Below are 57,671 nucleotides of genomic sequence, written 5' to 3'. Positions count from 1 at the left end.
TACCCGGCGGACTCACCGGCTACGGCAGATGCCCTCCGGGCGATCGTGACCGACCCGCGACTGCAGGAAGTGACGATCCCCGCACCCCTGTGACCCGTCCCGCTTCAGGGGTGCGCTGATCGCGTGAAGCGGGGCCCACGCTGCGCGCGACGTCACAATCATCCCGCTGGTCGCGTGCGAGGGAGGGCGAGGTCGAGGGCGACCGAGGAACCATCACTTCGGGCACCGCGTCTCACCCACCGTGCGCCGCCGCGACCTGCTGATCTCCCTCACCGCCACGGGGATGCTGACCGCCTGCGGTGCCCAACGCGGCCAGACGCCCGATACCCCTGCATCCCGGTGGCCCAGCGACCTCGCCACCACCGCCGCCACCTGGCAAGAACTTCCCTCCCCACCGATCGCCCCTCGTCAACGGCCAACGCTGACCTGGACCGGGACCGAGCTCCTGGTCACCGGCGGCACCGGCCCAGTGATCGGCCCCACCGTCGATTGCCCACCCAACGCCAGCTGCGCCGCACCACCCACCGAGCCGGTCGAAGACAGCGCGGCCTACGACCCCCTCAGCCGCACGTGGCGTCGCTTCGCAGACGCCGGCTGGTTCCACCACGGAACGACCTGGACCGGCCACCTCCTCACCGACGGCTACTCCTGGTTCGACCCCTCCACAGGCCAGTCCGGCACCGCGCCCCAGACCGACCTGCTCGTTTACGCCCCTGCCTGGTGGTCGGGGACCGAAGTCTTGTGCGTGGGCACCGACGGCAGCGGCCAACCCGTTCCGCACACCCTCTGGGCCTGGAACCCCACGACCGGCTCCACCCGCACCAGCCGAGTCCCAGGCCCGGACTCCGGTGAAAGCTGCTCCACAATCTGGGCAGGGACGGAGTTACTCGTGGGGCTGACCCAGCTCCCTGCAGAGTCGACCGGCAACAGCGTGCAGGCCTACGCCCCGACCCAAGACCGGTGGCGCCAGGTGCCGCTGCAGGACAGCGCCGCCTACGCGTCCGTGCCGTTCGCAGGCTGGGACGGCACCCGACTGGTCGGCATCGGCTGGGGTGAAGGTGAGACACCGCGACTGGATCGAGTCGACCCCGCAGACGGTGAGTCCAGTCCGCTCGAACTCCCCGAGGCGCTGCAGGATGACGAATGGGCGCAGAACCTAGTCGTGGGGCCAGATCGTGTTGCCGTGGGAATCGGCGGCCGCTACGCCGTCCTGCACGGCGAGGACTGGATCGCACTGCCGGAGCTGAGCGGTGTGGTGGACGGTGACTCGATCACCGCGACCTGGGCGGGTGACCGGCTCATCGCCTGGGACGACTCCATGAAGCACACCGGCTGGGTGATCCAGCCCGGCTGATCCCCGCCGCCGCGCCTCAGGAGGAACAGGTGATGTAGGGCCGGACCGGCCGGATCACCTCGGCGGCTGTGCGCGGTCATCCCACGTTGTGCGTGGTCGGCCCGGGTCGACGCCGACCGGATCTGCCGAGAGGCGGAAGATCACAAGGCATGGTCACGAGCTGTAACAAGCCACCCAGCTCACGCATAGACCCGATGTGAGGCAGACGCCCCCAGTGACCCAACCAGCCGGTAGACCGGCCACCGAGATGGCCACACCACCGCTGGACCCTGACCGGCTGGCCGCCAGCGGGACCAACCCCGAAGCCTTCCGAGTCCTTTACCAACGACATGCCGAAGCCCTGCTGCGCTATTGCTTCACCCGCGTCCCCGAAGCCGAAGCCGCCTACGACCTGCTGGCCGAGACCTTCGCCCACGCCTACCTGCACCGCGACACCTTCGACTCCGACCGGGGTCCGGTCATTGCCTGGCTCACGACCATCGCGCGCAGCAAGTCCCTCGAACTGCACCGCCGCCGCCGCAGCGAGACTCGGGCTTTGACCCGCCTCGGTGTGCAGGTCGAAGCCCTCGACGATGAGTCCATCGCCCGCATCGACGACCTCGTCGACGCCCGGGCGCACCGCCGTCGCCTCCGTGACGCACTGGCCCGGCTGGGACGCCGCGACCGAGAAGCGGTCACCCTGCGCGTCGTCCAGCAGCTCAACTACACCGATGTAGCCCAGCACCTGGGTTGCTCACCGGGTGCTGCCCGCGTCCGGGTGCACCGTGCTCTGTCCCGATTGGCTACCCACCTGGAGGTGAACCCGTGAACCAGATCCCCGCCCTGCAGCGCCTGGAATCGGCCTTGGTCGAGGCCATCGACGTCGATCAGCAGCGCGTCACGACCCACCACGCCCGCACCTCGCGCTACCCCATCGCCTCGCGCCACTCCATCGCCACGACCACCACCCGACCTACATCTTGGTGGGCACCGCGGCGTCGGCGCTGGCTCATCGCCTCCGCCGTTGGTCTGGCCGCGTGCGGTCTCAGCATCGGTGTCCTGCCTCTGGGCGGTGGCACCAACGACCCGCAGCAGGCACCGTTCCTGGTCGATGCCGCCCGCGCCGAGGTGCAAGTCAGCACCGAGAACGACCGGATGCAAGTCCGTATCGGCAATCCCGACGTCGACGAACGCGACCTGGCCGCAGCCCTGGCCGCGGCAGGGGTCCCCGCCTCGGTCACCTTCGTACCGGCCTCCCCATCGCTGGTGGGCGATCTGACGGCCAGCGAAGGCGGACGGGACGTCACCTACCAGGAGGAAGGGTCCGGGACGGAGAACGACTACGTCGTCCTCACGTTGCCCGCCCACCCCAGTGAGCCCTTCAACCTGTCCATCGGCCGGGCCGCTATGCCGGGAGAGGACTACATCAGCGCCGCGATTACGGCTGAGGCCCCTGGCGAGGTGCTGCACTGCATCCCCGTCGAGGGACAGCGCGTCGCCACGGCGCGGGACCTGATCGGACAGGCCGGGATCACCTCCCTGTGGCGGTCCCCGGGTAACGACGACGTCGACCCAGCCGATCTAGACCAAAACCTGCGGGTGACCTCCGTCGTGCCGTGGGCGGCGAATGAGGTGATCGTCTTCACCGATGACGGAGAACCCGGGAGAGGCTTCACCGCGGAGTACGAGGAGTCGCTGCGACGGGGCTGCCCCGCCTGACCTGTAGCGACTGTCGCCCGCTCCAGTGTCGATGAATCGCTGGCGCTAGGGGTGCTCACGGAGGGGATGAGCACCCCCAACCACGTCACGGTCATCCCGCGGTGCGCGCGACCCTGACCTGTCCGCGACGTCGCGGTCGTGACGATGACCACTCTGGTCGCAGACTCCAACGCGAACACCCGCACAGCACCACGATGGCCTGATGGACGAACCCCAATTCTCCATCGACCTCACCCCCGCAGCCACCCACGCCCTGACCCGACTACAACCCACACCCAGCGGGAAACGCGGTGTGCACCTACGAACGGTGACCCCACTACAGCAGTGGAGCCAAGCCCTGGACGGCGAGCAGCTCGCTGCCCACCTGGACATCGCCCTACCCGTCTTCCCCGTACTCACCGCCCGCGGCTACCGCACCTCCTACCGCAGCCGCGAAGGAGCCCAGGTCTTCGAGCACCCCGTGCCCTCCACCTCTCGACCACCCGCACCCACCGACCCAGGCAGCAACAGCCACAGCGTCCTGATCGTGAACGTTGCCGACGGTGTCGACCCCGGGACGGTGACCCTCACCGACGCCGGCTCCCTCGGAGTGGGATGGATGCAACTGAACTACGGCCCGCCCCAGAAGCAACGCAGCCCCGAGGAGGCTGCAGAGATCGCAGCACTGGAGGCACTGCCACGCCCAGACCTGACCCGGCTGGCATTCCGCGACGGCACACCGATCTGGGTGGTCCGCAGCCTCGAGGAGCAGACGACCGCGGGCTGGCGGTGCACCGTCAAGGACGCGATCTTCACCGTGACCGTCGTGCTCCCACTGCCTCCCCTGCAAGCGGTACAAGCCATCGCCAACACCCCGGGGATCCCACTGCAACCACGGTGAGGGCTCAGCCCAGGTTCGACCTCACGGATGGGGTCTGCTGCACTGATCGGTGACAACCAAGCTGGCTTGCTCCCGAGCAGGCCTGGAAGGATGTTGCTGTGCCCAAGCCCTACCCGCGTGAGTACCGAGACGACGTCGTCCGTGTCGCCCGGGACCGCGATCCTGGCGTGACGTTGGAGCAGGTCGCCGCCGACTTCGGCATCCACGTCATGACCTTGTCAAAGTGGATGCGCCAAGCTGACGTGGACGCGGGCGTCAAGCCTGGCACGAGCACGAGTGACAACGCGGAGCTGCGCGAAGCCCGCCGCCGGATCAAGCTGCTCGAGCAGGAGAATGAGGTCCTGCGCCGCGCCGCGGCCTACCTCTCCCAGGCGAACCTGCCCGGTAGCTCAGGACGTGGCTCGGGAAAAGGCTCTACCCGCTCGTGAGCGAGCTGGCCGCCGAGGGCATCTCGGTGGCCCTCACGTGCCGGGTGCTGAACATCGCTCGACAGGTCTACTACCGCTGGTTTGCCGAGCCCGTCACCCCGGCGGAGCTGGAGGAGGCCTACCGTGCCAATGCCCTCCTCGACGCTCACCTCGATGATCCGGAGTTCGGCTACCGCTACCTGCACGAAGAGGCTGCTGAGGCCGGGCAGTCCATGGCGGCGCGGACCGCCTGGCGGATCTGTTCGGATACCCGGTGGTGGAGCGCATTCTCTAAGCGCCGCAGCAAGAACGGCAAGCGACCGGGTCCGCCAGTGCATGACGATCTGGTCCGTCGGAAGTTCGTCGCAAACCGGCCTAACGAGTTGTGGCTCACCGACATCACCGAGCACTGGACCGCCGAGGGCAAGCTCTACCTCTGTGCGATCAAGGACGTGTTCTCCCGGCGCATCGTCGGGTACTCCATCGACTCCCGGATGACTTCTCGCTTGGCCGTCCATGCCCTGGCCAATGCCGTTGCGCGACGCCGGGTTGAGGGTTTTGACGTCGACGGTTGCACGCTACATTCGGACCGTGGGTCGCAGTTTCGATCCAGGAGATTCGTCTACGCCCTCAGTCGACACGGCCTGGTGGGGTCGATGGGTCGTGTCGGTGCGGCCGGGGACAACGCGGCGATGGAGAGTTTCTTCGGGGTGTTGCAGAACAACGTCTTGGACCGCCGGCAGTGGGTCACTCGGGAGGAGTTGCGGATCGCGATCGTGACCTGGATTGAGCGGACCTATCACCGCCGTCGGCGGCAGAGCGGGTTGGGCCGGTTGACCCCTGTTGAGTACGAGACCATCATGACTACGTCGGTCGCTCTGACCGCGTGACGTAGCTGTCATCTGATCGTGCAGCAGACCCAAGCTCGATCTTCACAGGGTCTGAGGTAACCAGAGGGTGGAGCAGGGCAGAGAGTCGACCAAGCTGGGGCAGACCCCCGCGCCGAGGAGGACCCTGAGACTATTCATCGAGCTGCGTCGCCCGTTACCAGTCGGGGGGTGTGGCAGGAGGCGGGGAGGGCTACTGCGTCCTCGCCTTCGACCAACGGTACGGAGCTGGCCCACTCGTCCATGGCCTCCAGCACGCTTCGCAGGCCCAGGCCGATATCGGTGAGCTGGTACTCCACCCGGGGCGGGACCTCGGCGTAAACGGTCCGGGTGACGATGCCGTACGCCTCGAACTGGCGCAGCCGGTTGGTCAGCGTGTGCGCGCTGACCCCCACCAGGGCGCGGCGCAGTTCGGTGAACCGTCTCGGGCCGGGTAGGAGTTCGCGGACCACCAGCGTCGCCCACGGCCCGTCGAGGAGTTTGAGGAAGCGGGCGATGCCGCATTCGTGCCAGGGGGTCTGCTGGGGGTCAGGGAGGGCCATTCGAGGAGGGTAACCCAATGGTGCACTTGAAGTAACTGGTGCTCCCCGTGCACCAATGGAGTCATGACCTTCATCGTCCACGGAGCGACCGGCGCGCAGGGCGCCCCCGTCGCCGCTGCTCTCACCCACGCCGGCCACCACGTCACCGCCGCGGTCCGCACGCCGTCCGCTTACACCGCCGGCCCCGCGATCGCGGTCGACTACGCCGACGTCGCCTCCCTCACCGCGGCGTACCAGGGCGCCGAGGGCGTCTTCATCCACCTGCCCCTGGGCAGCCCCGACCAGCGGATGGCCGTGGCCGTGGCGGTCGCCGAAGCGCTCGAGCAGGCCCACCCGGCGCGGGTGGTGCTCTCCACCAGCGGCTACCCGCTGCAGGAGGGCAGCGAGCAGACCGCGATCGGCGTCCTGGCGGCCCGCCTGGCCGCCGGCGGGATCCCCACCGCGGTCATCGCCCCGCGGATCTACCTGGAGAACCTGCTCCTGCCGCCGGTGACCGGACCCGTGCGAGAGGAGGGGGTGCTGCGGTACCCGATCCGGGAGGACTACGCCGTCTCCTGGAGTTCCCACCTCGACGTCGCCGATGTCGCTGTTCGGTTGTTCCAGGACACCTCGGTGACCGGTGTCGTCGCGGTGGGCGCCCTGCCGGGTCTGCTGGGAGCTGACCTTGCCGCCGGGTTCGCCGCCTACCTGGGACGTGAGGTTCGTTTCGAGTTCCAGGAACCGGAGGACTTCGGGACCGCGGTGACCCCGCTGTTCGGGGCCGAGGCCATCGCCCCGGTCGTGGCGTCCTACCACTGGCGTCGCACTCAACTTCATGAGCTCATCGACGAGGCGGCCAGTGCCCAGCTGCGGCTGGGTCAGACACCTCGTTCGGTGGAGCAGTGGCTGCGTGACGTCAGCGCCTGATCGGCTGGCTGAGTTCGCTGACCTGCTGTCCGCGCGCGGACAGCAGGTCAGCAGCACCAGATCCACTGCAGTCAGTCGTGAGGTTGTCGTGCGGGACGCAGCACGGCTCGCGCTACGCGAATCCCGATACTTGCTGCGCGATCCTGGCAGGTCGCTGGGGGCCGTCTTGCCCTGCAGATCCCTGGTTCGCAACGCACTCAATTCGACTACTTGTTCACTGGACCCACGGCAACGGCCCGGCCAGGCTGTGCCGAGGTGCCCGGCGTGACGCTCTCAATTCGACTGCTCACCAGCTCCATCGGTGTGGCTCCCTCATGGCATGCGGAGCGTCGGGCACCGCCCGGCGAGGTGTGGCTCAAGAAGGGTCTGTCTCACTCGAAGTAGTGCTGCCCATCCTCGCCAGCAGCAACGGCCGCACCACCCGGTCTGGCCGCTGGGTCGAGGGCAGGAGCACTATGGACGTCACCTCAAGCGTGATCATCGGGATGGATCCGCACAAACGATCAGCGACGATCGAAGTCCTCGACGAACGGCACCAGGTGATCGGGGGCGGACGCTACGCCACCGACACCGCCGGCTACCGCGACATGCTCACCGCAGGCCGAGGATGGCCACAGCGCATGTGGGCCGTAGAGGGCGCTGGCGGTATCGGCAAGCACCTCGCCCAGCGCCTGCTCGCCGATGGCGAGGTGGTCCTGGACGTGCCCGCGAAGATGTCGGCGCGGGTGCGGATCTTCTCCACCGGCAACGGCCGCAAGACCGACGCCACCGACGCGCACTCCATCGCCTTGGTCGCAGCGCGGACTCCCACCTTGCAGCGGGTTCGCGTCGATGGAGAGAACATCGCGCTGCGGCTATTGGTGGACCGCCGCGATGAGCTGGGGGTGCAACGCACCCAAACGGTCAACCGCATCCACAAGCTGCTGCTAGAACTGATGCCAGGCGGGGCGAAAAAGTTTCTCACTGCGACGCAGGCGAAGACGTTGCTGGCGAGCGTGAGGCCACGCGATGTGGTGGGCCGGACAAGGCGGGTGCTGGCGGCGGAGAAGATCGCCGATCTGGCCGTGATCGACAAGAAGATGAAGGCCGCGAAGAAGGAACTCACCGACCTGATCACCGCGACTGGTTCAGGGCTGTTGAACCTCAACGGCATCGGCCCTTCAGGAGCGGCGCGACTGCTGGGTGATGTCGGAGACATCGCCCGTTTCCCGACCAGGGGCCACTTCGCGTCCTGGAACGGCACTGCCCCCATCGATGCCTCCAGCGGCGACAACAGCAGGCAGCGCCTGTCCCGACTGGGCAACCGGCGAATCAACCGGGTGCTGCACATCGCGGCGATCGTGCAGATCCGCCACGACACCGAGGGGCGGGCCTACTACCGGCGGAAGCTGGCGGCGGGGAAGTCGCCGTTGGAGGCGATCCGGTGCTTGAAGCGGCGTTTGTCCGACGTGGTCTATCGCCAGATGGTTGCTGACGCCGAAGCCACCACCGAGGCAGTTGCGGAGGTCCTTGAGCAGGAGGAAACCGCGGTCGAGGAGCCTGTCGACAGGCCTGTCGAGGTGGTGTTGGTGACGGGTCCGGGAGGACAAGCGGGGGCGACTGCTGGCTCCAGCGCGACCGGCTCGGACCCCGGTGCCGGCTCTTCGGAGAAGTCACTTCCCGGACCCGCCGCATCCATCGTGACCACCCGCGGGCGAGGCCGCAAGACCCTCACCAAGCCTCGCCCTTGACACAGAAGGGAGCCATATCCGGTCGCCGCCAACGCTGGGGCGACCGCTCGCAGCGCGGGATGACCGTGCGTCTCGGAAAGTTGCCCGGCTTACCCCGGCGGTCCGGGCGGGCAGCGTCGCTGCATGACGCAGCCGCTGCAGGGCCCTCGACCTGGGGGTTGATCACCTCGCCACCGATGCCCGGGGAAGTGGAGGCGGTGCTGAGGTCGCCGGCACCCCCGCCACACCCGCACGGGCGCAAGCGGCTGTCGGATGACTCCCTGAGCGAGTTCTACGTAGGGGTGGATGAACAAGACGTATGCCAACGTCTCGGCTTCTCCCCGCCCACCCTGTCTGCCCTTCGCGGCACGGAGGTCTACGAGCACTTCGCGGTCCCGGTCTACCGACCGCTGCCCTCGGCGGAGGACATCACCGCCGGTGCCTGGCATCACCGTTCCGTCCTCTACGTCCCGCGGGGGTCTGCAGTGGCAGCAGGGCCAAGCGGCCCGGGCGGTGAACCACGGTGTGACCCAGCTGTCCCTGACGTTCGAGCCTGGCAGCGCCTGGAGCGAGCACCCGCCTCTGCACCAACCGAAGATTCACCGACTGCCCGTCAATGGGAACTCCCTGCGCATTAACATCGCCGGCACCCGCATCGGAGTGCAGCATTGCCTCGCTGGCAGACACGCCTGGCGTGGGTGCACCGCGCTGCGCACGGCGTCTACAACGTCGAGGTGCTTATCCCGCAGGAGCCGTCCCCGCGGTGGAGACCCTCGTGAAGAGCTGGCACGACATCTGACGTCGCACCCCATCACCAGCATGAGCGCGTGCGCGCGACCAGCGGGATGACCGTGACGTCGCCTGCGGTCCTCAGCTGAACGTGGACTTCGACCCGACACCGATCAGTCGGGGCACCAGGCGGACGTAGACGACCATGCCGATGAGCTCGACGAGGGTCTGGGTCACCACCACGACCGGCGCCAGCGACAGTGAGGCGGGCAGAGCCAGAGCCAGCGGCAGCACGACCAGGGAGTTGCGGGTGGCGCCACTGAACACCAGCGTCCGCCCGGAGGCGACGTCGAGACGGAACGCCCTCGCGGCTACCGCTCCCAGGACGGCCATCACGATCAGGAAACCGGCGTACAGGGGCACCAGGACCAGCAGCTCACCCACGCGCCGGCTGACGGCACCGGCCTGAGAGGCGACGACCACGAACAGGGTCGCCATCATCAGCGGGACCATCGCCGCCCCGGTCACGGCCTGCACAGCACCGGCGACGTGAGCGGTGCGACCGGCCCGTGCGGCGAGTCGCTGGGTCAGGGCGGCTGCGGTCAGCGGGACGACGATGAGCACGACGAAGGCTTCAGCGAAGGGTCCGACCTCGACGACGGCGACCCCGGCGGGGCCGATGAACAGCAGCAGGTACAAGGGCAACAGCAGGATCTGGGCCAGCATCAGCAGCGGGGCGGCGGCCAGCAGTCGATCCGCGGCGCCACCGGCCAGACCGGCGAAGACGATGACGTAGTCGATGCACGGGCACAGCAGCACCAGCAGCACCCCGAACAGCAACGCCGGGTCGTCGGCCACCAGCCGGGACAGCCCGAACGCCACCAGCGGCACGACGACGAAGTTCAGGACGCCGACCGCGGCCAGGAAGCGCCCATCGCGCAGGGCCCGGCCCAGCGCGGTGAACGGCACCGCGAGGAACGTCGCGTACAGCAGCAGCCCCAGGACCGGCTCGATGGCGACCTCGAGGTGGTGGGCACCACCGATCAGGACACCCAGCACGGCGGCGGCCGCGATGGCGGCCAGGTACAGGGCGATCTGGTGGCGCTCCAGCCACGCCACCGCAGGTGACGTCCCGGCAGTGGGAGTCGTGGTCGGCGATGGTGTGGAGGACGAGGACACGAGGGGTGACGCTAAAGCTTCCAGCGACTGGAAGGTCAAGCTGCGCGGCGCCTAGCCTCGACCACGTGCGCATCGCCGAGGTCGCCCGCCGCAGTGGTCTGCCGGCCACGACGCTGCGCTACTACGAGAGCCTCGGGCTGCTGAGCGTGCGGCGGGGGCCCAACGGCTACCGCGACTACGACTACGACTCCGACGTCCTGACCCGCCTGGACCTCATCGAGGCCAGCAAGGAGCTGGGCCTGTCGCTGGAGGAGGTCGCCGGGCATCTGGGCGTGATGGGTGAGGGCTCGTGCACGCAGGTCCGTGACCACCTGCACCCGCTGCTGGTGCAGCAGGTGGCCCGCATCGAGGCCAAGCTCGTCGCACTGGAGCAGCTACGCCACCGGCTGAGCACCGCCGAGGTGGCCCTGGCCGGGTGCCCGGACCGCAGCGAGTCCTGCGCCACCGAGTGCGTCCTGGCACCGGCTCGGGCTTGAGCAACTGCGCAGAGCGGCGTCTGGATGGGCAGGACGTGACGTCCTGGGGCTGCATGCGACCTCCATCTGATCTCCGACGCATCGTCGTAGACAAGTGGGGGTCGTCTAGGCTGAGGCTGTGAACCGGCCGACCGCGGGAGTGTTACGCGCGCTACGTAGCGCCGTGGTGACGGTCGTGATCGTGGGTTTGGCCGTTGTCGCGCACGTCGCCGGTGGTGGCCATGTGCCCTCTGGTCTGGCTGCTGCCGCGGTCGTGGTGCTCGTCGCCTCAGTGGTGCACCTGGCGACCCGCTGGCGGCTGAGCCTGGCAGGCCTGACGGTGCTGCTGGCTGGCGGGCAGTGGTTGTTGCACGAGTCGTTCATGGCCCTGGATTTCGCCCGTAGTGGACCGTTGGACGTAGAGGCGTTGAACGCGATGCCGATGGGCCAGCTGGCCCACGGGCACTCGACCACGCCGACGATGTCTCCTGGGCTGATGTCTCCTGAGGCGATGGCCTCGATGCACGACGTCGCGACGGGGGTCTCGGTCGGATCGTGGTCGGTGACCCCGATGCTTCTGGCCCACGTGGTGGCCACCGCGCTGACCGCGTTGGTCCTAGCCAGCGGTGAACGCGCCCTGTGGCGGTTGTGGTCCTGGTTGGCCCCCCTCGTCGCAGTCCTGATGGCGTTGGTCCTGCCGGTTGCGGTGCGTCTGCCCCGCCCCAGCGCAGGTGCCTTTCAGCGGTGGGGTCTGCGTGAGCCGGTCCGCTCACGAAGCCTGTCCCGGCGTGGTCCGCCGGTCCTCGTCCTCTGCGTCTGAGCCTGTTCCTCGCTGCTCGTGGTCCTGACCAGGACTGCTGAGCGGCCGGTGGTCCGGCCTGGCGCCTTCGATGCCGCCCTGACCACCCGCCTTCGCGGTGGCGTGTCGTCCTGCCTGCTCACCGGTCCTGACCGACCTGGCTGCCCAACGCCTGTCGTCCTGGCCGTGCGGTCCAGGCGGGCGCGCCGTCACGCCACCCGGGGCCCTCCTGCGAGGACCACCGTGTCTGCTGACGAACTGCTCACCCCTGCCCTGACGCCCCCACCAGGACCACCTTCCCCACCGGGTGCCCCTGCCCGACCCGGTTCGGCGCCGCCCTCGACGTGGACCCGGGTGCGCCCACTGGTGCTGCGCCTGCACTTCTACGCAGGAGCGCTCATCGCCCCGTTCCTGCTGGTCGCCGCGGTCAGCGGCACCCTCTACGCAGCCACCCCGCAGCTGGAGCAGCTGCTCTACCGCGACCAGTTGCACGCCACCCCCACCGCGACGCAGGTGCCGCTGGCCACCCAGATCCAGACCGCCGTCGAGGCCCGCGGCGGTCAGGAACCGGTCGCGGTGCGCCCGGCGCCGACGACGTCGGAGACCACCCGCGTGCTGTTCTCCGAGCCCACCCTGGGGGAGTCCGAGCGGACCGCGGTGTTCATCGACCCCGGCACAGGGCAGGTGCGGGGTGAGTTGACCGCCTACGGGACCAGCGGGATCCTGCCGTTGCGCACCTGGGTGGACCAGCTGCACCGCAACCTGCACCTGGGTGAACCGGGCCGGTTGTACAGCGAGCTGGCCGCGTCCTGGCTGTGGGTGCTGGCCCTGTCGGGACTGGGCCTGTGGATCGCTCGTCAGGTCTCGACCCGTCGCACCGCCCGCGCCGACAACAGCGACGGAAGCAGCGGCGACGGTTCGCCCGCGTCCGGGGGGTCTGGTGGGGGACCGGTGCGCCGGGTCCTGGCACCCGGGCGTGGCGAAGCCGGCAAGGACGCGGGCGGACGGGGAAGCCGGGGTCGGACCCGCACCCTGCACGCGGTCGTGGGGACCTGGATCGCGGTAGGACTGATCGCGTTGTCGGCTACTGGGTTGACGTGGTCCAGCTACGCCGGCGCCCACGTCGACGCCCTGCGCGGTGCGTTCTCCTGGTCCACCCCCGCGGTGGACACGACCCTGCCCGAAGCCACTGGCTTGGCTGCAGCTGCGACCGGTCACGAGGACCACGCCGGGCATGAGGGACACGCCAACGCCCCCACCGGTGATCCCGGAATCAGCGAAACTGAGGGCACCGCTGCGGAGGGTGTGGACGCCGCCGTGGCCTCCGCGGTGACTCCGGCTGCGTTCGCTCAGGCCCTGGCCACCGCCCGCCAGGCGGGGTTGACCGCGGGCAAGATCGAGGTGAAGGCACCTGCGGAGGCGGGTGCGTCGTGGAAGGTCGATGAGATCGACCGCGGGCTGCACACGCAGGTCGATTCCGCCGCCGTCGCCGTCAGCGCCACCGCGGCCGGTGGGATGCAGGGGCAGGTGCTGGACGTGGTTCGCTTTGCGGACTACCCGTTCATGGCCAAGTTGGCCCGCTGGGGCATCGACCTGCACATGGGCTCCTTCGGCCTGGGCAACCAGCTCGTCCTGCTCGCCCTGGGGCTGGGGTTGAGCGCGGTCATCGTGTGGGGCTACCGCATGTGGTGGCAGCGTCGACTCGACCCCGCCCGGCGCCTCTCGGTCGGCCCGCCCGCTCACCGCGGCGCCTGGCGCTACCTGCCAAAGCCCGTCCTGGCCCTCGTCGTCGTGCTCACCGTCGCGATCGGGTGGGCCTTGCCGCTGCTGGGGGTCTCGCTGCTGGTGTTCCTGGTCCTAGACGTGGTCCTGGGCGCAGTTCACCGCTCTCGAAGTCGAGGTGCCGGTGCCGGCACCTCGGGTCCTATTCCAACTTCGGGGGGCCTGCGATGACGTCGTTGCGAGCGAGGCGGGGCCCGGTTCGCGGGGCCGGCTGGGTGCTCGCCGTGGTGGGGTGCCTGCTGTGGGCGGTGGTGACCGCGGCGCCCAGCTACGCCCACGACCAGCTGCGCTCGACCAACCCCGCCGATGGGATGGTGTTGGAGCAGGCCCCGAGCCAGCTGGAGATGACGTACAACGCCGACATCCTGCCCATCGCTTCGCTGGCGATCCTGCGTGATGGCGCCGGGAACGACATCCCCACCGGGGACCCGGTCGTGGACGGCAAGACCCTGACCTTGGCGTGGCCGGCCGGAATGGGCGGCGGTGACTACGCCGTCGTGTGGCGGGTCGTCTCCAGCGACGGCCACCCCATCCAAGGCACCTTCTCCTTCACCGTCCAGGCAGCTGCTGCCCCCGCAGGCAGTGGTGCCGTAGCTAGTGACCCCGCGGCGAGCGGTCCTGCGGTGAGTGAGCCCGTGCCCACACCCAGCGCGTCGGCCACCGCGACCCCGGCCACCGCGACCCCGAACACCGAGACCTCGAGTACCGAGACCACAGCCAGCTCCGACGCCGCACCCGCCGCCAGCACCTCTGACGAGAACGGGAGCGGCCCCTCCACCGCGGTCATGGCGGGCGGGGCCCTGCTGCTCGTCCTGGTGGTCGCTGCCCTGCTCGTGTTCCACCACCGCCGTGCAGCCCGCACCCACGGCTCGTGAATCACTCCCACGCCCGGTCTGCCGGCGCGAACCCCCTCAACCTCACCGACTCCAGGAGTTCTGCCATGACCAGCACCACGAACACCACCGCCACGTTCCCCGCCCCCATGACTACGGACACGACGGGCATCACGTCTGCTGCCGGCCACCTCGCCGGGTCGCGCACGGGCGGCCTGAGGCGTCGCCGACGTCTGACGCTGGCCGCGGCCCCCTTGATCGCGTTGGCCGCCCTGACCGCCTGCTCGGGCGGACAGGCATCCGGTAGCCAGACCGCCTCCCCGGCCACGAGCTCCAGCTCGAGCACCGGCAGTGGGGAGGCGACGGCCCTGACGGTGAGCGACCCGTGGGTCAAGGCCGCTGACACCGGCATGACCGCGGCCTTCGGAACCCTGACCAACACCGGGGAGGAGGACGTGCACATCGTCTCGGCCACCACCGCGGCCTCCAGCAGCATGGAGCTGCACGAGATGGCCACCGACGACTCCGGCGCGATGGTCATGCGCGAGAAGCCGGACGGGTTCATCGTCCCCGCCGGGGGCACCCACGAGCTGTCCCCGGGTGGGGACCACCTGATGCTCATGTCCGTCACCGCCCCGGTCCTGCCCGGTCAAGACGTCGACATCACCCTGACCGCCGAGGACGGCTCCACCTTCAACCTGCTCGCCCCCGCCCGATCGTTCTCCGGCGCGAACGAGTCCTACGACGACGGCGACGACAGCACCGGACACGAGGGCATGGACGGCATGGAGGGGATGCACGACATGGAGGGGATGCCCGACATGGCCACGCCCGCCACGACGGTCGCGCCGTGACCCCCCGCCCCGCTTCGCCCGCATCGGACCCCGGCGGCGACCCCACACCTCGATCCGTTCCCGCTACGGGTGGGGAAGCCGACCCGTCGCGTCGTTTCGGGCGTCGGGCCCTGCTCACCTCCGGCGCCGCGGCCCTGGGTGGGGTCGGGGTCGGGGCTCTCGGGGTCAGCGCTGTTGGGGTCAGCACCGCCTCGGCTCGTGACGATGCTGGGTTTGCCGATGCTGGGTCCGCCGATGCCGGGCCTGCCGGCGCTGAGCCCACCGGCGCGACTGGTTCCTCGGCGGCTCAGGACGCCGTCGGTCGCGCCCAGGTCGCCTTTCACGGCGAGCACCAAGGCGGAATCGCCACTGCCCCGCAGGCGTTCGCCTCCCTGGTCGCCTTCGACCTGCAACCCGGGGTTGACCGGGACGGGCTGGTCCGCCTCATGCGGATCTGGACCGACGACATCACCCGCCTCACGTCTGGGCAGGCTGGCTTGACCGACACCGAACCGGAATTGGCCACCGCTCCGGCGCGCCTGAGCATCACCTGCGGCTACGGGCCCGGCGTCTTCACCGCCGCCGGGCTGCAGGCGGCACGCCCATCGTGGCTGGCACCGCTACCGCCGTTCGGCATCGACCGGTTGCGACCGGAGTGGTCAGGCGGGGACCTGCTGCTGCAATTCTGCGCGGATGACCAGGTCAGCGTTGCGCACGCGGTGCGGTTGCTGACGAAAGAGGCCCGCACGTTCACCACCGTGCGCTGGGTCCAGCACGGCTTCCGGCGCAGTGTCGGGTCCACCCCGACCGGGACCACGATGCGCAACCTCATGGGGCAAGTCGACGGCACCCGCAACGTCGACCACACCACCCCCGCCGGGCAGGCACTCGTCTGGGTGGAAGAGGACAGCCGGACTCGCGGCACCGCCGACGGGGCGGACTGGCTCATCGGGGGGACCTCGATGATCGTGCGCCGCATCGCGATGAACCTCGACACCTGGGACGAACTGGACCGCACCGGCCGCGAGGCCGCGGTGGGCCGGCGTTTGCGCGACGGCGCCCCGACAACGGGTGGGAGCGAGCACGACGAACCGGATTTGGAAGCGACCGACGACCTGGGTCTGCCGGTCATCGACACCTTCGCCCACATTCGCCGTGCCCGCACCGAGGATGAGACCCAGACGTTCCTGCGGCGGGCCTACAACTATGACGTCCCACCACCGCCGGGGCAGCTGAGCGACTCGGGGCTGGTGTTCATCAGCTTCCAGGCCGATCTGGAGCACCAGTTCGTCCCCATCCAGCAGCGTCTGGACGAGCTGGACCTGCTGAACCAGTGGACGACACCCATCGGGTCGGCGGTCTTCGCCGTCCCGCGTGGTTGCCGTGAAGGGGAGTACCTGGGCCAAACCCTGCTGGGGTGAGGGGTGTGGTCCTGACTCCAGCGCTACCCACGTAGGGAGTCAGGACCACATCGGGTATTGCCCTCGCCCCTCAGGTGGGAATACCTCCGGCCGTCTAGGGGTGCGAGGGCGCCCAGCTCAGCATGCGAAGCGCATGCGGTCGGATCAGGTCAGGGTGCGGCGGGTAGGTGGTGCAGCGACGTGGCGGTACGTAGCTGGCGTAGCGCGTCACGGCGGCGGGGACCAGCGAGCCGGTCCAAGAACAGCCGGCCGTCCAAGTGATCCACTTCGTGCTGCATGCAGCGCGTGAATTCGTCCTCGCCTTCGATGGTCACGGGTCTGCTGCACGATCAGATGACAGCTACGTCACGCGGTCAGAGCGACCGACGTAGTCATGATGGTCTCGTACTCAACAGGGGTCAACCGGCCCAACCCGCTCTGCCGCCGACGGCGGTGATAGGTCCGCTCAATCCAGGTCACGATCGCGATCCGCAACTCCTCCCGAGTGACCCACTGCCGGCGGTCCAAGACGTTGTTCTGCAACACCCCGAAGAAACTCTCCATCGCCGCGTTGTCCCCGGCCGCACCGACACGACCCATCGACCCCACCAGGCCGTGTCGACTGAGGGCGTAGACGAATCTCCTGGATCGAAACTGCGACCCACGGTCCGAATGTAGCGTGCAACCGTCGACGTCAAAACCCTCAACCCGGCGTCGCGCAACGGCATTGGCCAGGGCATGGACGGCCAAGCGAGAAGTCATCCGGGAGTCGATGGAGTACCCGACGATGCGCCGGGAGAACACGTCCTTGATCGCACAGAGGTAGAGCTTGCCCTCGGCGGTCCAGTGCTCGGTGATGTCGGTGAGCCACAACTCGTTAGGCCGGTTTGCGACGAACTTCCGACGGACCAGATCGTCATGCACTGGCGGACCCGGTCGCTTGCCGTTCTTGCTGCGGCGCTTAGAGAATGCGCTCCACCACCGGGTATCCGAACAGATCCGCCAGGCGGTCCGCGCCGCCATGGACTGCCCGGCCTCAGCAGCCTCTTCGTGCAGGTAGCGGTAGCCGAACTCCGGATCATCGAGGTGAGCGTCGAGGAGGGCATTGGCACGGTAGGCCTCCTCCAGCTCCGCCGGGGTGACGGGCTCGGCAAACCAGCGGTAGTAGACCTGTCGAGCGATGTTCAGCACCCGGCACGTGAGGGCCACCGAGATGCCCTCGGCGGCCAGCTCGCTCACGAGCGGGTAGAGCCTTTTCCCGAGCCACGTCCTGAGCTACCGGGCAGGTTCGCCTGGGAGAGGTAGGCCGCGGCGCGGCGCAGGACCTCATTCTCCTGCTCGAGCAGCTTGATCCGGCGGCGGGCTTCGCGCAGCTCCGCGTTGTCACTCGTGCTCGTGCCAGGCTTGACGCCCGCGTCCACGTCAGCTTGGCGCATCCACTTTGACAAGGTCATGACGTGGATGCCGAAGTCGGCGGCGACCTGCTCCAACGTCACGCCAGGATCGCGGTCCCGGGCGACACGGACGACGTCGTCTCGGTACTCACGCGGGTAGGGCTTGGGCACAGCAACATCCTTCCAGGCCTGCTCGGGAGCAAGCCAGCTTGGTTGTCACCGATCAGTGCAGCAGACCCCATCCGTAGGGGAGCCGCCTACCACGCGTCCAGCTCAACGGTGCGGTTGTGGTGCTGCACCAATCCTATTGATAGGTACCCGAAAAGTATCAGTTCTGTTGCATGATTCGGGTCCACCAGAGTGGTGTACGACCAGTCCGGTGACGCTCTTCCGTCGCTAGCCCGGACATGGCGTCTGTCGTCGCGGCGGCCGTGGACAGCGCTGGCCCGCCAGCGCCTCGAACGATGGGAATGCTGGCGCCAGCAGGTCTGGGAAGTGGCTGACCCGAGAACCGATACCGGGGTCGTGGTCGCTGGCGCAGTCATTCGCCGTGCGCACCCCGTCGAGGCGTCAGTGTGAAGCTGTTTCGTGCGGCTCGACGACCTCGGCGAGCAGCGCAGCCAGCGCGGCCGCACCAGCCGCCGACAGCGGCGCGAAGAACTTCCGCATCCGATCACGCACCAGGACGGAGAACGCGTCGGTGGTCTTCTCCCCCGCGGAGGTCAGGGCCAGGACGACTTTGCGACCGTCAGAGGGGTGCTTCTGACGGACGAGCAGCCCGTCGGCCTCCAGCCGCTTGGCGATCAGCGTCACGCACGACTGCGGTACCTGCATACGCCGGGCCAGCTCCCCCGCGCTCTGGTCTCCCACGACGTGCAGCAAGTACATCGCTCGCAGATCACTGCCCTGCAGGCCCACCTGTCCCGCCACACCATCCAGGACGTTCAACAAGCTCAGACCCGCCTGCAGGGTGAGGTGACCGACCTCCGATCCGCTGAAGGGCGACCTCGCGATGACGTCGCGGTCTTCGCGGACGCCCGGCAGGCGGCCGACGTCTAGCAGGAAGGTGACCGGGGCTGTGCTCGCACTGGTCGAGTGAGCATTGGGGGCGTCGGTGGTGACTGTCACAACTCTTTCATCGGTTGAGGACCCTGGTCCCTGAACACCGCTGAGGCATCAGATGGACACGGGTCCACCTCGCCGACCAGGACATCCTTGCAGTATCGACGGTGCCGCCGGTGTCGGCGGTGCCGCAGCACGAGACGCCTGCCTGAGACCCCGCATGCGACGTCCCTCGGTGGGTGGACTCCATCGGTTCTCTACCTGGACGTTCCTCCGAACGCAGCAGTACAGGTCGTGATCCGTCCTGCCGATTCCTTCAGTGCTGAACTATCAGGGCGTCGATCCGCGCTCGCCCCTCCCGACGCTGCAGGATCCCCGGAGGACTCACCGTGTTCGCTCGCCACGCCACCAAGGCCGTCACGTCGCTGACCCAGCAACTGGCCGAGGCCGCAGCAGACCTCGATGCAGTCACCGGTGTCGTCGAGGCACTGCAGCAGGCACGCACCGTCGAAGACGCCATCCGCATCGCCCTGGAGACCGTCCGGACCCACTTCGACTGGGCCTACGGCTCGTTCTGGAAGCTCGACCAGGCCGCAGGGGTGCTCCGCTTCGCCCAGGACAGCGGAGTAGCGGGGGCGGAGTTCCGCAAGGTGACGCTGGAGGCCACCTTCGCGGAAGGGGTCGGCCTCTCGGGCCGGGCCTGGCGCCAGCGCGACCTGGTCTTCGTCGCCGACCTCTCCGAGCTCAGCGACTGCGTGCGCGCACCGGTGGCGCAGCGCGACGGCATCAAGGCCGGCATCAGCTTCCCGATCCTGCAGGACGGTCACGTCGTAGGCACGATGGACTTCTTCACCACCGAGCAGGCCACCCCCTCGACAGGGCGGATGGCTGTCCTGCGCAGCGTCGCGACGCTGATCTCCGGCGCGGTGACCCGATTGGACGAGGCTCTGCGTCAGGAGAAGGCCGCCCAGGACGTCGCGGCGGTCTCCACCCTCATCCGCGAGCTCACCTCCGCCGGGGGTGAAGAAGCCGCGCTGCGGGTGGCGCTGGACACCATCCGACGTGACTTCGACTGGCAGTACGGGTCGTTCTGGCGTCTGGATGAGACGGGGTCGGCCGGCCATCAGGTGCTGCGCTTCGAGCTGGAGTCGGGCGATGCGGGAAGTGAGTTCCGCCAGGTGACCCTCTCCGCCTCCTTCGCCAAGGGCGTCGGACTCTCCGGGCGGGCCTGGGCCAAGCAGGACCTGCTCTTCGTGGAGGACCTCGGCGAGATGACCGACTGCGTCCGCGCTCCCGCCGCTCAGCGGGCCGGGGTGAAGTCAGGCGTCTGCCTGCCCGTCGTGGTCGGTGGGCGGGTGGTCGGGACGATGGACTTCTTCGCGACCAGAACCCTGGTGATGTCGACCAGCCGGGAGAGCGCGCTGCGCAACACCGCCTTCCTCATCGGTCAGGCGATGGAACGCTTCGCCGCCGCGGAGCGCCTCACCACGGCCGGTACCGACCTGCTGACTTCCATCGAGGAGGTGGAGCGCAACGTGGTGACCGCCTCGGGCGTCGCCGCCCAGGGCGAAGCGCTGGCCGCGGAGGCCAACGTCGAGGTCGCCGAACTCCAGCAGGCCAGTGACGAGATCAACGAAGTGGTCCGCGCGATCCAGGCCATCGCTGCGCAGACGAAGCTGCTCGCGCTCAATGCGACCATCGAAGCCGCACGGGCGGGTGAGTCCGGGCGCGGTTTCGCGATCGTCGCCGAGGAGGTCAAGGAACTCTCGGGGGAGACCGAGCGGGCGACCGCCAGCGTGAGCGCCAAGGTGGCCAGCATCCAGGAGCGGGTGGAGGCGGTCACCGCGTCGCTGACGCAGATCCATGCCGTGGTCGAGGCCATCAATCAGACCCAGTCGGTCATCGGTGGTGTGCTCACCGAGCAGTTCGCTGTGACCCGCGACATCCTCTCGTGAGTGTCGGCCCGGAACCTGACTCGACCATTGCCTCCGTCACCCCTGCCCCTGCCCGGGATGGCGCGACCGGTCACGGCACCCCAGTCGGGGTCACGAGCGGGGTCACGAGCGGGGTTACCGAGACGAGAGTCGGTCTGCAGGGGATCTACACCGCCCAACGTCAGGTGTTCGCCTACGAGCTCCTCTACCGCTCGGGAAGGGCTAACCACGCTCAGCTCTCCGGCCGCCTGGAACACGACCGCGCCACGGCACAGGTCATCGGCGCGACGTTCGCAGAGTTCGGCGTGGAGGACCTGGCCGGTGGACGACGTCTCTTCCTGAACACGACCCGGTCCTTCTTCACCGGGGAACTACCGCTGCCCTTCGATTCCGAGGGGGTGGTGCTGGAACTGCTGGAGACCGTCGAGGTGGACCACCTGGTCATGGCTGGGTTGCACGCCCTGAAACGGCGCGGCTTCGAGATCGCCGTCGACGACTTCGACGGCGAGCTGTCGCGCGTGCCTGCTGTCTTGCTTGCCGACTACGTGAAGATCGACCTCGAAGCGACGGCCGAACGCTTGCCCCAGGTGATCGCTCTCGTGCGAAGGGTCAATCCGAAGGCCGTCGTGCTGGTGGAGCGGGTCGAGACCGAGGAACAGTTCACGACCTGCCAGGACCTCAGCGTCGACCTCTACCAGGGCTATCTCCTGCACCGTCCAGACGTCGTGCAGCGCCAGACGCTGAGTCCGGAACATCTCACCTGCGTCCAGCTCCTGGCCTTGCTGACTGACCTGGAGACCCCTGTCGAGCAGGTGCTCGAGCACCTGTCCAGTGATCCCGGCCTGAGCGTGCGGGTGTTGACCACGGTCAGTTCCGCGGCCTATGCCCCTCGTGGTGGCGTGACGTCCCTGCGCCAGGCCGTGGTCATGTTGGGCCGTCAGGAGCTTCTCGGGTGGATCACCCTGCTGTTGCTGGCGCACAGTGGATCCGTCGGTGTGCCGGAGGAGACGATCACCTGGATCTTCACGCGGGCCGAGGCATGCCGATTGCTCACACCCACCCAACCAGACGCGGGTTTTACCGTGGGACTGCTGTCCGGTGCCGCTGAGGCGCTGGGGTTCGACCCCGGTGAGCTGACTCGCGGATGCCGCCTGCAACCCCAGGTGCGCGATGCGTTGGTGCTCGGTGCTGGACCGTTGGGGGCCGCGGTCGACGCCGTCCGCGCTCATGCGGCGACCCTCGAGCAAAACCACTCCTTCGCGGGAGATGTCGGGAACGGTAGTCGTATCGAGACGGCAGAGGTGATGAGCGTCCTGACGGAGACTCTCGTGTCGCGACGGAACTCTGGCGCTGAGCAGCCTGCGGGCGGTTCCGTCGTCGAAGCTGCAACAGGTGTGGTGGCGTCGGTCGAGCTCGATGTGGTCTCCCGCAGCTACCTGAAGGCTCTGGTGACGGCCAGGGCGAGGGCCCGGCGGCTCATGTGAGCCTCACGCGACACCCCGATGCCGGAAGATGTCCCTACGTCCTTCGCCAAGCTGCGATGGCGAGTCCGGCCGCGATAGCGGCCGGACCCGGGCGTCCTGACGCACGAGTGGTCAGCTCGCCGAGACAGGCACCTTTCACAGTCGTCTCCTGCTCTTGAGAGGTCCGACCCTCAACGAAGTCGAGGTGATGGGCCACGCAACAGGCACGCTCCTCCCCCCTCCATGACGTGGGTGCATCAGCGACCGCGAGGGAAGCGAGCCGGCCGCTGTGACCGACTGTGTCCAGTCGTCCGCGGTTGGGTGAGAAGAAGCTGAAGGAGTCCAGATAATCCGCTGTCCGGTCGATAGTCCACGACAGCACAGCGCACAGTTCGATCCGTCGTGACGTCGTCACACAACGATCCCGGAGAGCAGCATCGTGGCCAGGACCGCCGACCCAGGCACCGAGCGGGACACCCGCCGTGACGTGGTCGGGCGTCCTCTCCTCGCTGCGTGGCGAGAATCGCCGGTGCGAGTGACCCTTCTGGGCCTCACCGGGCTCCTTGGACTGGCCGCCACGATGGTGTCGCGGTTCCTTCCGGTGGTTGCCGCTGTGGCCTCACTGGGCCTGGTGGTGATGGCTGCGGTGATCGTCCTCCTGCCGGGTCGTCGCTACCGAGTGCCGGGACGTCCGTGGCAGGCGCTGCTCATCGGTTTCATGGTGCTTGCGGCCCTCACTCCTCAGACGTTGCTCATCCTCGAGAGCCTCGCGGCAAGAGTGACAGGTACGCCCGCAGCTCCGACGTCGCTGCTGGTAGTGGTCGCGGGCACGGGTGTTCTCGTCTACCCGGTGCTGTTCTGGGCGAACCTGCGGATGCTGCACTACCAGCGCAGCGCCGTCATGCCTCACATCACTGCCTGGTTCGACGGTATCGCCAGCGTCTTCGGCCTCGGGGCGATCCTAGCCGTGACCGCTGTCCCCGCCCTGCACGACGCAGCCATGCCCGCGACTGCCGCCTGGGCATGGCTGACGCGCCCCGTGCTGCTGTTGGTCTTGACGGCTTTCGCGGCGGCGAACTGCCATCTCGTGGGCTGGCGTTGCGACCCCAGACTCCCGAAACTCTTCGTGGCCTTCGCGCTCACGCTCGTCGCAGAAGTGCTGGACTCGATCCACTTCGCCGGTGCACCAATGCCGACGACAGCCTTTGTCTCGATCCCGTCGTGGGCACTGGGCGCTGCGGCAGTAGTACGTCTTGTCTCCCTCGTCCTCCTCGTGCACACGGCCTGGTCGCCGGCACCGGCTCCGATAGCCGCCACCGATCTGGGCTGGGCGAACCTGGCGGCGCCCCTCAGTGTCTTCACCTTGACGATGGTGGCCGCCTACTTCCGGACCTCGCACCCCCGTGCGGCCACGGTCGCCCTCGTCTTCGAGGTCCTCGCTCTCGCTGCGGTCGCCACGAAGTTGGCGGTCGTCATCAAGACCCTGATGTCACTGCTGGAGCGGAGCCGAGCGGCATTCGTCGACGAACTCACCGGACTACCCAATCGTCGAGCGTTCTTCGAGGAGGCGACGAACCTGGACGATCGGCAGGCGGTCGTCGTCATGATCTTGGACCTCAACGGGTTCAAACGGATCAACGACACCCTGGGACACCAGGTCGGCGACCTGCTCCTGCGCGACACCGCGCTACGCCTGCAGTCTGTGGTTGGAGCGTCGGGGATCACAGCGCGCCTGGGCGGCGACGAGTTCGTCGTCCTGCTCCCAGACACCACCGCGGAGACCGCCGCGGCACTCGCCGCCGACATCGTCAGGGAGCTTGCACCTCGACAGGTCGGCGAGCATTTTGTTCTGGCATCGGCCAGCGTCGGCATCGCGAGCAGACCCGCCACGCCCCCGACGAGGGCCAACGGTGGCCCTACCTCGGTCCGTGGCGGACGTCGAACACCAAAGATGGTCTTGACCGGGACAGACCTACCTTCGGTGAGTGAGACCCCGCGTTTCCGCATCGACGATCTCGTGCGGGCTGCAGACGCTGCCATGTACTCGGCGAAAGCCGCAGGAGGCGGCCACCGCACAGCTTCGTAGAGTCAGGTCTGCTCAACCGGCCGATGCGACGGCGAAGCGGCCAGAGCTTGACCCGCTTCACCGGACACCATCAGTTTTCCCTAACGCCGAAGCCCTGCTGCGTCTGGCCGGCTGCATGCTGATCGAGGCGCACGATGAGTGCTAGTCCAGGGAACGGCGTTACCTGTCGGAGACTTCGATGGCGTTGCCGACCCCGCCGGAGCCGACGGTCCTAGCGGGGCGTGTCAGATGGTCTGTGTAAGGGGCGTTGCCGACACGCTGGCGTGAAGCCGGCGGAAGGAGACCTCGATGAGCACGGACACGACCAAGGCTGAGCGGCTGTGGCAGGCACTCGACAGCGCTGAGCAGCAGCTGCAGGCTGGCCCGGTGCCGAAGCATCGCCCAGACCCCCGCGAGCAGACCCCCGCCGCCGCGTTGCGCCGGGACTTCCTCGGTGACGACGTCATCGACCAGATGATCGCCCAGGCCGGTCAGGGCGGGGTCGCGCTGACCGGGGAAGGCGGGTTCCTGCCCGAACTGATCCGCCGCGTCCTCGAACGCGGGATGGCCGCTGAGCTCGATGACCACCTGGGCTATGAGAAGGGCGACCCGGCGGGTCGAGGAACGGCGAACTCCCGCAACGGCTCGACCCTCAAGACCGTCGCCAGTGAAGTCGGGGACATCCCGCTGGCCACGCCGCGGGATCGAGCCGGGACGTTCGAACCTCGCCTGGTCCCGAAGGGCGCCCGCCGCCTGGGTGGGTTGGAGGAGCAGATCATCTCCCTCTACGCGGGTGGAATGACGGTGCGCGACATCCAAACCCACTTCGCCCGGACCCTGGGCACAGATCTGTCCCACGAGACGATCGCCAACATCACCGACGCGGTCCTGGAGGAAGTGAAAGCCTGGCAGTCGCGCCCTTTGGATGAGGTGTGGCCGGTGCTGTTCCTGGACGCCATCGTGGTGAAGGTCCGTGACGGCGGGCAGGTCCGTAACCGCCACGCGAACATCGTGATCGGCGTCGACACCGATGGCGTGAAGCACGTCCTGGGGATCTGGGTCGATGCCAGTGAGGGGGCGAAGTTCTGGGCCTCGGTCTGCGCGCAACTGGCGAATCGGGGCGTGCGGGACGTCCTCATCGCCTGCTGCGACGGGCTGCCCGGTCTGCCCGAGGCGATCGAGGCGACCTGGCCTCGCACGGTCGTCCAGACATGTGTGGTGCACCTGATCCGGGCCGCCAACCGCTATGTCAGCGACAAGGACCGCAAGGTGTTCTCCCGCGCGCTGAAGGACGTCTACACCGCCGCCGACGTCGACGCCGCTCGCACGGCGTTTGAGGAACTGACCGACTCCGAGATGGGCCGGAAGTACCCCGCGGCGGTCGCGGTCTGGGAGCGGGCGTGGGAACGGTTCACGCCCTTCCTGGCCTTCCCGCCGGCCGTCCGTCGCGTCATCTACACGACGAACTCGATCGAGTCGTTGAATTACCAGCTCCGCAAGATCATCAAGAATCGGGGTCACTTCCCCTCCGACGACGCGGCGGTGAAGCTGTTGTGGCTGGCGATCCGCGATATCGAGGACAAGCGGGCTCGGGCGCGGGAGAAGGACCGCGGCAAGCCCGCCAACCAGCGCTCAGGGCCAGCGAAACTGATCGAGGGTGCCGGCACCCACGGCTGGAAGATCGCGCTGAACCAGCTCGAACTCATGTTCCCCGACCGTCTCGATGGTCACATCAACTGACGAACTCAACAGTCACTTACACAGAAGTCTTGACAGGCTCTCCTAGCGACACCCGCGCTGCGCATGGACGTCGACACGGACACGCCGCTCGACACGACCCGGGGCCCTCACGGCATGGGCGGAATTCGCAGCGCTTTACGCGCGAGGAGTTACACCACTCCGGGGACGTCACCGGCCTGACATGCCGAAGGGCGATGGGCGCCGGGCGGGGGCCGCACACCGCGAGGGCCACGTCGATCGACACCGATACGGCAGCGTCAGCGCAGCGACACCTGCTCCAGCGACTCCACAGCATGCTCATGCGGTGCATCGAGCACATCGCCCGTCCCCTGAACCGCCACTGCACGAATCCCGGCAGCCGCCGCAGCCATCAGCCCCGCTACCGCGTCCTCCACCACCACACACGCCTCGACAGCGACCCCCAGCAGACGCGCAGCCATCTCATACCCCTGCGGATCAGGCTTCCCCACCGTCACATCATCGGCAGTGACCAGTACTCCGGGCACACCAAAACCAGCCGCCCGCAACCGAGCCTGCGCAACCGGGCGGTTCCCCGAGGTGACCACCGCCCACGACCCGACCGGTAACTGAGCCACCAGAGCCAACGCCCCTGGGCACGCCGCGACCTCACCGGCCGTTGACACCTCCAGCTCCAGCAGCAGCCGCTCCTCCGCCACAGCGTCCAGGTGCGGTGCCACCAGCGCGACCAGCTCGGCATTGGTCCGGCCCGGGGACAGGTCCACCACCAACTGCGGGTCCACTCCGCGCTGCAGAGCCCACTGCCGCAGCTGGTTCTCGATCAAAGCCATCGAGTCGACCAGTACCCCGTCCATGTCGAAGAGCACCGCCTGGCACACCTCGACAGCGCCCCCTATCTGCAGTTGAAGCTCCACACCGATCCCTTCATCGCCACCGACCACCGCCACCGACCACCGCCGGCCTCGAGGCGGACCTGACTGAACGCTGGACCACGGACGCCGCCAGCACAAACTCCGCCACCGCACGGTCATCCCATGAAGTACGCGTCCGGCAAGGAGAACGCAGTCACCGAACAAGGTAATGAGCTGCGAATGTCCGGGGCGCAGCACAGCCGTCATACCCAACGCGTCGTCGACCCGATGCTCGACTGTGCCACGGATGAAGTGACGTCAACGACGACCCGGATGGTTGGGGGGCGAGCATCGCGGGACGACGGTGCAGCAAGCGACGTATCCGCCAACACCGGTGTACCGCGGCTGCGGTACCTGCGGTCACCGCGCTGAGCCGATGTCCCCGGGAGTCGAACTGACGACGATGAAGGAGTCTCGTCGTGCTCTAGAAGAAGGATCCCTGATGACTGCGCTCGCTCGGTGGTGCGCCAAGAGGCGCTGGTACGTGGTGGGGGCTTGGGTCCTCGCCTTGGTGGCCCTGGCCGCAGGTGCGTTGAGCGCCGGTGACGGCTTCACCAACGCCTCCTCCAGCTCGGCCACCGAGTCCAGCCGGGCCAGCAGCCTCATGGCCTCAGCAGGACTCCCCTCCGGCAACGGAGGAGGCAAGATCGTCTGGCACAGCAACGGCGCTTCCGTGCAGGACCCCGCGGTGCAGACCGAAGTGTCGGCCGCGCTGACGAAGATCGCGGACCTGCCCGGGGTCGCGGCGGTCACCAACCCCTACACCCAGCCCGAAACGGCGGCGACGCAGCTCAACGCCTCCGCCGGCACCGCCTACGCCACCGTCGCCATCACCTCCACCGACAGCATCGAGGCGATCCGCGACATCGCCGCGGGATTGAACAGCGATCAGCTGCAGGTCGCCGTCGGTGGCCAGGTCTTCACCGAGCAGCCCGCCGCCGGCGGCGCCGCCGAAGGCGTCGGCATCCTCGCCGCGTTGGTGATCCTGCTCCTCGTCTTCCGCTCTGCGTGGGCCGCGGTCCTGCCGATCATCACCGGCATCGTCGGGGTCGCCACGTCCCTGCTCCTCCTGATCCTGCTCTCGCACGTGACCGACCTGTCCAGCAACGTCATCACCATGGGCGCCCTGGTCGGGCTCGGCGTGGGCATCGACTACGCCCTCTTCATCGTCAACCGTCACCGCAAGGCGCTGATGGGCGGCAAGAGCGTCCACGACGCGGTCTCCGAGGCGCTGAACACGTCCGGGCGGGCGGTCCTCTTCGCCGGGGCCACCGTGATCATCGCCCTGCTGGGTGTCGTCGTCGTCGACATCGACATCCTCACCGGCATGGCCCGCGGTGCGGCGCTGGCGGTGCTGCTGACGGTGGCCGCCGCGACGACCTTGCTGCCGGCTCTGCTGTCCCTGATCGGGCTGCGGGTCCTCTCCCGCCGCCAGCGACGCGAGCTGGCCGCCGGACCCGCTACTCCCCTCTCTTCGTCCCCGACCCGCTCCACCCTGGCCGAGCGCTGGTCCGCACTGGTGCAGCGCGCCCCTAAGCGCCTGGGTGTCCTGGGGTTGCTGGTCATGGTGGTCCTGGCCTCCCCGGCGGTCTCCCTGCGGTTGGGTTCCTCCGACGCCGGCAGCGACCCGGTGGGTACCGCGAGCCGGGAGTACGCCGACCTCATGGGCGCCGGCTTCGGCGACGGCGTCGACGCCACCTTGTCCCTGGTGGCCGCCACCCCCGACGCCGCCTCGCAGCAAGCGTTCACCGACCTCAGCACCCGCCTGACCTCCGTGGACGACGTCGCCGCGGTCAGCCCGGTCGCCACCGGCACCACACCCGATGGCCAGAGCGTGTCGGCGATCACCCTCACCCCCTCCTCCAGCGCCCAGACCGAGGCGACGGCCGACCTGGTCACCGCGCTGCGCGAGGACGTCATCCCCGCCACCGTCGCCGGCTCCGGCGTCAACTCCGGCGTCAACTCCGGGAGCTCGAATCTGCAGGTCCTGGTCGGCGGGACCACCGCCAGCTCGATCGACAGCGCCCAGGACGTCCTGTCCAAGCTGCCGCTCTTCCTGGGCCTGGTCGCCCTGCTCGGCTTCCTGTTGCTGGTCATCGCCTTCCGCAGCATCGTCGTCCCGCTGGTGGGGGCACTGGGCAACCTGCTCACCCTCGCCGTCGGCCTGGGCGTGCTGGTCGCCGCCTTCCAGTGGGGCGGTCTGACCGGGGTCCTCCAGCTCGGGAGTGCGGCGCCGGTGGAGTCGCTGGTACCGGTACTGACCATCGGGATCATGTTCGGGCTCTCGATGGACTACCAGGTGTTCCTGGTCTCGCGGATGCACGAGGAGTACTCCCGCACCGGCGACAACGCCCGCGCGGTGCGGGTCGGACTGGCCGAGACGGCCAGGGTCATCGTGACCGCTGCAGCGATCATGTTCTTCGTCTTCGCCGCCTTCGGCTTCGCGGGGCAGCGCATCGTCGCCGAGATCGGCGTCGGGCTGGCAGTGGCCGTCCTGGCCGACGCGTTCATCCTCCGCCTGACCATCATCCCGGCGCTGATGCACCTCATCGGGGACCGCAACTGGGCCTACCCGAGCTGGGCGGAGCGCATCACCCCGCGCATCTCCATCGAGGGTGCGGACACGGGCACCCAGCTCGGTGCAGACGCGGGTGCGGTCGTGCCGATCAGCCGCGGCCACCACGACGCTCGTCCGGCCGGACGCACCGAGGAAACCAGCGGCACCGACGCGCGGTAAGCCCGCTGCTGATCGATCGGTCGCAGCGGACGACCCGGTCATGGTGAACGACGAAAGAACCCCTTGCGCATCCTGCGGATGCGCAAGGGGTGCTCTGCGCAGACGTCTCGAGCAGGGATGCTAACTAGGGGTGGGAATGGGCCGCAGCGGTACGAGCCCTGGTGCCAACGAGGCGAACTGGCTCAGCGGTGCAACAAGGATCGAGCAGAGGGGAGCAGGGGATGACCTCTGAGATGCCGGGGCCGGACCTCGCGGCTGCGGGCGGCTCGAGGGTAGCGGCACACGCATCAGAGCAGGAGCCGGCGCAGGCACCCGGGGAGATACAGGCCTCAAGTGCGGCGCACCGGCTCGCGGTGAGGGGCCGCTCCTCTCATGAGCGGTTGGTCGTTCTCCTCGCGCTGCCGGCGACCGTGGTGCTGGCCAGCCTCGCCGATGGTGGTAGCTGGCACCTGACCTGGCTCACCACGGCCCTAGCCGTCTTCACCTGGTTGCCGCTGCTACTGCTGGGCCCCCACCCCCGGTGGGCGCTGGGCGGCACCATCGCAGCCCAGCAGTTGTGGAGTGCGGAGATCCCCCTGTGGGGACCGGTGCAGTTCACCGCCATTCCCGTCGCCGTCCTGGTCGCCACCTACTCCGTCACCGCCCGCTCACCGCTACGGCGGGGCTTGGGGATTGCCGTGGTTGCCGGCGCGTCGCAGTTCCTGACCGGTGTGGCCTTGCGGCCCGGGCATCTGGACACCACAGCCTTCGCGGTCAACCTCACCGCCTTCTCCGCCGGCCTCGGCCTACTGGTGCGGGATCGCCGCGAACGACTGCACCTGATGGAGGACCGCGCCGTGCGTGCCGAACGAGACCGCTTCACCGAGGCACGACGGCAGGTCAACGCCGAACGGGTGCGCATCGCCCGCGACCTGCACGACGTCCTGGCCCATAACATCGCCCTCATCAACGCCCAGTCCGGTGTCGCGGCCTACCTCCTGCGCACCGACCCCGCCGCGGCGGAGAAGGCGCTCAACGACATCACCCAGCACAGCCGGCAGGCGCTGGACGAGCTGCGCGCCACCGTCGGCCTGCTGCGCCAGGACGACCCCGAGGAAGATCTCGACGGCAGCGAGGACGGCAGCGAGGACGGTAAGCCGTCGGATCGAGCGGGCGCAACCGGCCCGGCCGAGAGGCACCCCACTCCCGGCCTGGCCGATCTACCCGCACTCCTGCAGCGCTACCGCGACAGCGGCAGCACGATCGTGGCGTACCAGCACGGGGAACCCCTCGCCCTGAACGCGCAGACCGACATCGCCGCTTACCGCATCGTGCAGGAGGCGCTGACGAACGCGGCCAAGCACGCCCCCGCAACCGGCGTCGAGGTGGACCTGACCTGGTCAGCCCGTGCCCTGGAGGTACGGGTGAGCAACGACACCACCGCCGCCGAGGCCACCGGGCATCGCGGCGTGGGCACCGGGCACGGGCTGATCGGCATGCGGGAACGGGCCACGGCCGCCGGAGGCTCCCTGGACATCGACCGAGACCAAGGCACCTTCCGCATCACCGCCCACCTGCCGGCGACCGTCTCGACAGCCGCCTCCTGACGCAGGCCTCGACTTGCACAGCGTTGCAGCCGCGACTCACCCCGACGCAACAGACCGACGCAACAGACCGACGCAACAGACCGACGCAACAGACCGCGCGGACGAACGAACCGAAGCGACCGCCCTCGACGAACCACCCCCAGGGAGACCCCCCCACGATGACCATCCGCATCGTCCTGGCCGACGACCAGGCCCTGCTGCGCAGCACGTTCCGACTGCTCATCGACGCCCAACCCGACCTGGAGGTGGTGGCCGAAGCCGCCGACGGCGCCGAAGCCGTCGCCCAGGCCCGCGCCGCCCGCGCCGACGTGGTGCTGATGGACATCCGCATGCCCGGCGTCGACGGCATCGAGGCCACCCGCCGCATCACCGCGGATGAGTCCTTGGCCGGGGTCAAGGTGCTCATCCTCACCACCTTCGAGACCGATGACCTCGTCGTCGCGGCCCTGCGCGCAGGCGCCAGCGGCTACCTCGGCAAAGGAGTCGACCCCGGCGACCTGCTCGAAGCGCTGCGCACCACCGCGGCGGGGGAGCGTCTGCTGTCCCCGGTCGCCACCACCGCGCTGATCTCCCGCTTCCTCTCCCAGCCCGAACCGGTCCCACCTGCGGCGCGGGTGAAGCTGGTGGAAAACCTCACCCCCCGCGAGCGGGAGATCACCTCCCTCGTCGCCACCGGCCTGTCCAACGACGAGATCGCCGGGGAACTGTTCATCAGTCCCGCCACGGTCAAGACCCACGTGAACCGGGCCATGATGAAGACCGGTTCCCGCGACCGGGCCCAGCTGGTGATCTTCGCCTACGAGAACCACCTCACCTCTAGCGGCGGATCCCGCTAGTCGCGGTGGTCCAGCCAGCTAGCGTGATCTGGTCGGGATCATCTAGCTGGGTCAGCTGGCCAGGCTCAGCTCGATCCCGTCGTGCGCCCGAGCCCCGGCCGCGTCCGGCCGGCAGACGCTCAGGGCCGCGGCGGCCGTGCTCAGCCGCAGCCGGCGGGCGGAACCGACGACATCGCCATCGACCTGCACCGGCAGAGCGACATCACTGCTGACCTCGATGCTGCGAGAGCGAAGACGCGGCAGCAGCGGCTGGGGGCGTCCGCGGCCCCAGACCAGGGACCCCGCCGCCCGTGCCCACTGCAGGAGCGTGTCCGGCAGCAGCACGACGGCGTCGAGGAAGCCGTCGGTGGGGTCGGCGCCCGGTAGCAGCGACAGGCCCATCGTCAGCTGGCCGCAGTTGCCGACCACGACACCGTGCGCGCTGCGCGTGCGGCCCTCAGTCCAGCCGTTGGCGTCCACGGCCTGCACGCTCACGACCGACGGGGCCCGGCGCAGGGCACGCACCCCGGAGATGACGTAGGCGGCGTGACCCCAACGACGCTTCAGCTGCGTACCGGCGCCGGCCATCATCGCGGCGTCGAACCCGGCGCCGGCCATCACCAGGAACACGTGCTCGCGGACGTGGCGGCCGTCGCCGTCCCGGTCGACTTCCAGACGCCCCACATCGAGTCGAGCGCGCGGACCTTCACAGGCGACCTGCACTGCCGCCGACACGTCGTCCAACGGGATGCCGAGGTTGCGGGCCAGCAGGTTGCCCGTCCCGACCGGGACGATCCCCAGCGCCACACCGCTGCCCAGCAGCTCCCCGGCGACGGCTCGCACCGTCCCGTCACCACCGGCGGCGAGTACGACGTCGACACCGGCCGCCACCGCGCATCGGGTCTCTGCCCGTCCCAGCGTCTCGGCCGTGGTTGGCAACCACAGCGCCAGGGTCCAGCCGCACCGCGCCAATGCCGCGGACACCTCGCGGTGCAACACGGCCAGGTCGTGGACGCCAGTGAACTTGGTCGGGTTGAGCACGACAGCTGCGCGCTGCCGCCGGCCGTCGAGGCCGAGAACCTGGGTGATGTTTGCGCGGGTGATGTTTGCGCGGGTGGTGTCCTGTTCAGCCATGCCTCAACGGTGGCCGTTGCACTGGCGTTCTACATCGTCTGCAGGCATCAACTTCTGCTCCACCCCTTGCGGTACCCGAGGCCCCAGCGTCTGATCGATCTACCACGTGCGGGGTAGCCCCACCGGCGTCGCCTACGGCCAGTAGGAGCAGGTCTGCGAACACCACGCTCAGCGAGGGCACAGGGAAGCTGGTGAGGTCAGTGGAAACACCGACGAGAGCAGGAAGTCACGAGAACCGATGCGCAGCAGCCAGCTAGCAAGGCTCGGGCCGGCACTGGCTTTGCAGGGTTGCGGGACGCCAAGGGATGCTCCCCGTGTCGAGCTTGAATGCTTGCGGCCTACGCGGCGAGCAAGTAACCTGACGTAGAACGTTGCACGAGAATGTGTGGCGCTTCACGAAGTCCGGCGCCTAGTCGTCCGGCACGGCAGGTACCTGCTGCCGTCAGCCGGTTCGGGCCCCGACCCCCGTTCCGACACGACGAGGGGAAGGACAAGGCATGCCCTCCAGCACGACGAGGCCATGGATGAACCAGCGCCTGACGCCGCAGGAGCGCGCGAACCTTCTACTCGCTCAATTGGACCTGGACCAGAAGATGGCTCAGGTCTCCTGCTACTTCCCCTCCGACATCACGCAGACGGCCGACTTCGTTCAGCGCTACCCGCATGGCCTCGGTGTCGTCTCCGCCCTAGAGGCACGAGCCGCCCTCACCCTGGAGGAAGTGGCGGCCTTCCAGCGCGACGTCCAGTCCCAGGCGATGGTGGCCTCCGGATACGGGATCCCGGCAATCTTCCACATGGAAGGTCTCTGCGGGGCCTACCTTCCCGGTGCGACCAGCTTCCCTTCCGGACTAGGCCGCGGGGCCAGCTTCGACGCCGACCTCGAAGAACGGATCGGCGAAGTGGTGGGCCGGCAGGAACGAGCCCTCGGCATCACCCACACCTTCGCCCCCGTCCTCGACGTCACCCGCGACCCCCGCATGGGGCGACACGGGGAGAGCTACGGCGAGGACCCCACCCTGGTCTCAGCCCTCGGAGTAGCCCTCACCCGGGGCCTCCAGGACCAAGACGAGGCCGGACGGCGCACGGAGGCGGTGGCCAAGCACTTCGTCGGCTCCCATCACACCGAAGGCGGTATCCACGGTGCACACTGCGACGTTCCCGACCGCCTGTTACAGGAGGTGTACGGCAAGCCCTTCCAAGCCGCGATCACCGTGGCTGGGCTGCGCGGGATCATGCCTTCCTACAACTCCGTCGGCGGCGAACCGGTGTCGGCGTCCCAGCGCCTGCTGAGAACACTGCTGCGCGAGCAAATGCACTTCGACGGCCTCATGGTCTCCGACTACGGCGCGATCGAGAACCTGCACACCGTCCAGCGCGTCGCGCCCTCCCCCGCTGACGCCGGCCTCGCCGCTCTGCGGGCGGGGATGGACATCGAACAGCACGTCCCCTACGGCTACTCCAGCCCGCTGCGGGAGAGGTTCGCGCAAGGCCGCGCCGATATCGCACTGCTGGACCGGGCCGTCCGTGAGGTCCTCACCGCCAAGTTCCGCATGGGCCTCTTCGAACACCCCTTCGCCACCGAACCGCAGGAACGCAACCGAACCTTCAGCGTGGCCGCAGACACAGAACTGGCCGTACAGTCCGCTCGGGAGTCGCTGGTCCTGCTGCGCAACGACGGAGTGCTTCCCCTACGCCCGGGGCTGCGCAGGATCGCGGTGATCGGCTGTCACGCCGCGAGTGCTCGCTTCTTCTTCGGTGGCTACACCCACTACTCGATGGCCGAAGGCAAGCTCGCCGTCAACTCCTCCATGGCGGGGCTGACCACGTCCGGTGAGGACGCGCGGACGATCACGAGCACCGTCCCCGGCACCTCCATCGAAGCCTCCGACAGTCCCGTCTTCGAAGAACTGCTGCAGCGTCAGCAACCGGGCATCAAGACCCTGCTGCAGGAGTTGCAGGACCGCCTGCCCAACACCGAGGTGAGCTGGGCCTATGGGTACCCGATCGCCGGAGACGACGACTCCGCCCACGCGGAGGCACTCGCGCTCGCCGCGGACGCCGACGTGGTGCTGCTGACCTTGGGTGGCAAGCACGGGACAGCCTCGATTGCGTCCATGGGCGAGGGCATCGATGCGACCAACATCAACCTGCCACGCTGCCAGGAGGAGCTGATCGTCAAGCTCGCCGCCCTGAGCAAGCCGTTGGTCGGCGTGCACCTGGATGGGCGCCCGGTTTCCAGTGACGCCGCCGATGCGCACCTAGCGGGACTGGTGGAGGCGTGGAGCCCGGCTGAGGGCGGCGCTGAGGCCATCGTCGACGTCTTGACCGGTGCTCACGGTCCCAGCGGGCGGTTGCCGGTCAGTGTCGCCCGCAGCGCCGGTCAGGTGCCGGTCTACTACAACCACCCGCACGGCTCCGCGTGGCACCAGGGTGGCAGCGTCGGCTTCGCGGAGTACGTTGATGCACCCCACACTCCGCGTTATCCCTTCGGCTTCGGTTTGTCGTACACCACCTTCGCTCACACCGATTTGGTCCTCTCGGCACGTGAGGTGGAGGCCGGGGACACCCTCGACGTCACAGTGCGTGTGACGAACATCGGTGAGCGGGCGGGGGTGGAGGTCGTGCAGTTGTACGTGAGTGACCGCTTCGCCTCCATCTCGCGTCCGGTGGTGGAGCTGGCCGGCTTCCGGCGCGTCGACCTGCAGCCTGGGCAGAGCACGGAGGTCCACTTCGCGTTGCAGGTCAGCCAACTGGCGTTCCTCGACGCGGACATGCGGTGGCGGGTGGAGGCGGGCGAGGTGGACCTGATGGTGGGTACTTCCTCGAACGATCTGACCTTGCGCGAGACGGTGACCATCACGTCCGACGCGGTGATCGATGGCGCCCACCGCGGCTTCTACGCCTGAGGACCTGAGCGAGGCTGGCCAGGGATGGGCGGAAGCATCTGACCTGCTTCAGCTCATCCCTGGTCGCATTGCCTCGAGCGCGGCTGGCGGCCCCGCGCCCAGGGGCCGGTAGCTGTCACCGACTCCGACACCACCCTCACCCAACGCTGTAGCCACATTCGCGACCGCGGCCCCTGGACCGGGCTTGTTCGCACCGGGTCCTGCACATAGTGACCTATGCCGGTTCCCCTGCGCAGATGTCGCACCGCACGTGGTGGCGCGGCGGATGGGGTGGCCCAAGAGGGATGGCGTGGCCTCCGTCGGGTTCAGCGCACGCCACCCCGGCGGCGCCTCCCCTGCTCGGTGCGGTGCCGCACCCGTTCACGCCGAGTTGCCAGCAATATCGCCAGCAGTGTCGCCGGCAACGGCAGGTCAGGCGTTCATCGCAGCAACTTCAATACCTTCATGTCTTCCAAGATGTCTCACACCGCTAGGGCTTGGGATTAACCCAGGTAGACGTACCTGCCGGCGTCGTCGGGGAACCAGCCCTACAGGCTGTTGCGGCGCGCCTGCTGCGCGAGGCGGGCAGATCTGTACCGGCGCGCTCGAGGGCGCCGCGGGCGCAGGACCGGTTCGGCATTCCTGGGCGCGCCAGCGGGATCACGACGCCCCCCTCCACCTCAGTGGGAGCTTGCCCCGGTTGACCGGCGCTCTTCGATACGCACCTCGAAGGGCGCGAGGTCCACGACGCCCTCGGCGAGTGCCGCCTGGACCCTCTCTGCGGTGCGGTTGACGACGATCAGCAGATCTCCACGCTCGACGGCCTCGACACCCGATGTAGGGCGCTGCAGCAGTGTCTTGACGTCGGCCTCGGTGCTCCACCGCTCGATGAGGGCGTCAAGGACCGCCTCATCCGGCAGGGTCGATACGTACCAGGCAGCGCCGGTGCCGGTGCTGCGGCGCGTGAGAGCTGGGCGCCCCGCGGCGAAGCCGTCTGCGAAGGTGGAGAGCACCTCGGTGTGAGCATCGATGACAGCGACGACGTCCTGCCACAGGTACGCCTGTCCGGCGAAGGGTCCCACCAGCTTCGTGGCGACACCCGTCGGCTGCTGACCGGACGCCAAGGCGCCCAACGCCGTCCACTCCTCCAGCCGGATGCCCAGGGTCTGCTGGAGGGGACCGAGGTAGCCGTTGAGCCACACATGCAGGTCGCGGTCCAAAATCGCTGATTGATGGGTCACCACCAGGTGACCACCCGAGCGAGCGTAGGTATCGAGGTGCTCCAGGTCTTCTTGACTCACTACGTGCAGCATCGGGGCAACGACGATGTCGTAGTTCGACAGATCGGCGCGGACGGGACAGAAGTCGACGGTGATGCCGCGGCGCAGGAAGGGCCGGTACCAAGCCAGTAGATTCGCGTGGTAGTCGGTGTGGGTGGGGTTGGCGGGCTGTCCCACGGCGCGCCAGGAGTCCCAGTCCACGATGATGGCGGCCCGAGCGGAGACGTCGGCGCCGAGAACTCGGGGTGCCAGTTCAGCCAGCTCAGCGCCCAGGGCGCACACCTCACGGAAGACTCGGGTGTCGGTGCCGGCGTGGGGCAGCATCGCGGCGTGAAACTTCTCCGCACCGGCCTTGGACTGGCGCCATTGGAAGTGGAGCACTCCGTCGGCGCCGCGGGCGACCGCCGTCAGCTGTTCGGAGCGGTACATACCCGCTGGCTTGGAGGCGTTGACTGTGCGCCACTGCACCGCGGTGGTGGCACTTTCCATCAGCAGCCAGGGTCGCCCCTCGCCCAGCGAGCGCATCAGGTCGCGCTGAGCGGCGGCTCCGACGTAGCTCTCCGGATCCGCAGGGTCGGGGTAGGCGTCGTCGCTGATGACGTCCAGGTGCGGCGCCCACTGCCAGTAGTCGGCGCCGGGGAAGAAGCCCATGAAGTTGGTCGTCACCGGCATGGTGGGTGTGTGACGGCGCAAGACCTCCACTTCCGCGCGGTACAAGGCCAGCATGGCGTCAGAGCTGAAGCGGTCGAAGTCCAACAGCTGCGTGGGGTTGGGGAAGGACGGCATCGCCCGCGGGACGTCGACTTCGTCGAAGGAGTCGTAGCGCTGGGACCAGAAGTCGGTGCCCCACGCGTGGTTGAGCTGCTCGATGGTGGAGTACTTGACGCTGAGCCAGCGGCGAAACGCCGCTGCGGACTCGTCGTCGTAGCTTCGCATGACGTGGCAGCCGTACTCGTTGTTGACGTGCCACCCCACGACCGCGGGGTGCTGACCGTAGCGGGCAGCGATCTGTTCCACCAGACGCAGCGCGTGCTCTCGGTAGGCAGCTGAGGAGGGGCTGTAGTGCTGGCGGGAGCCGAAGCCGAGCCGTACCCCCTCGGCCGTTACCGGCAGGGACTGGGGGTAGGAGCGAGTGAACCAGGCCGGCGGGGAGGCCGTCGCCGTCGCGAGCAGAACGTCGACGCCCCCCGCGTGGAGGCGGTCCAGGACGTCGTCCAACCAGCTGAACTCGTACTGACCAGGGCGTGGCTCAAGACGCGACCACGAAAAAACTCCCACGGTGGCCAAGTTGACGCCTGCCTGGTGCATCAAGCGCACGTCCTCATCCCAGACCTGCGACTCCCATTGCTCCGGGTTGTAGTCACCGCCGAACCGCGACGTGGACAACAGGGCGTTCGCGGGTCGTGGCTGCGAGTCGCGGTGACTATCGGTGTGGGAGGTGCTGTTCATGGGAATCTTCGTCTCGGATTCGTGGCCGGCGCCAACCGACCAGGTGGGCTTGCTGTCAAAACAGTGTCGTACAAGATTTGGCGTCTGAGCGAGGGCGGCGCCTTCTTCTGATGAGCCTGCACCGGAACCGCGTCTGATCTGCCCATGGTCGCCGACGCTTCCTCCCGCACCACCCGGGGCACGTCCTCCCCGGGCGGTGCTCGCATCCACGCGGGCCGTGTTGCAGATGTGGGGCTGGTCTGGGTCTTACAACGACGTCAGCGGTTTGATCGCTTCCAGCACGTCCCACACCGCCAGCGCCTGGGAGTAACCCGGGTAGACGTACTTGCCAGCGTCGTCGGGGAACCACGCCCATGGGGCGGCGAAGGCGAGGCCGTTGCGCGGGCGTAGCCAGATCTGTGTCGCCACCGCCTGCGCGAGCTCGAGGGCGTAGCTGCGCAGCTGCGGCTGCTGGAAGCGGCGTGCGGAGGTCAGGTAGTCCGCGGCGGCGCTGAAGTTGTCGCCGACCATGACCCAGTCCGTTTCGAAGGGCACCGTACCGTCGGGACCGGCGAGGCCACCGGGCTGGAACAGCAGCGGCGCTCCGGTTACCTCGCCGTCGTCGTCGAAGCTGCGGAAGTTGCGGTACTGAGAGTTCAGCTCCTGCTGATGCCGTAGCGGGTCGAGCAGGTCCGGAAGTTTCACCGATTCTGCCAGGTGCTGGGCGTAGAACGCGGAGATGGTGGACGCCTTGGTGTAGGGGCCGGCTGTGGCGAAGCGGTAGTGCTTCGCCTCAACGTCCCAGAACGCGGCTTCGAACTCCGCCTTGGCAGCCACGAGGTCCGCGCGCAACCCGGCGACGTAGTCGCGGTCAGTGTGCAGCTGTTCCCCGGCGGCGATGGCCACGGTCAGCGCCAGCAGGTACAGCTCAGAGTTGAACAGAGCGGGTCCTGGGCCTTGCGGGACGATGTTGAAGGGGTTGGAAAAGGCCGGCGGGTCGGAGGGGAGGTGCTGACCGGCGGGGATGGTGCCCTTGAGCCAGGTAATCTCGGCCTTGATCGCTGGCCAGGCCTGGCGCAGGAAAGACCGGTCCTCGGTCATCGTGGCGAATGCGTACCACTGGAAGATGAACTTCGACGGGCTGTCCAGCCACTGCGAAGACCCCGGCTTGGGGGGACGGGAGTCCGTACCGCCCTGGATGGGGGCGTCCTGAGCGTTACCGAAGGTGATGTAGGGATTGTTCAGCGTCGAGTACAGGTCGTGGGCGTTGCCGTTGAAGGAGCGCTGGACGGACTCGATGGAGGCCAGGAGACGGTCGCGTTGGACGTTGGGGAAGAGGTGGAAGTATGCACGGTAGTTGTAGACCTGGATGTCGGTGGTTTCCCCCATACCAGAGACACCACCGGCGATGGTGTCTTGGATGCCGAAGAGGTGACTGCCTTTTACCGAGGCGTTGAGGTGCTGACCGGGACCAGCGGTGGCGAACCCGGTGGCGACGGCAGAGTGACGGACCAGGCCACCCTCCCAGAAGGAGTTGTTCCAGGTAAGCTCCGCGAGCTGGTTCAACGCGGCGCTGCGCAGCACGGTCGGGTACGCCTTCTCTGTGGCGATCGGCTCCCACCACCGGCACACAGCAGACAGGGCGTCGTCGTGGTCGCGCAGCGCGTCGGAGGCGATGGCGAAGCCCTGCCCAAAGGGGTAGCTGCCCTCGACGTATTCGTTGGTCTTGGTCTCCCTGGCACCGTAGAAGTTGGTGTAGCGGCGCATCCACACGGTGCTGTTGTCCGCGAAAGCCACCTGGGGGAAGTCCCACGCGAGCACGAAGGAGATCGTGCTCGAAGCCCCAGGTCGCAGCGTCACGCTCACGCTGAGGGCGCCGGCGGAGTGAGAGGCGTCGAGGGAGCGGTCGGGAAGGCGGCCCGTCGTCCGGAACGGCTGGTAGACGTCGGCGCCGTCGCCTTCGGCGTTCCAGGAGGTGACGTGGGACACGACCTGGTCACGTCCGGCCCAGGTGGCGATGGTCCATTCCGAGCGCGCGCTGTCGGGCGTGTTCTCGGGGCTGTCCGCGCCCAGGGTGACCGCGTGGATCGGCCCGCGCTGGTCGTAACGGCTGGTGAAGCCCTTGCGGATCGAAGGTGGGCCGAGGCGGACGCTTTCGTCGGCGTGGGTGCCGGCGACGTGGGCCGGGGCGTTGGGCATGGTGAACATGACCGACACCGTGCGGGTCTGGCGGGTGTTGTTGGCCACCTTGACGTCGAAGTAGGCCACCGGCAGGGAGGTGCGGCGGTCCTCACCGGCTTCGATGGGGGAGAAGAAGCGCATGGACACGTCGGTGGCGAACGGCTCGTAGGACGTGAACCCGAACGGGTACAGCGCGGCGTAGCGACCCTCACCGGGAGCTAGCCGGTTCCACGCCGGCAGCGGCGACTGCCAGATCTCCTTACCTGACTCCGGGTCGATGGGACCGTCGGTGGCCAGCGTCCGAACGGTGGCCGCCTCGCCTCCAACCTGCTCACGCACGTGGAACGCAGCCTGCGGCAGGGCACGCATCTCCCAGCTCGAGCCCTGCTGGCCGCCGAAACTCCACGGGCCAAAGGTCCCCGACTGATTGATCATGAACGCCCCGGCGCCGAAGCCGCCCAGCGGGATACCCAGGCCGGGGCTGCCGGCGTATGGAACGGGGGCCGGAGTTCCTTCGTCCGGTGCCACCTGACCAAGAGGCCTCACCAGCGCCGCATCGGGCACGGGGAAGAAGGCGCGCCGGGAGCGGAAGCCCAACTGCGCCTCCGGCATCGGATTCCCGGCCGCCTGCGGTGCTTGCGCGAGCCCGGCGGCGGCGGCGGCGTGCGAGGTGGGGCTGGACACCTCCAACGCCGTGCCGGCCGCCAGACCCGCCAGGATCCCGACAGCCGTTCGCCGTGACGGCTTCGAGCAAGCATCGCTGGGTGATGCTTCCGGTTCCGTCTGAGTCACGACCGGGGAGATGGGATCAGCGGGGTGGGTGGGGCCGCCCGCAGCCATGGGTGGGGTGGTACCGATGCCGTTGAAACCGTCGATGCTCGTCATGCTGATCTCCTCGTTGTCCAACTGCGTTGTTGGATCGCACGCAGCCCGAAGTCGGGCACCGACAGCCGTAAGCGGCGTAGTCGTCCCGTCGTGGGCTCGTCGTCCACTGCGGTGTTTGTCGTGACTGGAATCAGTGGGATGTATTGAGGGCCGTACGCCTCACGTACCAGTTCACTCGGCTTCTGTGCGTTGCGAGGAACCGGTCTTACCAGGTGGTGGTCGCCGTGGCGTATCCGTTGAACTCGGGAATCGCACCAACCTCGTGTGCAACGTTCCACAGGCAACGTTAAGAGCGGTATCAGCGACTGTCAAGGTCCGTCGAAGAAGCAGTTCACTGAAGGTGAGCAGCGCTCATCTAGCACCAACTGACGCGCCCCGAGATGCCTCAGGTAGTCATCTGTTCTCGTTCCGCCCGTCCCGGTCGAACCAGGAGCACGAGCACCACCACGGCACTGGTCCCGACCAACCCCATGGTCACTCCAACCGGTTGGGCGGAGTCCACACCGATAGCCCCCACCACCGGGGAGAGGACGCCGGCGAGCCCGAAGTTCGCTGCCCCCAGTAGGGCGGCGGCCGTACCAGCCCGCCCAGCGTGGCGCGCCATTCCGATAACTCCGAAGCACGGACCGCTAGCACCGGCTGCGAGATGGAAGACGACCGTGCAGGTGACCAGAGCTGTAAGGCCGTAGCCGAAACGGTCGGTGATCGCCACGCTGAACCCTGCCCCGGCCAGCAGCGGCAGGGTCCAGCTGAGCAAGGTACGCGGAGCGAGGCGGGCCAGGAGGCGAGCCCCGATCTGGGTTCCCAGGACGAAAGCCAGTGCGTTGGCGGCGAAGACCGCGCTGTAGCCGTTGGCGCCGAGGTCGTAGACCTGTTGAAGCAGGAACGAGGAGGAGGTCATGTAGGCAAATACCCCAGACACCATCATCCCCCCGATCAGCGCCACGCCCACAAAGCTGCGATCGCTCAGGACCTGGCGATAGCGGTCGGCGACGGCGCGTAGATTCCCGCTGCCGCGGCGCGCAAGGGGGAGGCTCTCCCGCAGCGCAGTTGCGGCCAGAACGAAGGCGAAGAGGCCAAAGGCGGCCACACACACGAACAATCCACGCCAGTGCACCAGGTGCAACAGTTGCGAACCGAGCGCTGGTGCCACCACCGGAGCCAGTCCGGTCACCAGCGCCAGCCGCGCCATGGCCCGCACGAACAGATGCCCTGCGAAAAGGTCGCGCACCAAGGCCATCGTCACCACCGCTCCCCCGGCTGATCCCATTCCCTGCAAGAACCGGAAGACGAGAACCCAGGTGATGTCGGGGGCGCTGGCCACACCCACGCTGGCCGCCACGTGCACCGCGGTGGCGACCAAGAGCGGGCGACGACGCCCGATGGTGTCGCTCAAGGGACCGGCGACGAGCTGCCCCATCGCGAGCCCGAGGGTGGTGGCGGTCAGGGTCAGCTGGACGGCGGCTGGACTGGTGCGTAGGTCTACTTGCAGCGCAGGGAACGCCGGCAAGTACAGATCCACGGTCAACGGCCCGAGCGCGACCAACGCGGTCAGCACCAGCAGCCGGGTGCGCTGAGAGCGCGCTGTGTCCGAAGCGCTGTCCAGAGCGGGGGTGGTCATGAGATTCCTTGAGGACGATCGTGAACGGTCAGGGATGGGCACGTGAGGTGAGTGCGGGAGCGTCCCGGATCCGTTGTCGACCGGTCCCCGCAACGACGCGTACCGCTGTGTGCGGTAGAAGCCGTTGCCGAGTGCGCTGCCGTTGCGTCCCTTGCAAAGGGATCTCAGTGGCGGCGGATGCGTGCGGGTCGTGCTGATGCTGGCGATTCTGGGGGTGGCGAAGCGATCGCGGACGGTGTCATGTCCTTCAGGCCTGAAGCGCAGCCTCGCGCCGAGCGTCTACCGGAGCTTCGGTCGCACCCTCGACTCGGAAGCGTTCACCCGGTACAGCGATTCTCACGCGTAATCTTCCACGCGCCACTCCTCGCGCCAGTCGAGGAAAGCGTGTTGACCTTCGAACCGGAGGGGAAGCCAGACATAGTCAGCCACGGAGGTGTCGATCTCGGTCAGTTCTGACCAGGGACCGGCGTGATGCCCGCCCATGGGCCGGAACCGCTGCGCGTGCATGGTGACCGCCGCCTCGCTGGAGGCCTCGTAGTGTGGGAGCCACCGGTCAGCGAGTGCGATGTAGAGGTCCTGCTTGCGCGGGTGTTTGAACACCGAGGACACCTGCGACTGATAGGAGCTGCGGGTGGTGTCGTCAGGGTGGGGGTCGTTCAGCACCGTCCACGGCCCGTGGTAGCTGGGGGCGATCGCGACCTGGGAGGGGTTGGGGTAGTAGCCGGTGGTTCCGGAGGTGATGAGGTAGTGCAGGCCACCGCGGGTAAAGTACGCCGGCGCCTCACGCACGTAAGGCGGCTGCAGAAGAGGAAAGTGCGTGGAGTAGTAGCCGCTGACGTCGGTGTAGTCACTGCTCAGGTCCGCGCAGATGAGCTCACTGTGGACGCGCTCGAAGTAGTAGTAGCCCTTGCCATCGGTCGGGTCGACGACGAGGTCGAAGTCGCCGGCGTTCATACCGAGAGGTTTCAGGTCAGCGTGGACGATCGTGTAGGGACCCAGCACGTCGTCGGCGACCAGAACGGTGGAGCGCTGCCCCGCCGCGGACATCACCTTGATCCACATGACGAACTGCCCGGTGTCGGGATGGTGCAGCAGGTGCGGTCGATCCATCGACATCGTCGGGTGCAGCGGAGAGGTGGGATCGTCCACCTCGGGCGGGACGATCAGGCCACGATCGGTCCAGTTGTAGAGGTCGGTGGAGGAGTAGCAGCGAACTCCCCAGTGCCAGATCCCGTTGGTCGCGGTCGTGCGCTCCTTGTTCTCGCCGTACCAGTAGAAGATCCCCTCGACTTCGAGGATCGATCCGCCGTGAGCGTGGATGCGCTGACCGTTCGTGTCGAGCCACACCTTCCCGGGTGTGATGGAAGTGCGGGGAGCGCCGGTCATGGCAGGACCTTCCGTGACGTGTACTGGTGCTGGGAAATGTGTGGCGAGGCAGCGCAGAGCGCTGGAACCTGACCCGTCCTCGTATCAGGCCTTGATGAGGCGGATGGCCTGGTACGGGCGGGCGGACAACGGCACGAGCACAGCGAGCTCGTATCGGTCGGGCAGTTCCTCAACGGTGCACTCCCAGGTGTCCAGGACCTGCACCCGCCAGGAACCCGGGGGCAGCAGGACGTGCCGTTCCCGCGGTTGCCCAGCCCCGTGATAGCTGACCAGGTACTCATCGCTGACGCCGGCCCAGGGCAGGTCGAAGTCGGAGGCGGTGGGCTCGAGCACTCCGCTGGGAGAATCGGCCACGACCTGTTCCAGGAAGGCGATGCGCTGCGCGCTGCTCCCCCGCAACTGACCACCCTTGGCCCACCACAGTTGCTCGTCGGGGCTCCAGTACGTCTCTCCGTGGGTGACGTAGCCCCCACGGACGGCGCCCTCCCAGAACCGGCGGACCATCTCTTGTGCGGAGATGTTCCCCCAGTCGAACTCCAGGTCACCTTCGTAGCCGCACTCGTCGTAGACCACCGGCTTCTCCCACCGTTGGCGCAGAGCGAGGGTGTCCTCGGTCGTGCGGTACGGCTCGGTCCGCTGGACGCTGGCGTGGGTGATCCAGGGCCGGGAGTGGTCGAAGTGCTGGGCGAAGTTGTGGATGGAGATCAGGTGCCCGTGGGGGTCGTGGGCGGCGATCTGCTCCCCGATGCGGTCCCAGTCCTGGACCGTCTTGCTCACCAGCAGGTCCCACTCATTCGCCAGCGACCACCAGACGTTGGCGAAGGCAGCCAACCGGCGCACCACGTAGCGGAGCACGTGGGCATCCGTGGAGGCGCCGAGGTCGGCGAAACCCCACCGGTCGTAGGGGTGGAACAAGATGAGGTCAGCTTCGACGCCTAGTGCGGCGAGGCCGCGGATCTGATCGTCCAGGCGGGCGAAGAAGTCGACGTCGAAGCGGGTGACGTCGAACTCACCGTCAGCGCGCCGCGGAAACGGCAACAGGTCGGGCTCGTCGGTGTTGTACACGAAGTGTTTGGGGAAGAGGCACATGCGCAGCTTGGTGAACGGCGTCTCGGCGAGGGTCTGCAGCGTCTGGGTTTGCAGGTCCTCCGGCTGGTGGTTCCATGCATACGCCGTGGTCCCCCAGGGCCGGTAGCGGGTGCCGTCGGCGTGGCGGAAGTGGTAGCCGTCCACGCGGACTGGGCCGTGTGCTCCGGCCATGGCCGGGGCGATCTGCACCTGTCCGCTGATCCCGTGCAGCTGCTCCGTGTTGGAACGGGTGGTGAACGTCCAGGGGCCGGCGACCTCAGCCAGCACCCGCAGCCGGTAGGTGCCCTCTCCGTCGTAGAAGCCGCCGACGCTCCACTCCTGCTCGCCGGCCTGGAACTGCCCGACCAGCTCGACCTCGGTGAACGGGTTGCCCGCAGCCGGCCCGCTCAGCTCGATCTCCAGTACCCCCCACTGCGAGGGTTCTCCGACGACCTGCCAACGGTCGGTGGAGTTCTGCTGCCTCGGATCGTCTTCGACGCGACCCTGCCCCGTCTCTACCGGCAGCTGCGGCAGTTGGATCTGGACGTGCTCGCGGGCTAGAGACGGGGCCATCGCCGCTTCCAGCGCGGCGCGGAAGCGACGGTAGTGGTCTGGATCATCGCGCAGGGCGGGTGTCACCCGGGTGAAGCTGCCCACCAGCGTGGAGCGCAGATCAGCCTCAGCGGTGACGAAGTCGGGCAGGTAGTCCTGCAGGACAACGCGTCCGGCAGGAACATCCAGGACCTCGCCGAAGGTGATGGTCAGGGGAAGCATGGTTCCTCACACAGCTCGTGATGGATGACTCGTAGTTCCTGGGCTGCTGCCTCAGGCCAGTAGCGACCACCGCGAGCCAGAAGCGACCGTCGCGGGCAGGGACGCTCAGCAGCTCAGGAGGCGGTACGCCGCCGCCCGGATCGCTGCTGCGCCGGGGAAACGGTCATCGGGAACGAAGGCGAAGCCCACGCGGGTCGCCGAGGTGTCCAGGTACTTCAACAGCTTCGCGGCGGCGGCGCCGACATCGGGGACGATCCCGGCCTGCACCGCAGCGGTGGCCAGCTGGGTCCACACCTGCTCATCATCCAACAGGTCGCGCACCGTGGCCTTCGACCAGTCTCGCACCCCGCTCCGGCTAGCCCCCGGGTCCGCAACGCTCCAACGGTGCTCACCGTGGCCCACCGTCAGCACCTGCTCCGTACCGGGCAGGTGCACCTCGGCCTGCGTCCCGACGGGGACGAGCACGCTCAGCGTGAACTGCCCCTCGGCGCGCTCCCAGGCCACCGAAGCCTCCCCGTAGGGGGTCAGGTGACGAGCAGCGGCGTGGGTGAGCGCGGCCGGTGGGGACGGGGCGATGGTGATACGGCGATATCCCGGTTCAGCCGAAGCCAGGCCGGCGACGCTGCGGTGCAACCAGTCGGCCACCGCGCCCAGGGCGTAGTGGTTGAAGGAGGTCATCCCTCCGGGGTTGACGCTACCGTCGGGACGCAGGCTGTCCCAGCGTTCCCAGATGGTGGTGGCGCCCATGGTGACCGGGTACAGCCACGAGGGGCACTGGGTCTGCAGCAGCAGACGGTGCGCGACGTCGACGTGACCGGTCGCGGCCAGCGCGTCACAGACCAGGGGGGTGCCTACGAAGCCGGTGCCGATGCGGAAGTCGTTGGTGCGCACCAGGTCGGCGAGGCGTTGCCCGGCGAGTCGGCGTTGGGCGGGGGTGGGCAGCAGGTCCCAGGCGATGGCCAGGGCGTAGACGGCCTGGGCGTCGGAGTGCACCCGACCGACGGGGCTGACGTAGGCGGCGGCGAAGGCGGTGCGCACCTCCTGAGCCAGGGCGGCGTACTTGTCGGCTTCGTCGTCGCGGCCGAGCACGGCCGCGGCCTGAGCGAGGAGCTGGGCGGAGCGGGCCAGGTGAGCGGTGGCGATGACGTCGGGATCGGAGACGGCCTTGTCGGCTTCTTCCGGCGGTGCGGTGGGGTCCAGCCAGTCCCCGTACTGGAAGCCACCGCTCCACAGGCGGTCCGGGCCGGCCAGATCGGCGATCTTGTCGACCCAGGCGCGCATGCTGGGCAGCTGGCGTTCCAGGACGCCGGCGTCACCGGTGCGCTGGTACAGCGTCCAGGGCACGATGGTGGCTGCGTCACCCCAGGCTGCGGCGGGGGTGAAGGCCAGCTCGTTGCGATTGACGTCGGGCACGACGTGCGGCACGGAGCCGTCGGGCAGTTGCTCGGCGGCGAGATCGGTGAGCCAGTTGCCCAGGAACGCGGCGGTGTCGAACAAGAAGGTGGCAGTGGGGCCGAAGATCTGCAGGTCACCGGTCCAGCCCAGTCGCTCATCGCGCTGGGGGCAGTCGGTGGGGATGTCGACGAAGTTGCCGCGGGTACTCCACACCACGTTCTCGTGCAAACGGTCGAGCAGTTCGTGGGAGGAGGAGAACCAGCCGGTGCGCTCCAGGTCGGTGCCCACGACGACCAGCTCGACATCCTCAGGCCGCAGGTCGCTCACGCCGCTGATCTCGGCGTAGCGAAACCCGTGGAAGGTCAGGGACGGTTCGAGGACGACCTCTTCCGCACCGGCCAGGATCCAGGAGTCGGTGGCTTGGGCGCTGCGCAGCGGGAGGGTGGCCAGCTGGCCGTCTTCGAGGACTTCAGCGTGGCGGATGACGATCTCGGTGCCGGCCGCTAGGCCGCGCACGCGCAGCCGGACCCAGCCGACGCCGTTCTGACCGAAGTCGACGATCGTGGCCTGGCCGCCGTGTCGGGCGATGGTCCAGACCTGCTGGGCGGGCAGGGACTGCAGCGGCCGAATGGGAGGTAGGTCAGCAGCGGTCAGCGTGCTCAAGTCGACGTCGTCGCGGACCTCGACGGCGCCGGTGGGCAGCGGGTAGCCGGCGACGGCGCGGCGCAGGTCGCTGCGTTGCCCGTCGTAGAGGTCGTCGGCGACGATCTCACTCTCGCGTGCGGTCCAGGATCCATCCGAGGCCAGGGTGTGCACGGTGCCCTCGGTGGAGGTCACCTCCAGTTGGGCCAGCAACGCCAGGCGGTCGCCGTAGAGGGCCCGATCGTTCATGTAGCCCAGCCGACCGCGGTACCAGCCGTTGCCGAGCAGGAAGCCCAGCTGGTTGTCCCCCTCAACGATCAGGTCGGTGACGTCGTAGGTGTGGTATCGCAGGCGGTGTTCGTAGGAGGTCCAGCCCGGGGCCAGGACGTTGTCGCTGATGCGTCGCCCGTTCAGGGTCGCCACGTAGATGCCGTGGGCGCTGGCGTACAACCGGGCCTGGGCCACATGGCCGAGCACAGTGAAATTCGTGCTGAGGACGGGAGCAGGCATGAGGTCGGCGCCGAGGCCGAGGGGGCTGATGAAGTGGGCGCTCCAGTCAGCAGTCTGGAGCAGTCCGGCCTCCACGGTGCGGGGCGGACTCCAGGGGCTCCACTGCTGCTCGTGAGCCACCCGGACCCGGACGCTGGTGACCTCCCGTGAGCTCAAGGGCTCCGCGGGCCACGGCACCAGCACCTGCTGATCGCCGGCGACGTGGAACTGTTCGCTCACCCCAGCGCGGGTGACCTCGACCTCGTAGCCGGTCTGGACCCATCCCGTCTCAGCGCGCGGCACCGTCCAGGACAAACGGGGCCGGGAACAACCGGATCCCAGGACGGAACCGTCACCGCTGTGGTGCTCGATACGGGGAGCGGTGGGCGCTGCGCAGGAGGCCATGGTGTTCTCCGAGGTAGAGGCAAGGTGGAACCGAGTTGAGCCTGGAGTTGCCCGAGGGAGGATCTCGGTCGAGTCAGCCGCGCGGAGCGGTCGATCCGGTGGCGTTGGTGGAGGTTGAGCCGGAAGAGGTTGAGCCGGAAGAGGTTGAGTTGGAAGGGGTTGAGTTGGGAGAGGTTGAGCCGGTGGCGGTGGGCTGAGCGGGAGACGTGCTCGACGCGCTCGGACCAGCCCCGATCTCTGTGCCGGTCTGTGCGCCGGTCTCTGTGCCGATCGGGGCTGGTTCCTGCGTCGTCGAGTCCGCGGCCGCGAGCAGCGCCATGCGCTGCTCACGGCGCTCGCGTTGCTTGAGCGGGTCGGCGACGGGAGCTGCCATCTGCAGGCGTCGGGTGTAGTCGTGGCGGGGAGCCGTGGCGACCTGATGGGCCTGGCCCAACTCGACAATCTTGCCGCGGTAGAGCACTGCGATGCGGTCGCTGATCTCGTTGACCACTCCCAGGTCGTGGCTGATGAACAGGTAGGCCACCCCGGTGGACTGCTGGAGCTCCTCGAACAAACTGAGGACCTTGGCCTGGGTGGTGACATCGAGGGCACTGGTGGGCTCATCGCAGACGATGAGTGCCGGTTCCAGCGCCAGAGCACGAGCGATGGCCACCCGCTGACGTTGACCGCCGGAGAACTCCCGCGGGTAGCGCCGTCCGGCGTCGGCAGGCAAACCGACGGAGTCCAGCAGCGCGCGCACCTTGGCGCGCCCGCCGCTGACGCCGGCGGCGGCCAGCGGCTCGACGAGAATGTCCTCGATCGTCATCGCCGGGTTCAGCGAGGAGTAGGGATCCTGAAAGACCACCTGCACGTCGCGGGCCAGCGTTCGTCGCGCCGAACGCGAGACGTTGCTGATTGTCTGCCCGCGCAGGGTGATGGTGCCCGCACTGACCGGGGCCAGGCCCAGGATGGCGCGCCCGATGGTGGTCTTACCCGACCCGGACTCCCCCACGATGCTGAGGGTCTCCCCCGCGGCGAGGTCAAAGGAGACGTCGTCGATGACGGTGGTGGCCGCGCCGCGGCGAGCGGGGTAGCGCACAGTGAGGTTCTGCACCTGCAGCAAGGCCGTGCTCACGATTCGACCTCCATCAGTTCCACGCGGCGCGAGGACGCCAGTAGTTCCTGGGTGTAGGGCTCACGGGGAGCGGCGAAGAGATCCTCCACGTCAGCACGTTCGACGATGTTGCCGTCCTTCATGACGCTGACGGTGTCGCACAGGTCAGCCACCACCCCCAGGTTGTGGGTGACCAGGATCATCGACAGGCCGCGCTCGTCGCGCAGCTCACGCAGCAGGTCCAGGACTTCGGCCTGCACGGTGACGTCCAAGGCGGTGGTGGGTTCGTCGGCGATGATGACGTCAGGTTCGGAAGCCACCGCGCCGCAGATCAAGACCCGCTGGGCCATACCGCCGGAAATCTCGTGCGGATAGAGCTTCATGACCCGTTCGGGGTCGGTGATGCCGACGCGACGCAGCAACGCGCTCAGGCGCTCCCGCGCCTGAGCCTTGCTCATCGGGCGCGCCGCGCGCAGGCCGTAGGCCAGCTGGGCGCCGATGGTGAAGGAAGGGTCGAGGTTGCTCATGGGTTCCTGGGGCACGTAGGCGATGCGCTGACCACGGGCGGTGCTCATCGCCTTCTCCGAGGCCAGCAGGTCCTCGCCGTGCAGCAGGACCGACCCGGAGGTGATCAGCGCCTCACGCGGCAGGATGCCCAGGGTGGAGAAGGCGATCTGGGACTTGCCCGAGCCGGACTCCCCCACCAGCCCGTGGATCTCTCCACGCCGCACATCGAGGTCCACCCCGTGTACGACCTCGCGGATGCCGCCGACCCCGTCGGGGTAGCCCAGGTGCAGGTCGCGGACCGATAGGACCACGTCATCAGAACTGCCGATGGCCAGGGAGTCCTCCACGGCGGGAGTTCTCTGGTCATGGTCTGCGCGGGCACGGTCTGCGTGGGAACGATCTGCGTGTGAACGGTCTGCGCGGTCATTCGTGGCGCGCTGCAGCAGCTGGCGGCGCTGACGGAGAGTGAGGACCTTGGTGCGACCGGAGGCACCGAGCACGTCGCTGAGAGCGTTACCCAGCAGAACGAGCGCCAGAATCGTCAGACTGATGACCGCCGCTGGCCACAGCACCGAGAGCGGGTTGAGGAAGATGTTGTTGAACGACTCCTGCAGCACCACCCCCCACGAGGCCTTTGTCGGGTCCCCCAGGCCGAGGAAGGTGACGCCGGCTTCGATGCCGATACCGGCGGCCAGGACGAAGGAGCTCTGGATGATGACCGGCCCGCGCACCGCCCACAGCACGTGGCGGCCCACGATGCGCACGTCGGAGAGACCCACGACCTTGGCCGCGTCCACGTAGAGCTCGTTGCGCACCGAGAGGACGATGGAGCGCACCAGGCGGAAGTAGCCGGGGGCGACGATGATCCCGAAGACGCCCATGGCGGCGACGATGTTGGGGCCGGTGACCGCGAACAAGGCGATCAGCATGACGATGCCGGGTAGCGACATGATCACGTCGGAGACGAAGGATGCGAGCGCGTCGAAACGGCCGCGGTAGAAGCCGGCGATCAGCCCGCTGGTGACCCCGAGCAGGGTCGAGACCACGAGGATGACCGCGCACGCCAGCGCGGTCTGACGCGCTCCCCACATCAGGCGGGAGAAGAGGTCACGCCCGGAGCCGTCCCCGCCCAACAGGTGGTTCGGCGTACCCGGCCCGGCGTTGGTGGCGGGCAGATCGGTGACGTTCTGCCCCCACGGCGCCAGCCACGGGCTGAGCAACCCTACGAACAAGACAAGCAGCAGGTAGACGATGCAGATCATCGCCAGGGGGTTGCGCAGCAGCCGACGCAGCACACCAGATCGAGCGTCCACCAGCTCCGCTGCCCCACCGCCAGCTCCGGAAGAACCAGGGATGCCGGGAGTGGCGCTGACCGGCTGGGCTGGGGTGGTCTCGGCGGCCATCAGCTCCTCGCTTTCGGGTTGAGCAGGGCGATCGCCAGATCCCCGAGCAGGTTGACGACCAAGACGATGAGGATGGTCACCAAGACGATCCCCATGACGATGGGCACATCGCCCAGTTGGGCGGAGGTGTTGGCCAGCTGGCCCATGCCCGGTAGGGCGAAGACCTGCTCGATGAACACGGCCCCACCCAGCATGGCCAGGCTCTGCAGCGACAGCACCGTCAACCCCGGGCCGGCGGAGTTGCGCAGCACGTGGCGAAACAGGACGTGGCGCTCACTGACGCCTCGAGCGCGCAGGGTCCGGACGAAGTCTCGGGCCAGGGTCTCGCGGACTGCGGTGCGGAATTGGGAGGCGGCGCTGGCGACGGAGCCGATGAGCAGGGCGATCACGGGCAGGGTCAGTGAGGCGATCCACGCTCCGGTCCCCTGGGTTGGGGGCACGTAGCCGGTGGCGGGAAAGACGCGCCAGTGGATGGCCAGGGCGAAGACGAGGGCGATGGCGACCACGAAGCCGGGAACGGCGGTGCCCAGGACGGAGAGGAACTGCACGACGCGGTCGACCCAGCCTCCGCGCACCGCTGCGGCGACTCCGAGCAGGACGCTGAGGACGGCGGTCAGGGCCAGGGTGATGATGACCAGGGTGAGGGTCACCGGGACCCGGGTGGCCAGGGCGGAGTCCACCTGCTGGCCGGTAAAGAAGGACTTGCCCAGATCCCCGGTGGCGGCGTGGGCGATCCAGTCGCCGAACTGCACCAGCAGGGGCCGGTCCAGGCCCAGCTGGGTCACTTTCGCCGTCACCGATTCCTCGGTTGCGGTCAGGCCCAGGACGCCGCGGGCGATGCCGCGCCCGTCGCCGAACATGAGGCAGAACGTCACGAAGCTCACGATCAGTAGGACGAGTACTGAACGCAGGAGCTTCTGGAGCATGGAGAGCGCCATCGCGGGACTCCGGACCTTCCTGTGGCCGAGGTTGCCGTAAACCGGTACGTCCGGTGATCAGTGACCGGCACTGCAGGGGTTGAGGTTGCAGTGGTGGGTTCAACGGTCACTGTGTCGTGATCACCGGTGGTGTGGATACCGGTGGTGTGTGGATCGGGGTCAGACCTTTTTGAAGTCGATCAGGTTCGGGTGCAGGGCGGAGAAGTCGGTGACCTTCGGCACGGCCACCTTTTTGCTGGTGGCGTAGAAGCCGTCGGGGTAGACCATGGGAACGAACCACGCCTGCTCGCTGATGTAGCGGTTGACGTCTTGCTGCGCAGCCTTCTGCTGCTCCTCATCCCCGACGAGGATCTCCTGCCACAATCCATCGATGGTCGCGTCCGGCTGGTGGGAGACGTTCCACAACCCGTCGGTGAGGCAGTAGTCCTGGATGTCGACCAGGGAGTCGCCGTAGTTGCCGAGCTGCCAGAACGGCACCGGATAGGTACCGCTGAGCAGGTTGGTGATGGCGTCGGGGCCGGACAGGGGGACCTGCTCGACGCGGATGTTGATCTGCGCCAGCTGCTGGGTGACGTAAGGCATGAGCTTCTCGTGGTTCTGCCCGCTCATGGTGGGAATCTGCAGGTCGAACCCGTCGGCGAAGCCGGCCTTGGCCATGAGGGCCTTGGCAGCGTTCACGTCGAAGGGGTAGGGGTTGTCGATCTCTTCGAGGTAGGCGTCGGTGCCCTTGCGGAAGATCTGGTAAGCGGGTTCGCCGTGTCCGAGGTAGAGGTTCTTGGCCATGGCGTCGCGGTCGAAGACCATGTTCATGGCTTGGCGGACCTCGACGCTTCCCAGCGCGGGGATCTTCTGGCCGAGGTGGTCGGTGATGAGCAGGCGGGTGGTGACGCCCTTCAGGCCGATCACGTTCAGGCTGGAGGCCTTGGCCTCGTCGTAGGAGGACTGCGGGATGAGGCAGCCGTCGATCTGTCCGGTCTTGAGCGCGTTCATCCCGGCGGTGTCGCTGTCGAAGACCTTGCAGACAAGGGTGTCGAAGGGGAACGATGCCGCGTCCCAGTACCCCTCGCGGCGGGTGAAGGTGTAGACGGAGCCTTGCGTGCTGTTGGCGGCGTCGAGCTGGTAAGGCCCGGAGCCGACGGGGGCGGAGTCCAGGTCGCCGGAGGCGAGGTACTTGGGACTGGCGAGGCGGATCTCCCCCATGCGCATGGCGATGAGGGGGTTGGGTGCGGGCCAGGTGATCGTCATCGTCTGAGCGTCGGCGATGTCGGAGGTCAGGCCTTCGAAACGGGAGTTGACGGTTCCCACGTACTCCAGGGAGGCCTTGAGGGCGGCGGTGTCGACGGGGGTGCCGTCGGTGAAGGTCTGGCCCGTGCGCAGGTGGACCGTCACCGAGGTGTTGTCCTCGGAGAACTCCCACGACTCTGCCGCGGCGGGGCTGAGCTCGGCGTTCTCATCACGGCGTACCAGCGATTCGTAGACCGCGTCGCCGTACCAGCCCTGGTAGGTGGGGATGATCCCGACGTCCCAGCCGGTGATGTCCGCGGTCATGCCCAGAGTGAGGGTAGTGCCGGAGGCACCAGCCCCGGAGTCGTCAGAGCTGCCTCCGCTGCAGGCCGCGAGGCCTGCTGTGGCAGCTGCAGCGGAGCCGGCCATCAAGAGGGTCCTGCGTCGCATGGTTACTCCTTTGTAAGAGTGACGCGCCTGGAAGCGCTGGCAGAGCGCCATGGGTCCGTCGAAGAGAGCGACTTCGCCCTCTGCGTGCAACGTTCTACAGCGAGACCATAAGCAGCGCGAGCCTCGCGGTCAAGCAAGTCGGCGGATTCGAGACAGGCGGCGGCTGGAGAGCACCGACTCGAGACACTCGTGGCGCACAGTGGGATGTAGATCGTTGCCCATAGGCAGCCGTTGATCTGTCCGTTACGCTCGTCCTTCACACGAAAGAGGTGACCTGTGCGCAAGAGCGGCCTTCCCCCGACGGCGGGAGACGAGCAGGGCCCCGCACGCCGGGCCACGATCCAGGACGTCGCCGCCGCTGCCGGGGTGTCGATCTCAGCGGTGTCGAAGGTGGTCCGTGACGCCTATGGCGTCAGCCCACAGATGCGTGAGCGGGTCACCGCGGCCATCGAGCAACTGGGCTACCGCCCCAATGCCGGGGCCCGGGCTATGCGTGGGCGCTCCTACACCATCGGCGTGGTCCTGGTGGAGCTGACCAGCCCCTTCCAGCCGGAGGTGGCCCAAGGGGTGAGCGACGAGCTCGAAGCCGGCCCCTTTCAGGAGATCATCGTCACCGCTGGCTCCGCAGCGAAGCATGCGAAGACGCGCATCCAGGCGCTGCTGGACCGCCAGGTCGACGGCTTGGTAGTGGTTGCCCCCTGGATCGAGGTCGACTGGATCGAGGACCTGGCCCAGCGCCTGCCCGTCGTCACCGTCGCGCTGCACGGACCGGCCCGCCACTTCGACACCGTCGTCGACGACGAGCACCTCGGTGCCGGGTTGATGGTCGACCACCTCGTCGGCCTGGGCCACCGCCGTATTGCCCACACCAGCATGCCGGCCGGTGTGACCCGCCGTCCCTTCGCGCTCTCCCACACCGCCCGCGCGGACGGCTACCGCCAGGCGATGCGCCGGCATGGACTCGAACCCGAGATCATCACCACCCAGTACAGCGAAGACGGCGGCTACGAGGCCGCCGCGAAACTCCTCGCCCAGCCTGAGCCCCCCACGGCGATCTTCGCCGGGGCTGACATCGCCGCCCTCGGGGTCATGCGTGCCGCCGAAGAGCGCGGGTTGCGCATCCCCGATGACTTGACGGTCGCTGGCTACGACAACATCCACATCTCCACGATCAACCGTGTCTCTTTGACCACGGTCGACCAGTCCGGCCATCTCACCGGATCGGTCAGCGCCCGCCTGCTCCTCGAGCGCATCGCAGGACGCACTCAACCGGTGCGCTACGTCGTTTCCCCGTCGTTGGTGGCCAGAGCGACCAGTGGTCCCCCGCCCTCCGCCACCGTCCCCGCCAGTCGGCACTCCACAGCCCAGACGAAATCAATTGTGGTCTGAGACAGACACCCGCAGAACAGACACCAGCAAGACACGCACCAGCAAAACGAGTACCCACCAGCACTATCAGCGGTGGGTACTCGTGGGCGGGACAGGGTCTGCCTATCGGGTGCGTCACACGCACCTCACAGCTGGGCATGCAACAGCGGGAACCTGCACCAGAGCCCAAGACTGCGGCGAGATGATTTCAACACCAGTGTCGGGCTCGCCTCGTGCCAGCATCTGCCTGGGGCGCCACCCACGAACCCTGCCTGGATGTCTTTCTGCTTGCGCTGCAGCGTTCTGAGCGCGGGCGGGCCAACACCTCACTTTTGTCCTTGGGTTCACGACCGAGGTGGAACCGGGACCCGTGGTCGCAAACCTCTGACTGAAGTCACGGTCCGGAGGACAGTTCGCGTTGCGCTGGGGTTCCACCACCAACAACCTCCTCCTACTGCTGCTGCTGCTGCTGCTGCGATCAAGCTGAGCAGCTCGATGACTGAACCCCTCGACATGCGAGCATCGCGCGAACTGTTTGTGAAACGTGTCAATCTTGTCGTAGTCTCTCAGGACACCTCACACTGGAGTTTCCTCATGACCATCTCTGAGCAGACCCAGGAGCGCGCTCTCGCCGCCCTGCGCGAGCAGACGATCGAACTCCCCAGCTGGGCGTTCGGGAACTCCGGCACCCGCTTCAAGGTGTTCGGCACCCCCGGAACCCCCCGCGACCCCTTCGAGAAGCTCAGCGACGCCGCCCAGGTGCACCGCTACACGGGCGTCGCCCCCCGCGTCTCCCTGCACATCCCCTGGGACCTCGTCGACGACTACGGCAAGCTCGCCGCCCACGCCGCCGACCTCGGCGTCACCATCGGCATGATCAACTCCAACCTCTTCCAGGACGACGAGTACAAGCTCGGCTCCCTGACCCACACCGACGCGAAGGTGCGCGCCAAGGCCGTCGCCCACCACGCGCAGTGCATCGACGTCATGCGCGCCACCGGGTCCAAGGAACTCAAGCTGTGGCTCCCGGACGGCA

At 68.1% G+C, this 57,671-nt stretch carries 39 protein-coding genes and 3 pseudogenes (2 of these 42 running past the window's edge); 25 read left to right on the top strand and 17 right to left on the bottom strand.

The features are described from left to right. From SJY07_RS25085 to SJY07_RS25060, 6 genes and pseudogenes are all read left to right on the top strand, one after another. Nucleotides 1-93 carry the final stretch of a hypothetical protein gene (locus SJY07_RS25085; RefSeq protein WP_380162010.1) on the top strand. The gene continues 741 nt to the left of window position 1, outside the view, so the window shows 93 of its 834 coding nt (coding positions 742-834); the start codon falls outside the window, past its left edge; the stop codon is at nt 91-93. A 148-nt stretch (nt 94-241) separates the two neighbouring features. After that, nucleotides 242-1,354, top strand: a complete 1,113-nt coding sequence (locus tag SJY07_RS25080; protein WP_380162008.1) for a hypothetical protein — start codon at nt 242-244, stop codon at nt 1,352-1,354. 247 nt (nt 1,355-1,601) lie between these two features. Further along, nucleotides 1,602-2,162 (top strand): RNA polymerase sigma factor, encoded by a 561-nt coding sequence (locus SJY07_RS25075; protein WP_380162006.1) that lies wholly within the window; start codon nt 1,602-1,604, stop codon nt 2,160-2,162. Continuing rightward, a complete protein-coding gene (locus tag SJY07_RS25070) occupies nt 2,159-3,052 on the top strand; it encodes a hypothetical protein (protein ID WP_380162004.1) in 894 nt (297 codons plus the stop codon). The genes SJY07_RS25075 and SJY07_RS25070 overlap by 4 nt, the downstream gene beginning before the upstream one ends. A 202-nt stretch (nt 3,053-3,254) precedes the next feature. Further along, nucleotides 3,255-3,932 (top strand): hypothetical protein, encoded by a 678-nt coding sequence (locus SJY07_RS25065; protein WP_380162002.1) that lies wholly within the window; start codon nt 3,255-3,257, stop codon nt 3,930-3,932. A 98-nt stretch (nt 3,933-4,030) separates the two neighbouring features. Beyond that, nucleotides 4,031-5,229, top strand: a pseudogene (locus SJY07_RS25060) (IS3 family transposase). Nucleotides 5,230-5,363: 134 nt separating this feature from the next. Here the strand turns inward: SJY07_RS25060 and SJY07_RS25055 are convergent. Continuing rightward, nucleotides 5,364-5,768, bottom strand: a complete 405-nt coding sequence (locus SJY07_RS25055) for a winged helix-turn-helix transcriptional regulator (protein ID WP_380162000.1) — start codon at nt 5,766-5,768, stop codon at nt 5,364-5,366. Nucleotides 5,769-5,831: 63 nt separating this feature from the next. Between SJY07_RS25055 and SJY07_RS25050 the strand changes: the two genes are divergently transcribed. Next, nucleotides 5,832-6,674, top strand: a complete 843-nt coding sequence (locus tag SJY07_RS25050; RefSeq protein WP_380161998.1) for an SDR family oxidoreductase — start codon at nt 5,832-5,834, stop codon at nt 6,672-6,674. Nucleotides 6,675-7,057: 383 nt separating this feature from the next. After that, nucleotides 7,058-8,404: an IS110 family transposase gene (locus tag SJY07_RS25045; protein ID WP_380161996.1), complete on the top strand. Its 1,347-nt coding sequence runs from the start codon at nt 7,058-7,060 to the stop codon at nt 8,402-8,404. Nucleotides 8,405-9,253: 849 nt separating this feature from the next. Here SJY07_RS25045 and SJY07_RS25040 read toward each other — a convergent pair. Further along, complete coding sequence (locus SJY07_RS25040) at nt 9,254-10,231, bottom strand: arsenic resistance protein (RefSeq protein WP_380161994.1); 978 nt, start codon at nt 10,229-10,231, stop codon at nt 9,254-9,256. A 125-nt stretch (nt 10,232-10,356) separates the two neighbouring features. On the opposite strand from SJY07_RS25040, the gene SJY07_RS25035 reads away from it, so the two are divergent. The 6 genes from SJY07_RS25035 (at nt 10,357) to SJY07_RS25010 (ending at nt 16,414) form a co-directional block, all read left to right on the top strand. Further along, nucleotides 10,357-10,767: a MerR family transcriptional regulator gene (locus tag SJY07_RS25035; protein WP_380161992.1), complete on the top strand. Its 411-nt coding sequence runs from the start codon at nt 10,357-10,359 to the stop codon at nt 10,765-10,767. A 118-nt stretch (nt 10,768-10,885) separates the two neighbouring features. Next, nucleotides 10,886-11,566 (top strand): hypothetical protein, encoded by a 681-nt coding sequence (locus tag SJY07_RS25030; protein ID WP_380161990.1) that lies wholly within the window; start codon nt 10,886-10,888, stop codon nt 11,564-11,566. Between the two features lie 333 nt (nt 11,567-11,899). Further along, nucleotides 11,900-13,498, top strand: coding sequence for a PepSY-associated TM helix domain-containing protein (locus SJY07_RS25025; protein WP_380161988.1), 1,599 nt, complete (start codon nt 11,900-11,902; stop codon nt 13,496-13,498). Continuing rightward, nucleotides 13,495-14,202 carry a copper resistance protein CopC gene (locus SJY07_RS25020; protein WP_380161986.1) on the top strand — a complete coding sequence of 236 codons (708 nt, stop codon included), beginning with the start codon at nt 13,495-13,497 and terminating at the stop codon, nt 14,200-14,202. Before SJY07_RS25025 ends, SJY07_RS25020 begins: the two co-directional genes overlap by 4 nt. 65 nt (nt 14,203-14,267) lie before the next feature. Further along, complete coding sequence (locus SJY07_RS25015) at nt 14,268-15,014, top strand: copper chaperone PCu(A)C (protein WP_380161984.1); 747 nt, start codon at nt 14,268-14,270, stop codon at nt 15,012-15,014. Nucleotides 15,015-15,124: 110 nt separating this feature from the next. Next, nucleotides 15,125-16,414: a Dyp-type peroxidase gene (locus SJY07_RS25010; RefSeq protein WP_380162528.1), complete on the top strand. Its 1,290-nt coding sequence runs from the start codon at nt 15,125-15,127 to the stop codon at nt 16,412-16,414. Between the two features lie 149 nt (nt 16,415-16,563). Here the strand turns inward: SJY07_RS25010 and SJY07_RS25005 are convergent, their stop codons facing one another. The 3 genes and pseudogenes from SJY07_RS25005 to SJY07_RS24995 all read right to left on the bottom strand — a co-directional run bounded on the left by SJY07_RS25005 (nt 16,564) and on the right by SJY07_RS24995 (nt 18,915). Next, nucleotides 16,564-16,728, bottom strand: a complete 165-nt coding sequence (locus SJY07_RS25005) for a peptide deformylase (protein WP_380161982.1) — start codon at nt 16,726-16,728, stop codon at nt 16,564-16,566. A gap of 31 nt (nt 16,729-16,759) precedes the next feature. Next, nucleotides 16,760-17,958, bottom strand: a pseudogene (locus SJY07_RS25000) (IS3 family transposase). A 399-nt stretch (nt 17,959-18,357) separates the two neighbouring features. Next, entirely contained in the window at nt 18,358-18,915 is a 558-nt protein-coding gene (locus tag SJY07_RS24995; RefSeq protein WP_380161980.1) for a MarR family winged helix-turn-helix transcriptional regulator, read from the bottom strand. Between the two features lie 323 nt (nt 18,916-19,238). Here SJY07_RS24995 and SJY07_RS24990 point away from each other — a divergent pair, with 323 nt between their 5' ends. The 4 genes from SJY07_RS24990 (at nt 19,239) to SJY07_RS24975 (ending at nt 26,051) form a co-directional block, all read left to right on the top strand. Then, nucleotides 19,239-20,804, top strand: coding sequence for a GAF domain-containing protein (locus SJY07_RS24990; protein WP_380156188.1), 1,566 nt, complete (start codon nt 19,239-19,241; stop codon nt 20,802-20,804). A 164-nt stretch (nt 20,805-20,968) separates the two neighbouring features. After that, complete coding sequence (locus tag SJY07_RS24985) at nt 20,969-22,267, top strand: EAL and HDOD domain-containing protein (protein ID WP_380161978.1); 1,299 nt, start codon at nt 20,969-20,971, stop codon at nt 22,265-22,267. Between the two features lie 514 nt (nt 22,268-22,781). Next, nucleotides 22,782-24,332: a diguanylate cyclase domain-containing protein gene (locus SJY07_RS24980; protein WP_380161976.1), complete on the top strand. Its 1,551-nt coding sequence runs from the start codon at nt 22,782-22,784 to the stop codon at nt 24,330-24,332. A 453-nt stretch (nt 24,333-24,785) separates the two neighbouring features. After that, nucleotides 24,786-26,051, top strand: a complete 1,266-nt coding sequence (locus SJY07_RS24975; protein WP_380162526.1) for an IS256 family transposase — start codon at nt 24,786-24,788, stop codon at nt 26,049-26,051. A gap of 257 nt (nt 26,052-26,308) precedes the next feature. Here the strand turns inward: SJY07_RS24975 and SJY07_RS24970 are convergent, their stop codons facing one another. Next, nucleotides 26,309-26,977: an HAD-IA family hydrolase gene (locus SJY07_RS24970; protein WP_380161974.1), complete on the bottom strand. Its 669-nt coding sequence runs from the start codon at nt 26,975-26,977 to the stop codon at nt 26,309-26,311. An 87-nt stretch (nt 26,978-27,064) separates the two neighbouring features. Between SJY07_RS24970 and SJY07_RS24965 the strand changes: the two genes are divergently transcribed. From SJY07_RS24965 to SJY07_RS24950, 4 genes are all read left to right on the top strand, one after another. Beyond that, on the top strand, nt 27,065-27,313 hold the full coding sequence (locus SJY07_RS24965) for a hypothetical protein (RefSeq protein WP_380161972.1): 249 nt from the start codon (nt 27,065-27,067) through the stop codon (nt 27,311-27,313). Between the two features lie 70 nt (nt 27,314-27,383). Then, nucleotides 27,384-29,678, top strand: a complete 2,295-nt coding sequence (locus SJY07_RS24960; RefSeq protein ID WP_380161970.1) for an MMPL family transporter — start codon at nt 27,384-27,386, stop codon at nt 29,676-29,678. Nucleotides 29,679-30,058: 380 nt separating this feature from the next. Then, the gene (locus SJY07_RS24955; RefSeq protein WP_380161968.1) at nt 30,059-31,264 is read left to right on the top strand and encodes a sensor histidine kinase; all 1,206 of its coding nucleotides are present in this window, start codon (nt 30,059-30,061) and stop codon (nt 31,262-31,264) included. 158 nt (nt 31,265-31,422) lie between these two features. Next, a complete protein-coding gene (locus SJY07_RS24950; protein ID WP_380161966.1) occupies nt 31,423-32,100 on the top strand; it encodes a response regulator in 678 nt (225 codons plus the stop codon). Between the two features lie 51 nt (nt 32,101-32,151). Here the strand turns inward: SJY07_RS24950 and SJY07_RS24945 are convergent, their stop codons facing one another. Beyond that, nucleotides 32,152-33,213, bottom strand: coding sequence for a diacylglycerol/lipid kinase family protein (locus SJY07_RS24945; RefSeq protein ID WP_380161964.1), 1,062 nt, complete (start codon nt 33,211-33,213; stop codon nt 32,152-32,154). 524 nt (nt 33,214-33,737) lie between these two features. Here SJY07_RS24945 and SJY07_RS24940 point away from each other — a divergent pair. After that, complete coding sequence (locus SJY07_RS24940) at nt 33,738-36,119, top strand: glycoside hydrolase family 3 N-terminal domain-containing protein (protein ID WP_380161962.1); 2,382 nt, start codon at nt 33,738-33,740, stop codon at nt 36,117-36,119. Between the two features lie 659 nt (nt 36,120-36,778). On the opposite strand, the gene SJY07_RS24935 is transcribed toward SJY07_RS24940, so the two are convergent. The 10 genes and pseudogenes from SJY07_RS24935 to SJY07_RS24890 all read right to left on the bottom strand — a co-directional run bounded on the left by SJY07_RS24935 (nt 36,779) and on the right by SJY07_RS24890 (nt 55,141). After that, the gene (locus tag SJY07_RS24935; protein ID WP_380161961.1) at nt 36,779-38,827 is read right to left on the bottom strand and encodes a beta-galactosidase; all 2,049 of its coding nucleotides are present in this window, start codon (nt 38,825-38,827) and stop codon (nt 36,779-36,781) included. Between the two features lie 246 nt (nt 38,828-39,073). Beyond that, nucleotides 39,074-41,872: a GH116 family glycosyl-hydrolase gene (locus SJY07_RS24930; RefSeq protein WP_380161960.1), complete on the bottom strand. Its 2,799-nt coding sequence runs from the start codon at nt 41,870-41,872 to the stop codon at nt 39,074-39,076. Between the two features lie 385 nt (nt 41,873-42,257). Continuing rightward, nucleotides 42,258-43,493 carry a multidrug effflux MFS transporter gene (locus SJY07_RS24925; RefSeq protein ID WP_380161959.1) on the bottom strand — a complete coding sequence of 412 codons (1,236 nt, stop codon included), beginning with the start codon at nt 43,491-43,493 and terminating at the stop codon, nt 42,258-42,260. 336 nt (nt 43,494-43,829) lie between these two features. Continuing rightward, nucleotides 43,830-44,879 carry a family 43 glycosylhydrolase gene (locus tag SJY07_RS24920; protein WP_380161958.1) on the bottom strand — a complete coding sequence of 350 codons (1,050 nt, stop codon included), beginning with the start codon at nt 44,877-44,879 and terminating at the stop codon, nt 43,830-43,832. A gap of 84 nt (nt 44,880-44,963) precedes the next feature. Further along, on the bottom strand, nt 44,964-46,721 hold the full coding sequence (locus SJY07_RS24915; RefSeq protein WP_380161957.1) for a DUF5605 domain-containing protein: 1,758 nt from the start codon (nt 46,719-46,721) through the stop codon (nt 44,964-44,966). Between the two features lie 105 nt (nt 46,722-46,826). After that, a complete protein-coding gene (locus SJY07_RS24910; protein ID WP_380161956.1) occupies nt 46,827-49,652 on the bottom strand; it encodes a family 78 glycoside hydrolase catalytic domain in 2,826 nt (941 codons plus the stop codon). A gap of 301 nt (nt 49,653-49,953) precedes the next feature. Next, nucleotides 49,954-50,766: pseudogene (locus SJY07_RS24905) on the bottom strand (ATP-binding cassette domain-containing protein); the annotation flags it as partial. Then, nucleotides 50,763-52,655 (bottom strand): dipeptide/oligopeptide/nickel ABC transporter permease/ATP-binding protein, encoded by a 1,893-nt coding sequence (locus tag SJY07_RS24900; RefSeq protein ID WP_380161955.1) that lies wholly within the window; start codon nt 52,653-52,655, stop codon nt 50,763-50,765. The pseudogene SJY07_RS24905 and the gene SJY07_RS24900, both read right to left, overlap by 4 nt. Then, nucleotides 52,655-53,581: an ABC transporter permease gene (locus SJY07_RS24895; protein WP_380161954.1), complete on the bottom strand. Its 927-nt coding sequence runs from the start codon at nt 53,579-53,581 to the stop codon at nt 52,655-52,657. The genes SJY07_RS24900 and SJY07_RS24895 overlap by 1 nt, the downstream gene beginning before the upstream one ends. Before the next feature lie 171 nt (nt 53,582-53,752). Continuing rightward, on the bottom strand, nt 53,753-55,141 hold the full coding sequence (locus tag SJY07_RS24890; protein WP_380161953.1) for an ABC transporter substrate-binding protein: 1,389 nt from the start codon (nt 55,139-55,141) through the stop codon (nt 53,753-53,755). Nucleotides 55,142-55,543: 402 nt separating this feature from the next. On the opposite strand from SJY07_RS24890, the gene SJY07_RS24885 reads away from it, so the two are divergent. Continuing rightward, nucleotides 55,544-56,656 (top strand): LacI family DNA-binding transcriptional regulator, encoded by a 1,113-nt coding sequence (locus SJY07_RS24885; RefSeq protein WP_380161952.1) that lies wholly within the window; start codon nt 55,544-55,546, stop codon nt 56,654-56,656. A gap of 573 nt (nt 56,657-57,229) precedes the next feature. Continuing rightward, a protein-coding gene (gene rhaI / locus SJY07_RS24880; RefSeq protein ID WP_380161951.1) for an L-rhamnose isomerase crosses the window boundary here: on the top strand, nt 57,230-57,671 show its start. 758 nt of this gene lie beyond the right edge of the window; the window shows 442 of its 1,200 coding nt (coding positions 1-442); the start codon lies at nt 57,230-57,232; its stop codon lies off the right edge, out of view.

This window comes from Kineococcus sp. R86509 (genome assembly GCF_042466365.1).
Classification (GTDB): domain Bacteria; phylum Actinomycetota; class Actinomycetes; order Actinomycetales; family Kineococcaceae; genus Kineococcus.
The sequence above is the reverse complement of the archived record's forward strand: the minus strand, read 5'-3'. Positions and strand labels throughout refer to the sequence as shown.

Excerpts from the sequence above, each read along its gene's own strand:
- SJY07_RS25075 (WP_380162006.1), top strand. The coding sequence starts at position 1,602 with ATGGCCACACCACCGCTGGACCCTGACCGGCTGGCCGCCAGCGGGACC.
- SJY07_RS25065 (WP_380162002.1), top strand. The coding sequence starts at position 3,255 with ATGGACGAACCCCAATTCTCCATCGACCTCACCCCCGCAGCCACCCAC.
- SJY07_RS25055 (WP_380162000.1), bottom strand. The coding sequence starts at position 5,768 with ATGGCCCTCCCTGACCCCCAGCAGACCCCCTGGCACGAATGCGGCATC.
- SJY07_RS25050 (WP_380161998.1), top strand. The coding sequence starts at position 5,832 with ATGACCTTCATCGTCCACGGAGCGACCGGCGCGCAGGGCGCCCCCGTC.
- SJY07_RS25020 (WP_380161986.1), top strand. The coding sequence starts at position 13,495 with ATGACGTCGTTGCGAGCGAGGCGGGGCCCGGTTCGCGGGGCCGGCTGG.
- SJY07_RS25015 (WP_380161984.1), top strand. The coding sequence starts at position 14,268 with ATGACCAGCACCACGAACACCACCGCCACGTTCCCCGCCCCCATGACT.
- SJY07_RS24975 (WP_380162526.1), top strand. The coding sequence starts at position 24,786 with ATGATCGCCCAGGCCGGTCAGGGCGGGGTCGCGCTGACCGGGGAAGGC.
- SJY07_RS24965 (WP_380161972.1), top strand. The coding sequence starts at position 27,065 with ATGAAGTACGCGTCCGGCAAGGAGAACGCAGTCACCGAACAAGGTAAT.
- SJY07_RS24960 (WP_380161970.1), top strand. The coding sequence starts at position 27,384 with ATGACTGCGCTCGCTCGGTGGTGCGCCAAGAGGCGCTGGTACGTGGTG.
- SJY07_RS24950 (WP_380161966.1), top strand. The coding sequence starts at position 31,423 with ATGACCATCCGCATCGTCCTGGCCGACGACCAGGCCCTGCTGCGCAGC.
- SJY07_RS24945 (WP_380161964.1), bottom strand. The coding sequence starts at position 33,213 with ATGGCTGAACAGGACACCACCCGCGCAAACATCACCCGCGCAAACATC.
- SJY07_RS24940 (WP_380161962.1), top strand. The coding sequence starts at position 33,738 with ATGAACCAGCGCCTGACGCCGCAGGAGCGCGCGAACCTTCTACTCGCT.
- SJY07_RS24935 (WP_380161961.1), bottom strand. The coding sequence starts at position 38,827 with ATGAACAGCACCTCCCACACCGATAGTCACCGCGACTCGCAGCCACGA.
- SJY07_RS24930 (WP_380161960.1), bottom strand. The coding sequence starts at position 41,872 with ATGACGAGCATCGACGGTTTCAACGGCATCGGTACCACCCCACCCATG.
- SJY07_RS24925 (WP_380161959.1), bottom strand. The coding sequence starts at position 43,493 with ATGACCACCCCCGCTCTGGACAGCGCTTCGGACACAGCGCGCTCTCAG.
- SJY07_RS24920 (WP_380161958.1), bottom strand. The coding sequence starts at position 44,879 with ATGACCGGCGCTCCCCGCACTTCCATCACACCCGGGAAGGTGTGGCTC.
- SJY07_RS24915 (WP_380161957.1), bottom strand. The coding sequence starts at position 46,721 with ATGCTTCCCCTGACCATCACCTTCGGCGAGGTCCTGGATGTTCCTGCC.
- SJY07_RS24910 (WP_380161956.1), bottom strand. The coding sequence starts at position 49,652 with ATGGCCTCCTGCGCAGCGCCCACCGCTCCCCGTATCGAGCACCACAGC.
- SJY07_RS24900 (WP_380161955.1), bottom strand. The coding sequence starts at position 52,655 with ATGGCCGCCGAGACCACCCCAGCCCAGCCGGTCAGCGCCACTCCCGGC.
- SJY07_RS24895 (WP_380161954.1), bottom strand. The coding sequence starts at position 53,581 with ATGCTCCAGAAGCTCCTGCGTTCAGTACTCGTCCTACTGATCGTGAGC.
- SJY07_RS24890 (WP_380161953.1), bottom strand. The coding sequence starts at position 55,141 with ATGACCGCGGACATCACCGGCTGGGACGTCGGGATCATCCCCACCTAC.